73 protein-coding genes (2 of these 73 running past the window's edge) are annotated in these 51022 nt (G+C 65.1%); 21 read left to right on the top strand and 52 right to left on the bottom strand.

From position 1 onward, the window contains the following. Positions 1–702, bottom strand: partial view of a LysR family transcriptional regulator gene (locus QYL93_RS17760; RefSeq protein WP_305744879.1) — the 5' portion only. 228 nt of this gene lie to the left of the window's left edge; only the first 702 of its 930 coding nucleotides appear in the window; its start codon is at positions 700–702; the stop codon falls past the left edge of the window. A 102-nt stretch (positions 703–804) separates the two neighbouring features. Between QYL93_RS17760 and QYL93_RS17755 the strand changes: the two genes are divergently transcribed. Next, positions 805–1131 (top strand): nuclear transport factor 2 family protein, encoded by a 327-nt coding sequence (locus QYL93_RS17755; protein WP_305744878.1) that lies wholly within the window; start codon positions 805–807, stop codon positions 1129–1131. After that, entirely contained in the window at positions 1128–1910 is a 783-nt protein-coding gene (locus tag QYL93_RS17750; protein WP_305744877.1) for an SDR family oxidoreductase, read from the top strand. The genes QYL93_RS17755 and QYL93_RS17750 overlap by 4 nt, the downstream gene beginning before the upstream one ends. Before the next feature lie 203 nt (positions 1911–2113). Here the strand turns inward: QYL93_RS17750 and QYL93_RS17745 are convergent, their stop codons facing one another. The 3 genes from QYL93_RS17745 to QYL93_RS17735 all read right to left on the bottom strand — a co-directional run bounded on the left by QYL93_RS17745 (position 2114) and on the right by QYL93_RS17735 (position 3480). Beyond that, entirely contained in the window at positions 2114–2257 is a 144-nt protein-coding gene (locus QYL93_RS17745) for a hypothetical protein (RefSeq protein ID WP_305744876.1), read from the bottom strand. Positions 2258–2703: 446 nt separating this feature from the next. Continuing rightward, entirely contained in the window at positions 2704–2913 is a 210-nt protein-coding gene (locus tag QYL93_RS17740; protein WP_305744875.1) for a hypothetical protein, read from the bottom strand. A 225-nt stretch (positions 2914–3138) separates the two neighbouring features. After that, positions 3139–3480 (bottom strand): hypothetical protein, encoded by a 342-nt coding sequence (locus QYL93_RS17735; RefSeq protein WP_305744874.1) that lies wholly within the window; start codon positions 3478–3480, stop codon positions 3139–3141. A 228-nt stretch (positions 3481–3708) separates the two neighbouring features. Between QYL93_RS17735 and QYL93_RS17730 the strand changes: the two genes are divergently transcribed. After that, positions 3709–4374, top strand: coding sequence for an SOS response-associated peptidase (locus tag QYL93_RS17730; RefSeq protein ID WP_305744873.1), 666 nt, complete (start codon positions 3709–3711; stop codon positions 4372–4374). 10 nt (positions 4375–4384) lie between these two features. Next, positions 4385–4684 (top strand): hypothetical protein, encoded by a 300-nt coding sequence (locus QYL93_RS17725; RefSeq protein ID WP_305744872.1) that lies wholly within the window; start codon positions 4385–4387, stop codon positions 4682–4684. Between the two features lie 36 nt (positions 4685–4720). On the opposite strand, the gene QYL93_RS17720 is transcribed toward QYL93_RS17725, so the two are convergent. The 5 genes from QYL93_RS17720 to QYL93_RS17700 form a co-directional block, all read right to left on the bottom strand. Then, positions 4721–5797 carry an XRE family transcriptional regulator gene (locus tag QYL93_RS17720; RefSeq protein ID WP_305744871.1) on the bottom strand — a complete coding sequence of 359 codons (1077 nt, stop codon included), beginning with the start codon at positions 5795–5797 and terminating at the stop codon, positions 4721–4723. Next, the gene (locus QYL93_RS17715; protein WP_305744870.1) at positions 5784–6395 is read right to left on the bottom strand and encodes a hypothetical protein; all 612 of its coding nucleotides are present in this window, start codon (positions 6393–6395) and stop codon (positions 5784–5786) included. The genes QYL93_RS17720 and QYL93_RS17715 overlap by 14 nt, the downstream gene beginning before the upstream one ends. A 167-nt stretch (positions 6396–6562) precedes the next feature. Further along, a complete protein-coding gene (locus QYL93_RS17710; RefSeq protein WP_305744869.1) occupies positions 6563–7156 on the bottom strand; it encodes a hypothetical protein in 594 nt (197 codons plus the stop codon). Between the two features lie 35 nt (positions 7157–7191). Continuing rightward, positions 7192–7617: a hypothetical protein gene (locus QYL93_RS17705; RefSeq protein WP_305744868.1), complete on the bottom strand. Its 426-nt coding sequence runs from the start codon at positions 7615–7617 to the stop codon at positions 7192–7194. 71 nt (positions 7618–7688) lie between these two features. Continuing rightward, positions 7689–8129 carry a hypothetical protein gene (locus QYL93_RS17700; RefSeq protein WP_305744867.1) on the bottom strand — a complete coding sequence of 147 codons (441 nt, stop codon included), beginning with the start codon at positions 8127–8129 and terminating at the stop codon, positions 7689–7691. A 633-nt stretch (positions 8130–8762) separates the two neighbouring features. Between QYL93_RS17700 and QYL93_RS17695 the strand changes: the two genes are divergently transcribed. Both QYL93_RS17695 and QYL93_RS17690 read left to right on the top strand, forming a co-directional pair. Beyond that, positions 8763–9044 carry a hypothetical protein gene (locus QYL93_RS17695; RefSeq protein ID WP_305744866.1) on the top strand — a complete coding sequence of 94 codons (282 nt, stop codon included), beginning with the start codon at positions 8763–8765 and terminating at the stop codon, positions 9042–9044. Further along, the gene (locus tag QYL93_RS17690) at positions 9041–9328 is read left to right on the top strand and encodes a phage protein NinX family protein (protein WP_305744865.1); all 288 of its coding nucleotides are present in this window, start codon (positions 9041–9043) and stop codon (positions 9326–9328) included. The genes QYL93_RS17695 and QYL93_RS17690 overlap by 4 nt, the downstream gene beginning before the upstream one ends. 205 nt (positions 9329–9533) lie before the next feature. On the opposite strand, the gene QYL93_RS17685 is transcribed toward QYL93_RS17690, so the two are convergent. The 17 genes from QYL93_RS17685 to QYL93_RS17605 form a co-directional block, all read right to left on the bottom strand. Beyond that, positions 9534–9995, bottom strand: coding sequence for a hypothetical protein (locus tag QYL93_RS17685; protein ID WP_305744864.1), 462 nt, complete (start codon positions 9993–9995; stop codon positions 9534–9536). Further along, positions 9992–10324, bottom strand: coding sequence for a hypothetical protein (locus QYL93_RS17680; protein ID WP_305744863.1), 333 nt, complete (start codon positions 10322–10324; stop codon positions 9992–9994). Before QYL93_RS17680 ends, QYL93_RS17685 begins: the two co-directional genes overlap by 4 nt. Next, complete coding sequence (locus QYL93_RS17675; protein WP_305744862.1) at positions 10321–10788, bottom strand: lysozyme; 468 nt, start codon at positions 10786–10788, stop codon at positions 10321–10323. The genes QYL93_RS17680 and QYL93_RS17675 overlap by 4 nt, the downstream gene beginning before the upstream one ends. Beyond that, positions 10785–11096 carry a hypothetical protein gene (locus QYL93_RS17670; RefSeq protein ID WP_305744861.1) on the bottom strand — a complete coding sequence of 104 codons (312 nt, stop codon included), beginning with the start codon at positions 11094–11096 and terminating at the stop codon, positions 10785–10787. The genes QYL93_RS17675 and QYL93_RS17670 overlap by 4 nt, the downstream gene beginning before the upstream one ends. Then, the gene (locus QYL93_RS17665) at positions 11093–11401 is read right to left on the bottom strand and encodes a hypothetical protein (protein ID WP_305744860.1); all 309 of its coding nucleotides are present in this window, start codon (positions 11399–11401) and stop codon (positions 11093–11095) included. Before QYL93_RS17665 ends, QYL93_RS17670 begins: the two co-directional genes overlap by 4 nt. Then, positions 11398–11838, bottom strand: a complete 441-nt coding sequence (locus QYL93_RS17660; RefSeq protein ID WP_305744859.1) for a hypothetical protein — start codon at positions 11836–11838, stop codon at positions 11398–11400. Before QYL93_RS17660 ends, QYL93_RS17665 begins: the two co-directional genes overlap by 4 nt. Before the next feature lie 14 nt (positions 11839–11852). Further along, positions 11853–13436: a hypothetical protein gene (locus QYL93_RS17655; RefSeq protein ID WP_305744858.1), complete on the bottom strand. Its 1584-nt coding sequence runs from the start codon at positions 13434–13436 to the stop codon at positions 11853–11855. After that, positions 13437–13751 (bottom strand): hypothetical protein, encoded by a 315-nt coding sequence (locus QYL93_RS17650; RefSeq protein ID WP_305744857.1) that lies wholly within the window; start codon positions 13749–13751, stop codon positions 13437–13439. 1 nt (position 13752) lies between these two features. Next, complete coding sequence (locus QYL93_RS17645) at positions 13753–14214, bottom strand: hypothetical protein (RefSeq protein ID WP_305744856.1); 462 nt, start codon at positions 14212–14214, stop codon at positions 13753–13755. A 3-nt stretch (positions 14215–14217) separates the two neighbouring features. Further along, positions 14218–16260, bottom strand: a complete 2043-nt coding sequence (locus tag QYL93_RS17640; RefSeq protein WP_305744855.1) for a hypothetical protein — start codon at positions 16258–16260, stop codon at positions 14218–14220. Then, positions 16257–16949 (bottom strand): hypothetical protein, encoded by a 693-nt coding sequence (locus QYL93_RS17635; RefSeq protein WP_305744854.1) that lies wholly within the window; start codon positions 16947–16949, stop codon positions 16257–16259. The genes QYL93_RS17640 and QYL93_RS17635 overlap by 4 nt, the downstream gene beginning before the upstream one ends. Before the next feature lie 15 nt (positions 16950–16964). Next, entirely contained in the window at positions 16965–17312 is a 348-nt protein-coding gene (locus tag QYL93_RS17630) for a hypothetical protein (RefSeq protein ID WP_305744853.1), read from the bottom strand. Between the two features lie 68 nt (positions 17313–17380). Then, positions 17381–18373, bottom strand: coding sequence for a N4-gp56 family major capsid protein (locus QYL93_RS17625; RefSeq protein WP_305744852.1), 993 nt, complete (start codon positions 18371–18373; stop codon positions 17381–17383). A gap of 28 nt (positions 18374–18401) precedes the next feature. After that, positions 18402–19463: a hypothetical protein gene (locus QYL93_RS17620; RefSeq protein ID WP_305744851.1), complete on the bottom strand. Its 1062-nt coding sequence runs from the start codon at positions 19461–19463 to the stop codon at positions 18402–18404. Between the two features lie 174 nt (positions 19464–19637). Then, positions 19638–19964, bottom strand: a complete 327-nt coding sequence (locus QYL93_RS17615) for a hypothetical protein (RefSeq protein WP_305744850.1) — start codon at positions 19962–19964, stop codon at positions 19638–19640. Between the two features lie 234 nt (positions 19965–20198). Then, positions 20199–20876 carry an ORF6N domain-containing protein gene (locus QYL93_RS17610; protein WP_305744849.1) on the bottom strand — a complete coding sequence of 226 codons (678 nt, stop codon included), beginning with the start codon at positions 20874–20876 and terminating at the stop codon, positions 20199–20201. Next, on the bottom strand, positions 20873–21064 hold the full coding sequence (locus tag QYL93_RS17605) for an Arc family DNA-binding protein (protein ID WP_305744848.1): 192 nt from the start codon (positions 21062–21064) through the stop codon (positions 20873–20875). The genes QYL93_RS17610 and QYL93_RS17605 overlap by 4 nt, the downstream gene beginning before the upstream one ends. 125 nt (positions 21065–21189) lie before the next feature. Between QYL93_RS17605 and QYL93_RS17600 the strand changes: the two genes are divergently transcribed. Genes QYL93_RS17600 through QYL93_RS17585 form a run of 4 tightly spaced genes read left to right on the top strand, consistent with a single transcriptional unit; the run spans position 21190 to position 22512 of the window. Beyond that, complete coding sequence (locus QYL93_RS17600; RefSeq protein WP_305744847.1) at positions 21190–21600, top strand: Arc family DNA-binding protein; 411 nt, start codon at positions 21190–21192, stop codon at positions 21598–21600. Further along, the gene (locus tag QYL93_RS17595; RefSeq protein ID WP_305744846.1) at positions 21597–21845 is read left to right on the top strand and encodes a hypothetical protein; all 249 of its coding nucleotides are present in this window, start codon (positions 21597–21599) and stop codon (positions 21843–21845) included. The genes QYL93_RS17600 and QYL93_RS17595 overlap by 4 nt, the downstream gene beginning before the upstream one ends. After that, positions 21838–22233, top strand: a complete 396-nt coding sequence (locus QYL93_RS17590; RefSeq protein ID WP_305744845.1) for a hypothetical protein — start codon at positions 21838–21840, stop codon at positions 22231–22233. Before QYL93_RS17595 ends, QYL93_RS17590 begins: the two co-directional genes overlap by 8 nt. A 3-nt stretch (positions 22234–22236) precedes the next feature. Beyond that, on the top strand, positions 22237–22512 hold the full coding sequence (locus QYL93_RS17585) for a hypothetical protein (RefSeq protein ID WP_305744844.1): 276 nt from the start codon (positions 22237–22239) through the stop codon (positions 22510–22512). On the opposite strand, the gene QYL93_RS17580 is transcribed toward QYL93_RS17585, so the two are convergent. From QYL93_RS17580 to QYL93_RS17465, 24 genes are all read right to left on the bottom strand, one after another. Further along, on the bottom strand, positions 22513–29670 hold the full coding sequence (locus tag QYL93_RS17580; RefSeq protein WP_305744843.1) for an LPD38 domain-containing protein: 7158 nt from the start codon (positions 29668–29670) through the stop codon (positions 22513–22515). After that, the gene (locus QYL93_RS17575) at positions 29667–30713 is read right to left on the bottom strand and encodes a hypothetical protein (RefSeq protein ID WP_305744842.1); all 1047 of its coding nucleotides are present in this window, start codon (positions 30711–30713) and stop codon (positions 29667–29669) included. Before QYL93_RS17575 ends, QYL93_RS17580 begins: the two co-directional genes overlap by 4 nt. Next, a complete protein-coding gene (locus QYL93_RS17570; RefSeq protein WP_305744841.1) occupies positions 30710–31261 on the bottom strand; it encodes a hypothetical protein in 552 nt (183 codons plus the stop codon). Before QYL93_RS17570 ends, QYL93_RS17575 begins: the two co-directional genes overlap by 4 nt. Positions 31262–31270: 9 nt before the next feature. Next, positions 31271–32155: a hypothetical protein gene (locus QYL93_RS17565; protein ID WP_305744840.1), complete on the bottom strand. Its 885-nt coding sequence runs from the start codon at positions 32153–32155 to the stop codon at positions 31271–31273. A gap of 66 nt (positions 32156–32221) precedes the next feature. Further along, a complete protein-coding gene (locus tag QYL93_RS17560) occupies positions 32222–32668 on the bottom strand; it encodes a hypothetical protein (protein ID WP_305744839.1) in 447 nt (148 codons plus the stop codon). Then, entirely contained in the window at positions 32665–34002 is a 1338-nt protein-coding gene (locus tag QYL93_RS17555; RefSeq protein ID WP_305744838.1) for a hypothetical protein, read from the bottom strand. Before QYL93_RS17555 ends, QYL93_RS17560 begins: the two co-directional genes overlap by 4 nt. Positions 34003–34004: 2 nt before the next feature. After that, the gene (locus tag QYL93_RS17550) at positions 34005–34241 is read right to left on the bottom strand and encodes a hypothetical protein (protein ID WP_305744837.1); all 237 of its coding nucleotides are present in this window, start codon (positions 34239–34241) and stop codon (positions 34005–34007) included. Continuing rightward, positions 34238–36517 carry a hypothetical protein gene (locus QYL93_RS17545; protein ID WP_305744836.1) on the bottom strand — a complete coding sequence of 760 codons (2280 nt, stop codon included), beginning with the start codon at positions 36515–36517 and terminating at the stop codon, positions 34238–34240. Before QYL93_RS17545 ends, QYL93_RS17550 begins: the two co-directional genes overlap by 4 nt. A gap of 59 nt (positions 36518–36576) precedes the next feature. Continuing rightward, positions 36577–37323: a terminase large subunit domain-containing protein gene (locus tag QYL93_RS17540; protein ID WP_305744835.1), complete on the bottom strand. Its 747-nt coding sequence runs from the start codon at positions 37321–37323 to the stop codon at positions 36577–36579. Next, entirely contained in the window at positions 37320–38030 is a 711-nt protein-coding gene (locus tag QYL93_RS17535) for a terminase large subunit domain-containing protein (protein WP_305744834.1), read from the bottom strand. Before QYL93_RS17535 ends, QYL93_RS17540 begins: the two co-directional genes overlap by 4 nt. After that, positions 38020–38604 (bottom strand): terminase small subunit, encoded by a 585-nt coding sequence (locus QYL93_RS17530; RefSeq protein ID WP_305744833.1) that lies wholly within the window; start codon positions 38602–38604, stop codon positions 38020–38022. Before QYL93_RS17530 ends, QYL93_RS17535 begins: the two co-directional genes overlap by 11 nt. Then, positions 38601–38903 carry a hypothetical protein gene (locus QYL93_RS17525; protein WP_305744832.1) on the bottom strand — a complete coding sequence of 101 codons (303 nt, stop codon included), beginning with the start codon at positions 38901–38903 and terminating at the stop codon, positions 38601–38603. Before QYL93_RS17525 ends, QYL93_RS17530 begins: the two co-directional genes overlap by 4 nt. A gap of 8 nt (positions 38904–38911) precedes the next feature. Continuing rightward, positions 38912–39223, bottom strand: a complete 312-nt coding sequence (locus tag QYL93_RS17520; RefSeq protein WP_305744831.1) for a hypothetical protein — start codon at positions 39221–39223, stop codon at positions 38912–38914. Then, positions 39220–39570 (bottom strand): hypothetical protein, encoded by a 351-nt coding sequence (locus QYL93_RS17515; RefSeq protein WP_305744830.1) that lies wholly within the window; start codon positions 39568–39570, stop codon positions 39220–39222. Before QYL93_RS17515 ends, QYL93_RS17520 begins: the two co-directional genes overlap by 4 nt. Beyond that, positions 39567–39902, bottom strand: a complete 336-nt coding sequence (locus QYL93_RS17510; RefSeq protein WP_305744829.1) for a hypothetical protein — start codon at positions 39900–39902, stop codon at positions 39567–39569. Before QYL93_RS17510 ends, QYL93_RS17515 begins: the two co-directional genes overlap by 4 nt. Further along, positions 39899–40420 (bottom strand): DUF1367 family protein, encoded by a 522-nt coding sequence (locus tag QYL93_RS17505; RefSeq protein ID WP_305744828.1) that lies wholly within the window; start codon positions 40418–40420, stop codon positions 39899–39901. Before QYL93_RS17505 ends, QYL93_RS17510 begins: the two co-directional genes overlap by 4 nt. Then, on the bottom strand, positions 40413–41054 hold the full coding sequence (locus QYL93_RS17500; protein ID WP_305744827.1) for a hypothetical protein: 642 nt from the start codon (positions 41052–41054) through the stop codon (positions 40413–40415). The genes QYL93_RS17505 and QYL93_RS17500 overlap by 8 nt, the downstream gene beginning before the upstream one ends. 13 nt (positions 41055–41067) lie before the next feature. After that, the gene (locus QYL93_RS17495) at positions 41068–41499 is read right to left on the bottom strand and encodes a hypothetical protein (protein ID WP_305744826.1); all 432 of its coding nucleotides are present in this window, start codon (positions 41497–41499) and stop codon (positions 41068–41070) included. Further along, a complete protein-coding gene (locus QYL93_RS17490; protein WP_305744825.1) occupies positions 41496–41795 on the bottom strand; it encodes a hypothetical protein in 300 nt (99 codons plus the stop codon). Before QYL93_RS17490 ends, QYL93_RS17495 begins: the two co-directional genes overlap by 4 nt. Next, positions 41792–42247 (bottom strand): hypothetical protein, encoded by a 456-nt coding sequence (locus QYL93_RS17485; RefSeq protein ID WP_305744824.1) that lies wholly within the window; start codon positions 42245–42247, stop codon positions 41792–41794. The genes QYL93_RS17490 and QYL93_RS17485 overlap by 4 nt, the downstream gene beginning before the upstream one ends. After that, positions 42244–43122: a hypothetical protein gene (locus QYL93_RS17480; RefSeq protein WP_305744823.1), complete on the bottom strand. Its 879-nt coding sequence runs from the start codon at positions 43120–43122 to the stop codon at positions 42244–42246. Before QYL93_RS17480 ends, QYL93_RS17485 begins: the two co-directional genes overlap by 4 nt. A gap of 36 nt (positions 43123–43158) precedes the next feature. Continuing rightward, positions 43159–43350, bottom strand: coding sequence for a hypothetical protein (locus tag QYL93_RS17475; RefSeq protein WP_305744822.1), 192 nt, complete (start codon positions 43348–43350; stop codon positions 43159–43161). A gap of 2 nt (positions 43351–43352) precedes the next feature. Beyond that, positions 43353–43670 carry a hypothetical protein gene (locus QYL93_RS17470; protein WP_305744821.1) on the bottom strand — a complete coding sequence of 106 codons (318 nt, stop codon included), beginning with the start codon at positions 43668–43670 and terminating at the stop codon, positions 43353–43355. Positions 43671–43734: 64 nt separating this feature from the next. Beyond that, positions 43735–43992, bottom strand: a complete 258-nt coding sequence (locus QYL93_RS17465; RefSeq protein WP_305744820.1) for a hypothetical protein — start codon at positions 43990–43992, stop codon at positions 43735–43737. 86 nt (positions 43993–44078) lie between these two features. Here QYL93_RS17465 and QYL93_RS17460 point away from each other — a divergent pair, with 86 nt between their 5' ends. After that, positions 44079–44321 carry a hypothetical protein gene (locus tag QYL93_RS17460; protein ID WP_305744819.1) on the top strand — a complete coding sequence of 81 codons (243 nt, stop codon included), beginning with the start codon at positions 44079–44081 and terminating at the stop codon, positions 44319–44321. A gap of 263 nt (positions 44322–44584) precedes the next feature. Here QYL93_RS17460 and QYL93_RS17455 read toward each other — a convergent pair whose 3' ends face one another. Further along, a complete protein-coding gene (locus QYL93_RS17455; protein WP_305744818.1) occupies positions 44585–44839 on the bottom strand; it encodes a YdaS family helix-turn-helix protein in 255 nt (84 codons plus the stop codon). A gap of 79 nt (positions 44840–44918) precedes the next feature. Here QYL93_RS17455 and QYL93_RS17450 point away from each other — a divergent pair, with 79 nt between their 5' ends. Further along, positions 44919–45686, top strand: coding sequence for a S24 family peptidase (locus QYL93_RS17450; protein WP_305744817.1), 768 nt, complete (start codon positions 44919–44921; stop codon positions 45684–45686). Positions 45687–45899: 213 nt separating this feature from the next. Here the strand turns inward: QYL93_RS17450 and QYL93_RS17445 are convergent, their stop codons facing one another. After that, complete coding sequence (locus QYL93_RS17445; protein ID WP_305744816.1) at positions 45900–46190, bottom strand: hypothetical protein; 291 nt, start codon at positions 46188–46190, stop codon at positions 45900–45902. 151 nt (positions 46191–46341) lie between these two features. Between QYL93_RS17445 and QYL93_RS17440 the strand changes: the two genes are divergently transcribed. The 9 genes from QYL93_RS17440 to QYL93_RS17400 all read left to right on the top strand — a co-directional run. Next, positions 46342–46611, top strand: coding sequence for a hypothetical protein (locus QYL93_RS17440; protein WP_305744815.1), 270 nt, complete (start codon positions 46342–46344; stop codon positions 46609–46611). Positions 46612–47651: 1040 nt separating this feature from the next. Beyond that, on the top strand, positions 47652–48311 hold the full coding sequence (locus QYL93_RS17435) for a hypothetical protein (RefSeq protein WP_305744814.1): 660 nt from the start codon (positions 47652–47654) through the stop codon (positions 48309–48311). 7 nt (positions 48312–48318) lie between these two features. Further along, positions 48319–48585, top strand: a complete 267-nt coding sequence (locus tag QYL93_RS17430; protein WP_305744813.1) for a hypothetical protein — start codon at positions 48319–48321, stop codon at positions 48583–48585. 51 nt (positions 48586–48636) lie between these two features. Further along, entirely contained in the window at positions 48637–48837 is a 201-nt protein-coding gene (locus QYL93_RS17425) for a hypothetical protein (protein ID WP_305744812.1), read from the top strand. Next, positions 48834–49094, top strand: coding sequence for a hypothetical protein (locus QYL93_RS17420; protein WP_305744811.1), 261 nt, complete (start codon positions 48834–48836; stop codon positions 49092–49094). Before QYL93_RS17425 ends, QYL93_RS17420 begins: the two co-directional genes overlap by 4 nt. After that, on the top strand, positions 49091–49225 hold the full coding sequence (locus tag QYL93_RS17415) for a hypothetical protein (protein ID WP_305744810.1): 135 nt from the start codon (positions 49091–49093) through the stop codon (positions 49223–49225). Before QYL93_RS17420 ends, QYL93_RS17415 begins: the two co-directional genes overlap by 4 nt. After that, on the top strand, positions 49222–50019 hold the full coding sequence (locus QYL93_RS17410) for an ERF family protein (RefSeq protein ID WP_305744809.1): 798 nt from the start codon (positions 49222–49224) through the stop codon (positions 50017–50019). Before QYL93_RS17415 ends, QYL93_RS17410 begins: the two co-directional genes overlap by 4 nt. A 2-nt stretch (positions 50020–50021) precedes the next feature. After that, positions 50022–50750, top strand: a complete 729-nt coding sequence (locus QYL93_RS17405; protein ID WP_305744808.1) for a hypothetical protein — start codon at positions 50022–50024, stop codon at positions 50748–50750. Between the two features lie 9 nt (positions 50751–50759). Further along, a protein-coding gene (locus tag QYL93_RS17400; RefSeq protein WP_305744807.1) for a hypothetical protein crosses the window boundary here: on the top strand, positions 50760–51022 show its beginning. The gene runs 826 nt beyond the window's last position; only the first 263 of its 1089 coding nucleotides appear in the window; it begins with the start codon at positions 50760–50762; its stop codon lies beyond the right edge, outside the window.

Here is a 51022-nt window from a genome sequence, read left to right as displayed (position 1 = left end):
AGCAGCAACGCCAATGTCGGCATGGTTGGTGACGACGGGGCCGTCCACCGCCACTTCAAGCCGTTGCCCCTTTTTCTCGAACTCCCAGTGGTAGTGCCTGCCGTCCATCTGGAGCCGCCAGTTGATGCAGGCGTGGCTGTGCAGATCGGCGGGTGTTCTGGGTGTGCCCCGGGCCGCAAGGTAGACGGGGGACGCCACGGCAACCATGTCCAGGTCGGGTGTGAGGCGCACGGCAATCATGTCCTTCTCAACCCGCCCACCCACACGGATGCCCGCGTCGAAGCGGCCCACGACGATATCGGCCAGCGCGTCGTCGACCACGATGTCGAGCACTACGTCAGGGTACGCCTGATGAAAGCGTGACAGCCTGGGCGCAATGATGGTTCTAGCTGCGATCCCCAGCGTGTTGATGCGCAGCGTGCCCGTGGTCTGTCCTGCGGCTTCACTGGCTTCGGCCACTGCAGCATCCATTTCGCGAAACAGCGGGGCGATGCGCCCATAGAGCTGCTCGCCACTGGCCGACGGCGCAACGCTGCGTGTGGTGCGATTGAGAAGGCGCGTGCCAATCCGGCTTTCAAGCTGCCGTATGGTCTGGCTGAGCGCAGAAGGCGACAGGCCCAGATGCTCCGCCGCCCGGGCAAAACTCTTGCGTTCGACCACGGCAGCGAAGGCTTTCAGCTCAGCGAATTCGAACCCGCGCATTATGTATTCCTTTCTACACAGCCCATGCGGATTCTAGGATATTCCCTAAATTGACCCCGGCGCGCATCCTCAGGCCTTCATCAACCCCATGGAGCCATCGACATGAACGCCTTGACCCTTCCCGAACCCATCGCCGCGTACTTTGCGGCCGAACACAAGCCCGAGGCCCTGGCGCGCTGCTTCACTGCGCAAGCCGTCATGAAGGACGAGGGCCACACGTACACGGGCGTCGATGCCATCAAGGCCTTTATGGCCGAGGCATCTGCCAAGTACAGCGCTACAACCGTGCCGTTCGCGTTGGAGCGTGAGGACGGTTGTCAGGTCGTCCAGGCAAAGGTGACGGGCAACTTTCCAGGCAGCCCTATCGACCTGTCGTACCGCTTTCGCCTTGAACGCGGGCTGATCGCATCGCTGGAGATCAAGGCATGAGCTTCGACCTCCAACTTCAAGGCAAGCGTGCCGTGGTAACGGGCGGCACCAAGGGTTTGGGCGCGGCCCTCGTCCAGAGCCTGCAGGATGCGGGCGTGCAGGTGATGACCACTGCGCGCTCTGCGCCTGACAAGCCGCTGGAGGGTGTGGCGTATGTCCAGACCGACCTGACCACCGCAGAAGGCGTGGCACAGCTTGCGCGCGCCGTCACCGAACGCTGGGGCGGCGTGGACATCGTGATCAATTCCCTCGGCGGCTCCAACGCGCCAGCGGGTGGTTTTGCGGCCCTCGATGACGCAATGTGGTTCAGTGAGCTGAACCTGAACCTCATGTCTGCGGTTCGTCTTGACCGGGCACTGCTGCCCGCCATGTTGGCACAGGGCGCAGGCGTCATCCTGCACGTGACCTCGATCCAGCGCGTGCTTCCGCTGCCGGAGTCGACCACCGCCTACGCCGCAGCGAAGGGGGCCCTTTCGACCTACAGCAAATCCTTGTCGAAGGAGGTCACGCCCAAGGGAGTTCGGGTGCTGCGCGTCTCGCCAGGCTGGATCGAGACCGAGGCTTCGGTGGTGTTCGCAGAGCGAATGGCAGCCCAGGCGGGCACCGACTACGAGGGCGGCAAGAAGATGGTGATGGACTGGCTCGGCGGAATCCCCGTCGGCCGGCCCGCAAGGCCGCAGGAGGTCGCAGACCTGATCACCTTCCTTGTGTCGCCGCGCGCGGCATCGGTGGCGGGTTCAGAGCATGTGATCGATGGCGGGACGGTTCCCACTGTTTAAAACCGTCGACTTGGTCGGCCAGCAAGTCTTTCGAAAGGGGCCCCAGTCCAGACTGATTGGGGCTTTCCTGCTCTACGACTGTGGAGGTCGACGCAGATCGATTCGGAAATACGCTAGTCCGCTGAAACCGAAAAATCGGCTGTGCGTGAAGGCCTGGCAGGGCCGCTGCCTAGCCATGCAATGATAGCGGCGCGAGCGTCCAGTCAAGGCGCAGTGTCTGGCGCGCTCGGGTCCAACGGCTCGTTGGGGCGGGCTGGCTGCTCCGTGCTGGGCGGCAGGTCGCCCGGCGGCCGGGGCAGGTTGTCGGGCACTTGGTGCAGGGGGTGGTCTTTGGGGTCGGTGGCCATGGTGCGCTCCTGTTGAAAGAAACATTGGGCGCCCTGTCGAGGCGCTGGGCCGTAGGAGGTGGGCGTGAAAAAGTCCGGGAGCTGCCGCGCTGATGCTGATGGTGTCGAAGGTGCCCAGCTCCTCGCGCCCGTCCATGAGCGGCTGCGGTCATGTACGGGCTCGACCTTGATGATGTTGCGAGAAAAAGTATGCCGCTAAAGCCTTTCTGGGGCCAGGCGGTCGACCTCCCATGCGCGCACGGCGACCCAATAGGGAAAGCGGTTGCGTCCGCTGCGCTGCACGCGGCGGTGCTACACGATCTGGATGGGGCCCCGGTGAAGGCCGTTCACCTCGGCAATGGTGCTGCCGACAGTGGCGTGCACAGGGTCAGGCAGTTACTTGTTGCCAGCAGAGATGTCCTCGCCACGCACTCGGGCCAGGATTCCGTTGGGGATCTCCATATCCGTCAAAACGGAACATCGGAGGGGGAGATTTCCACCGGGCCGATGCCGTCGTATATCAGGGCACCGGAGACGATGATGCGTACGGTTGAGCGCCCGGCACGGTGCTCCACCCTGTAGTCTTCTGCAGGGAACAAAAGCGGCGATTCGTCGGGCGGGCCACCGTACCAGGTGGGCGTGCGCAGGACGGCAGGCGGTTGAAACAGATTGGACATGAGGCATCTCAAAACGGGGCGGTTGACTGGACGAGATGCACTGGGCCCGGCCCCAAATACACAGTGCATCTCGTGGAGATTTCTCGAACACGCCAGATGAATTCCCCGGCCTCGATTTCGTAGCTGTCCACCGGCAGCGGCAGCGCTTGCTCAAGCGGCCACCAGATCCGCCCGCGCGGCTTGGCGCGGGGCAAGGGCGGCATGCGCAGCAGAGCCGGCAAGGGCTCACAGATAGAGCGGGGCATAGGGGTCGTCGTCGAGGTGGTCTGCTTCGGGGCTGAAACCTGTAGCGCTAGAGAGGCTCACCTTGTCGAGGAAGGGCAGCGCATCCGCCGGATCTTGCGCAGCCAGCCATGACTGCTTCCAGAGGCTGGGCCTTGCCTTCGTATTGGTGCGGCCGCCCTCCTCTGTACCCACGATATGAAGCACTCCATCCACCCGCGCAAATCGCGCCCGGAACAATGGCAGCATCAGCGCTTTGCCGTTTGGCCTGTCGAGCAGATGCGCCTCCCAGCGCGGGCCGTAGTCATCGGCAGGCGTGCGCTTGTAAAGCAGCCAGCCGTGCACGGCTTGGCGTAGCACCGGGTCGGAGCCTGCAATGCGGTGACCGCCGGATCTCATCCTGAAAACATACAAAAGCACTGTACGAATTTACAGTGTTTTGCCAGCTTAGGAGTAGTATTCGCACCTTAGGTTCTCTCCTACTGGCGCGCCGCGAGCAGGGGCCTACGATGGGCGCTCCCCTTTCAGGAGTGCGGAATTCCCCGCAGTTCCTGTCAACCATCTGGAGCCGAGATGTGCAACAGGTATGTGTCTGCAGAGGAGCTCGATATCGAGCGCGAGTGGAATATTGGCGCCCGCAACCAGCCCAAGCTGTTCGACAAGGTGCTGTTCCCGCGCGGCCAGGGCGCATTCATCCGCCGAGCGCGCGACGATGCCGGGTATTCGCGCGAGCTGGTGGTTGGCCAGTGGGGCCTGATCCCCTGGTTCGCCAAGGAGCCCAAGCTGAAGTACCCGACCAACAACGCACGCAGCGAGGAACTGGCGGATAAGGCCAGCTACAAGCTGCCATGGGCACGCGCGCAGCGCTGCATCATCCCGGCGGCCAACTTCGATGAACCCAACTGGGAGAGCGGCAAGAACGTGTGGTGGCGCTTCGCTCGCTCAGACGGCCACCCCTGGGGCTTGGCAGGCCTGTGGAGCACCTGGACCGACAAGGGCACGGGCGAGGTGCACGAGAGCTACACCATGCTCACCCTGAACGCCGACGCGCACCCGCTGATGTCCCGCATGCACAAACCCGACCCGAAGGTGGGCCCAGCCGAGCAGGACAAGCGCAGCGTGATCCCCATTGAGGCCGGCGACGTGGACGCTTGGCTGGCCGGCACTATGGAAGGGGCACAGGCCCTCCTGCGCCTGGCGCCCGTGGAAGTGTTCGCTGCAGGGGCCGCCGAGGATTGAGGAGCACGCCATGGCCGAGCACACCCTCGCAATCGACGACCCCACAGGCAGGCTGCCAGAGGACGTGCGCCAGCGCGCCCTTGCCTCGGCCGACGCGGTGCTGGCGCACTATGGCGTGACGGTTGAGGAATGCGCCGCCGTGGGCACCAGGCCGTTCAAGCCAGTCGCTCCAGGTGGCGTCCACAACTTCTTCGCCGACGTGGGCAAGGCCGCCACCACATGGCTGGAGGCATGCGCTGTCGTGCAGGACCTGTGCGGCCCGGACCTGCGGCTGATCATCCTGGACAAGCAGGCGCCGCTGCCGCACTGACGAGCGAGAAAAAGCCCGCGCGAGGCGGGCTCTCCATCACTTCACTCGCCTCAGTCCAGCGGAGGGGCGAAGATCGTACATGGCTGACAATTCGGAATAGCGAAGGTGCAGCATGTGCTCAAGATCCTGCGGGCTGTATCCCATGTTGTCGCTGAGGTTCGAAAACAGTGCTGCGGTGAGACTTGGCCTTTCTGCGGAGAACTCCAGATTTGCGGGTTCTCTCGTCCTGTAACCCTTTATGGCCATTTGCCGCCAGAGCCACGAATAGGTCCCGGCATCAATCTTTCCAATAGTCTTAGCCCGCACTATCAGAGCGCCCATTGACACCTTCCAGTACGGCTTCAATTGAGCAGCTTTCGCCAGTGTGAATCCAGTAAGTTCCGATGCGATATCCTCTTTCGGCATGAGCAAGGCGGCGGCAAACTCGTCGGCCTGTTGCTCCATATCTGGAGACGGAATTCTGTGCATCACGATGTGCCCCAATTCGTGCGCCAGGCTGAATCGCATTCTGTCCGCAGGCATGTTCTTGTTCAAGAAGATGACCGGTGGCATACCAGCTACTTGGTAGCTCGCACCATCTATTCGGGCGGCTTCCATTTCTGTGAAGATCACCAGAATGCCAGCACGCTCAACATATTCCACAAGGGAGCGCACAGGGCCATGCGGCATGTACCATGCGCGCCGAACCATCCCAGCCACCTCCTCGATCTGCCCCGCAAACTCGTCAGAGTCATATTGAGGCAGCGGCAATTCCGGCTCCACATCTACCGACTGAAGAAGGACACGTGCATGCCCAAGGCGAACGCTCAGTTCAGCAATCACCTTGTCCAGCACTTTTTGGCCAACTGACGCCTTCTTCCTGTACATCGGATGTGCACTAATAGGCGGACCGTACTCTCGTTCAGCCTGATAGAAAAAGGATGGCAGGCAATCAAGTGCCGCAGCGAATTTCTCCAGTTGCTCTGCGCTGGGCTCCTTCAACCCTTGCTCTACCTTGGAGATGAGTCCCTGGGAAAATCCCGTGACTGCCTCCAAGTCAGCTTGACTCAAACCAACCATGCGGCGGCGCAGGCCGACCATCTCAGGCCGGAAGCCTTTATCACGCAGAGCCATCGCCGCTTCCAGTCTTCTTGATCTTTTGTGCAAATTTCTTCGGCTTGAGCACGCGCTCTGCGGGGGTTCCACCATCCACAGGAGCAACCGGCAGAGAAATCACCGTTTGACCATGATCCTCGGCGCCGCCCAGCAGATCGATAGCCCACAAAATCTTGGAGCGATGACGTTGGGCCAAGACCACCTTGTCAATGGCGGTGCCAAGATCGTCCAACGTGTAAATCAGCTCCAGCCTGGCTACACCGTCAAAAAGGTCGACAGAGGCGTCGTTGAAGTCCAGCGCCGCCTGGGTAGGGTAGTTGCGAGACAGCAGCTGGCTAGTGCCCTTTTTCATGCGAACGAAAAAACTGGTGCCGACCAGCAGACCCTGGCAGTTGGCCTTGTTCTCCACACGCACCAGGCCCGAACCCTCAAAGTGAGCTTTGGCGTAGTAGAGGAACTGGTTCCAGATGACATTTGCCCTGACCTTGGGATCTTGCATCGTGCGCGCAAAGGGACCTTGCATCCAGTCGCTGTGGGCTCGCTGCACGAGCGAGACGAGATCCCCATACAAAGGGCGCAGCACAGAGGAAACCTGAGATTCTTGAGCGAATGGCATGACGTTGATGGCGGCGCCGGTAGCTGAGGTGACGCCATTATGGGTCAGAACTACAAAATCAACGACAAATTATTCCAAAAATTATTCCTTACGCAGCTTTGTGGGAGTCCGGCGGCTGTTTTCGCTACTCCCAAGGCTTCAACGACCCAGCCAGAACAGGGCGGCCGTCAGCGCGGCCCTCGAAACTCAATCGGCGCGGGGTCCACGCCCAGATCAAGCCGTGCAGCGTTGATCCAGTTGAGTGAGAGTTGGCGAGTCTTGAATACGTCTGGTACACCTCGTGTTTCCAGGCCATCAAGAAGGTGATTCACCAGAGCATCGTAGGCGTCTAGCACAGGCTGCGGGGCAACCAAGGCCATCCGTCCATAGATCTCAAAGCGAAACGCTTCGAACTCTGCGAAGGCCTCGGCAAAGATCTGGCCTGCTGTTGGATTGGCGGCGATCCCATTCATAGCTTCAAACAACTTGGCCATCCGGTGAACGGCGGCGTCATAGCAAGCAAGCTTGTCTGCATGCGCCTTCTCGTGTTTGCCACGCTGGAGGTCCAACTGCGTTTTCACAAGCGCTAAGCTCGCATCCACCTGGTGGCGCAGGTTCGCCTCCAGTCCCTTGAGCCTCTCGGCATGCGCTGCCTGTTCTGATGCCATCAGACGGTCCGCCCATAATTTGCCGAGCCAGGCAGACAATGCCAGCACGATGACGGCGCCTCCACCAAAGGCGCCAAGAAGGGCGCTCACGAATCCCCCTTGCGAGATCTCCATCTCCCCCTCCTTGTTCAGTCACTCTGGGGTGTCGGTTAGCCTTGAACCGGGCAAGTGGGCTCAATCGAACCCCACTCGACTTCCTTGATGGGGATCAGGCGGCCAGCGTTGACGTGGAAGACAACCCCCTGCGTGCGCATACCGACGTACACGCCATAGCTGTTCTTGGCATTGAGCTCGTAGCAGACCAGCCACCCGCCATCTATGGCGTGCACCCAATTGCCTGTGCCGCGCCAGGTCGCCCACGTCGGGCTGGTCAGCAGTCGAAACTGCTTGATGCTGTCGGGGTCCTTCAAGGTCCGCTCAAGTTGCGCCTGAAGGGCTGCGAGAGCCTCCGCATCGGAGGGGGCGGGGGTAGTCGGCAAAGGCGACCGCATTGCGGCCACAGGCTGAATGCTCGGCGCCTGGACGCATCCGGACACAGCGAAAACGCAGGCCGCGACGATGACAAGTTTCCTCATCCCTCTCTCCTCGTTCTAGCCACTCTGGGTGGGTGCGTATAGATCCTGAGCCGCCCCCATGGCATGAACCCTCAGAATGCCTTCGGCAGCGTCAGCACAGGCGTCGAGGTCAGCGCCCCGCAGTTGATCCCGCTTTGCCGGCCGACGGCGGATTGAATGGCACCGGCAATGCGAACGATGGCTGCACCCGGTACGAAATCGATGTCATAGGTGATATCGCAGGCACCGTAGAGATTCGTGCCGAGAAGGATCGCATTGTTGCCCGCGATGCCCCCAGTGGCCACCTCCCACGTCGCGACTGAATTCACCCGAACAACGCCTAGCGCGGTTGTGAACTGAAGGTTGTTGGCCGGGACAGCAGACAGGCCCACTGCAATCATCGAGTTTCCGTTGGTATGGACGGAAAAATAGGAGCTGCTGCTAGGGTTGAAGTAAATGCCGTCGTATTGCCCCGCAGCTTGTGCTGCGCCTGCTACGAGCATGGCCGCGAGGGCCGCTATTTTCTTGAGCATTGAGTTCTCCTGCTGCGCAGTCAGGGCGCTGTGCGTCGCCTAATTTCGGTTCGGCCTCAATTGCAATGCCGCGTGCCCCACTTGCGACGGCGCGAATCATGGGTTTCCCTCGCCACCGATGGTACACGCTGGTGTATCAATTTGTTTGCACCTCTAAGGGTGATAGACAAACCAGGGGCGCCGCGCGCTGCTGCATCCAGGGATGAGCACCAGGCAGCAGCAGCTCGCTCGGCATGCCGGGCCGGTCAGGGACTCAAGAACGCAAAAATGCTGTTCCAAGCGTACGGCGGAGTGTGCTGGCGGGGCCCGCGATAACCACGAGCGCGCCAAGCGGGAAGCGACGCGCAAACAAAAAAGCCACCCGAAGGTGGCTGTTTGCTTTTTCCAAGACTGCTTGTTTGCAGTCCTCTTCAAGATTCCGTCAATCTCTGAAGCTGGTCTCTTCAGAAGGAACCTTGGTAGGCGCGATTGGACTCGAACCAAGTTGCGGGGCCTTGTAGATCAACGCTCTATTGGAGCGGAGTCACGAGGCCTGCCCCTCTTTTCCCCCTGATTCCCCGGTAATCTCCCCGGAAAATCTCCCCAAATCCAGGCGGGGCGCCCAGGGGCATGTGCCCTGCGACAATGCCCGGCATGGCCCACATCTACTCATCAATCCAGCAGGCGCTGTCCGCCCATTGGGCAGCCCACGACAAGAAATACCCGCAGAAAGTCATCCTCACGCCGGACCAGCACCAGGCGCTGAACGACATGCGCGCCACCGTCAGCACCGGCCAGCCAAGCAAGGGGCCGAAGCCTTTGGCGGGAGAGAAATTCATGGGCGTTCTGATTGAGCACGACATCAACACCCCCGGCGTGATGATCGGTGTGGACGGGGTGGAGACACCCTTGCAGCAGCCAGCCGCCACGGCATGAAGACCTCCGACCTGGCCGGCAAGGCCCTTGACCGTTGGGTGGCTAAGGCCATTGGCCTGCCGCCCGGGCCGGCCTACTCCAGCGACTGGGCGGTAGCAGGCCCTTTGCTTGAAAAGGAGCGCGTGATGCTCTCGCCCATGCCCGGCAAGGGCTGGATCTGGTGCGCTGCCGTCGTGTCGCTCACGGGCAACCCGCGCTACCAGGAAGGGATGACGCCGCTGCAGGCCGCCATGCGGGCGCTGGTGGTCTACAAGATCGGGACCGAGGTGCCCGACGAGGGTTAGGCTGACTTCTGCCATAAAATCGCACCGCTGGCTCAGTCGAGCCGGAAGTGTTCGATGGGTGGTGACGCGCTTCGGCATGAGTGAGTACCCAACCTCACCCCACCCATATGGACCAGTAGGCCCCTCCTCGAAAGATGCGGGGCTTATTTTTTGGCGATAAGCATCGTGCACGCCACAAGCGCCGCGCGCCATGGCGGGCAACAAATCAGGGGCCAGCGATCACTGGCCAGGCTTGCTGGAGGGTTCGGACATCAGCACTGTGGCGGTCAGCCTGGTGCGCCAGCTCTTGATAACTGCGGCTGCACTCTCCGAATAGCTCAGTGACGGTATTGGCGTACTCAGCGACGGCGGCGGGGGCAGCTGTGGCGATGCGACGGGCTGCGTCGGCGGCTTGGTCGCGCAGGCCGTCAGACTCAGCGCGAGCGCGGCCAACATCACGCTGCAGGGCTGCTTCACGGGTGCGTGCTTCATTCAGGGCTCCTTGGTAGTGGGTGGTGATGGCGCGCTCGGTCGCCAGGGCTTTGGCCTGGGCCTGGGCGAGAGCGGTGGCGTGGGCAAGGTTCAGGTCGGCGATCTGCTCGCCCATGCGCCAGTCCTGGACCTGCCAGGCGGTAGTGGCAGCGATGACTGCGCCCAGCAGCCATGCGGCGAGGTGGGTCCAGATCACCGCTGCCCCCAGGGGCCGCAGTACGGCGTGCCGAAGAACTGCGCGCAGTGCATGACCTGCACCCAGTGGTCGCCGTCCAGGCGCCACACGGTGAGCTGCACGTCGGCGGCATCCTGCAGGCTCAGCCCGCCGGCCAGCAGCACGTTGGGCTGGCCGGCCACCGTGCCGCAGCGTTCAAAGCACAGATGCGGGGCCACCCAGTTGTCACGGCCGCGCCACTGCAGCTGCTGGCCTGGCAGTGCGTAGGCCGTGGCCAGGTACTGCTCTGGGGCGGGCGTGGCCGGCGCTGTGATGTGCAGCAGGCCGGCGAGGATCAGGACGTCGATCATTCGGACCTTTCGCACAGGGCGCGCTCCGCGGCGCGGCGTTTCACCAGGCCTGGCAGCTCACGGCCGCCAGCCATCGTCCAGCGGTTCAGCTCCGCGCACGCGCCGCGCATGTCGCCCGCGTTGGCCTTGCGCACCAGCGTGGATCGGCAGAACTGGCCGTTGCCCACGTTGAAGGCGAAGGACAGCAGCGCGGCTTTTTGCGGCGTGGTCAGCGGTTGCGTCACGCAGTCCAGCGCATCGGCGTGCTTGAGCAGGTCGCCCACCAGCATCTCGTCGCACTGCTCGCGTGTGAACGTTTGGCCCATTTGCAGCTCGGGCCCGGTGTGGCCCACGCAGGCCGTCACGATCCCGATCGGGTCGCGATAGGTGCTGGGCACCCAGCCCTCGTGCAGGATCACCAGGGGCGTGGCCAGGGCCAGGGCGCCGGCGCCGATCTTGGCGGCGAGTTGTTGGCGGGGTGTCATTTCGGATGGATCCCCGTCTTGATGGCCGCCCACATGCCAACGATGGCCGTCCCCAGCCCGATGACATAGGCCATGGGCTTGGCCAGGCTGCCGATCCAGTTGAAGACCTTGAAGGCTCCCTTCATCGCCTGGAACATCTCCACGAGTTCGGCCGTGTTGGAGGCCACAGCCTGGGTGGCTTCGGTGTTGGTCTTGAGCTCTGCGCGCACCGACGAAAGATCGTCCTCGATGCGGGTCATGCGGTCGGCACCCTCGGTGAACTGGCGCGCGATGCTCTCCGCTGTGGCTTGGTCGATGCTGTCGTTCATGCGTCAGGGCTTTCCGTGGGGCGTGGGCGGTCGCGGTACTCGGCCGGGGAGTTGGCGCGGTCGTATTCCTTGAGGTACGCGCGGTAGCAGTGGCGGGGGCCCTGCCAGATAAACAACAGGTCAATGACGGGCATCGAGAGCCGACCGAAGAATTTGCCGTCGCGGTGCGCGCGGTAGCTGCGCGCGGACAGGGTTTCATCGGCATAGCCGATGGTCCCGTCCAGCGGCGGGATCAGGGTGTTGCAGAACTGGTCGAAGCCGATGAACACCTGCACGCCCCAGGCTTTGAGAAGGTCCCAGTTCATAGCGGCCGCTCCGTGGGCAGGATGGGTGTGTCCAGGATCTGCAGCGCGCGCCCGGCCGCGAGAAGTCCAGCCGTCTCCAGAAACTGCACGCCCGCCCGGGTGTCGGTGCGCGCCAGGTCCACGAAGGTGGCAGCTGCCGCATCCTCCAGGTAGGTACGCAGCGCAGCGGCTTGGGTGCGCTCGGGCATGGTGCCCGCCGGCTTGTCCAGAGCCGCCAGCTCAAGCCCGATCTTCTCGGCCTGGGTGAAGCGGTTCCGGAATGCCAGGCGGGTGATGTGCCGGCTTTCCAGCACAGGCTCCGGTGCCAGCACCATCTGACGGTCGGGGTCCGCGTAGCAGGTCTCGGGGGTTTCCCACCCGCCCCGCTCTGCGTTCCAGGCCACGGGCCCGGTGCCCGACACCAAGGTGTTGCCGTTGCGATCTTGAAGGTGCCACATGGTGGTGTCCCCGCTCATGCCACGATACCGAGCAGCACGGCAGTCGTGCCCCCGGTGATGGCGGCTTTGCAGCCCACAGGCGACGAGCTGCGCCGGTCGAAGTTGACAGCCGGCATGGTCTGGTTGGCGCGCCAGCGGCCGGCAGTGGCCACGCTCACAGCCTGGCCATCGGTGCCGGCCGTGATGGCCAGCCCCAGCACCGATGCGGCTTGCGGCGACAGGCGCCCATGGGCTGACACCCCGGTCACCTGGGCGCTGCAGAAGGTGAACGCGAGCAGGCCGCAGGGCATGATTTCTGCCCAGAGATTTACGCTCTGGCTGGTGGTCGCCTGAATGGCGAGGGTCGTGGCTTCGGCCACCATCACGCCATCCAGTGCTATGGCGTTCACGCTCCCGACGCTGGAGCCGTCGTACGTTGTGTAATAGAACAGCGGCCCCGTCGCCAGGCGATCAAGCGCCATGCCAACCGTGCCGCCGCCGCCCAGGCTAATGGTGGTCGCGGAAACGATCAGCAGGGTGCCGCCGTTGTCGTAGTAGGCGATTCGCCCTTGAACCGTGGCGATGTAGAACCCGCCGCCACTCTTGGCGCGAATCATCGTGTTGTTCGGCCCGGCCCCCGCCCCCAGCCCGGTGTTATTGGTGACGGTCGTCAACAGGGTGCCGGCGCTGTCATACAGCCGCACGGCCGACACCGTGCCCACGCTCGGATCCACCAGGGCCACGTTGCCGTTTGACAGCTCGATGGCGTAGTTTTCTGAAAAGCCGGCGCTGAGGTTGGCGGCTCCCGTGAAAACGGTGGTCAGGGCACCCTGCAGCACGCCGGCCGCGTTGTACCGGGCGAACTTATAGGCGGTCGAGGTGCTCCGGTAGTAATAGACCCAGAACCCGCCGGCCGCCAGCGGCAGCGCGCAGAAGTTGGCGCCGGCCGATGCTGCCTCAATGGTGGTTTCAGCGCCCTGCAACACTCCTGAAGCGTTGTAGCGGCTGAAAAAGACACCCCCGGAAGCGGTTTTGTCATAAGTCACCACCAGATCGCCGTTCACCAGCGCGGTGGCGTTCCACCCAACGGCCGAGCCGCCGCCGAGTGACGCGATTGTGATCGCGGCAAGCACAACCGCCCCCGCGTTACTGTAGACCGCCATCTTCAGCGTTGCGCTCTCAGACCAGCACACCGCGAAGTTGCTTGCCCCCAACTTGAGCACCCGGGCAGAGGAGATGTTTGCCACTGCAGACACCGCGACCGTCGCCACTGGGGCCTTGATCGGGCTGTACACCCGGCAGGTCAGCGCGGTGCTCGCGGTCGTGCCGTCCCCGGTGTAGAGGCACGCAACATTGCCGTTGCCTAGCACCGCCAGCGGACGCCCGGGAGGGCCGCTGTAGTTGGCTGCCGCAACGTGGGCTGTAACTCCCAGCCCTGTCAGGGCGGTAACCCCTGCGGCGGTGTTTTGGGTGGCCAGCGACAGGCCATCCACGCCCCGGCGGCCGAATCCCGAGGCCTCCACGCGCACGTAGTCGCCCACGGTGACAGCGTCGCCGGTGATGGTGACGGCCAGGGGTTCATGCAGCGCTGCCGCCGCGTTCGTCGTGTGACGTCCCATTTATTGCTCCTCGAATCCGAAAGCCACGGCCGACGTACTGCCGACCGACGAATAGCCCACCAGGTACTGCCCGGGTCCGACGACGATGGCGCTGCGCTCGAGCACGCCCGCGCTCGGCAGGTACTGGTCGTACTCCAGCCACTCGGCCGCCGTGGGGGCGGCAGTGCTGGCCAGGGCCAGGCGCACCAGAGTGCCGGCGGCTCCCCGGTTGACCATCGATACCGTTACGGTGCCGGTGGTCAGCGCCGGGGCCGTGTAGATCGTGGTGTTGACGGCAGCGGCGATGTCCACCGCGCCCAGTTTTCCGTTCGGCATATCAGGCTCCTGCTGCGTAGAAGAGCTTGCTGCGCGATGGCACAGCAGCCCATTGAATGACGCCGTTCACGACAAGCAGCGCGAGGGGGGCGGCCTGAACGGGCGCAACGGGCAGGCCCAGGGCGCCACCGGCATATGCCGACACGAACGCCTGCACCCAGTTCGTGCTGGCCAGCAGCTGGCTGTTGTCGCCGGGGGCCACGGGTGTGGTGGCAGTGACCGTGCCGGCCAGGGTGGCGCTGCCGGTCACCGTCAGGGCTCCGGTGATGGCTTGGTCACCCGTGAAGGCGTTGCCGCCAGCAAGGTTGGCCTTGCCCGCCAGGCCGGTGTCGATCTGACCGGTCTTGGCGGCCACGCCATCGAAGCCGGTCTGCACGCGCTGGAACTCGTCCTTGAGGACCTGCTCGTCCACGCGCTGGCCGGGCAGTGGGTTGAAGACTCGGGAGTAGAAAGGGTTGGGCATGGCTTACCTGTCCAGACGGCGGGGGGTGTAGACCACCGACACGCTCTGCAGCGTGTGGGGCAGTTCGATGCTGGATCGACTCACGAAGCTGAGGCACAGGCTGGTGCCGACGCCATCGAGGCGGATCTTGTTGAGCGTGTTGACGGGCACGCTGTAGTAGCTCTGGCTGTAGTTGCTGACGCTGTAATAGGCGCCGCCAGCGTTCTGCTGCACGTCCACAACGTCGGTCAGGCCGATGGTGGGATCGCCCAGGCTGTATTCGCCCTGGACCTGCAGGCCGCAGGCGCTGCGGTTTGAGCTTTCCAGGTCCACGCGCCGAAAGCGCTTCTTCTCAATCGGGCTCTTGATGTGGTTGAAGGCCAGCTTGAGGTAGCCCACGATCTCGCCGCCGTCGAAACTGCGGCCACGGTCGGCCTCGTACACCATGCCGTCGTCGCTGCCGAAGAAGTTGCGGTGCACGCCGTCGATCAAGGCCCCACACGTGCAACGCACGGGCCGGCCGTAGCTGATCGGCATGAAGGCCAGCGTACTGCCGTCATCGGTGGGGATAGGCGTGATGCTCAGCGCATCGCCGCTGGCGAAGAAAAGCCGCATGCGGTTGTCGGCCCGGTTGACCACCGATGCCACTACCTGCCGAGACTTCAGCAGGCGCTGAATGCGCGCCGACAGCGGCAACCGCACGAAGTTGCCAAAGGCCTGCGTGGCACTGACCATGGCCACTCCCAGCGGGTCAAAAACCAGTATGCGGCCCAGGTTCTGCACACTCCAGCGCTGGGCGCCGACGTCATCGGCGAAGTTCACAAACTTCCAATCCGCGCTGGAGCTGCCGTACAGAACCCAGCTGCGCGCCGCGGCAAACACCATCAGGGCGCCGCCATCGGCATCTGCAGGCAGAACCTGAAAGCCTGTGACCACATCGCCGGCACCAATCTCCCCAGCGCCCACCACCACCGACCAGCGATAGGGGTCAGTGATCGCGCTGTGCTGCACCGAGCCTTCGAAGCTGAAGAACAGGTGCCCCTTGTGCGCCACGCAGTGCGTGGGCTTGTCGGCAGCCATGCCGGTGGCGATCGGCACCAGCACATCACCGTCGAATTCGAAGCCACGGTTCACGCCATCCGCGCCATAGATCCGCTGCACGCCGGCCTTGCCGGTGAAGTTGTAGACCACGGCATCGATCCTGCCGCCTGGCAGCTGCGCGATCGCCGTCTCGGCGCCGGACAGCGTGGCCGTCGCGCCGGCGGTCAGCGCCCCGGCCGTGAATGCCCCACCGCTCGGCGCAGTGATGATGAAGCGGCCCTTGGCGGTGTTCGACTGCCAGGTGCCTGATTCCGTCACCACGCGCTTGACGATCGCGGAAACGGCCCCCTTGGTGATGTTCGCGCCCACGGCCGGCTCGGTGCCACTGCCAGCGGTGAATGCCAGCTCGTAGTAGTGGAACACCTGGGCCCAGCCAGCGGCCGTGCTCTTGAAGAGGTTGCACGCGGTGGCGGCCACGTTGTCGCGCCAGGCGTAGAGCACGCCACTCAATACGGCGATGCCCCGCACAGGCCCAGAGCCAGGCACGGCACCAATGTCCGCGCGGTAGCTCTCAGCCGCCAGCGCTGCGAAGGTGTTGTCGTCGGCCCCCATGATGTCGGATGCGTCGCCGTTGAAAACACCCACGGGGTTGCCGGCCACGGTCAGCGTCTCGCCCACGACGAAGGTGCCGGCGACACGGGTGACCACCAGCTGCGCGGCGCTGCGCACGGCGATGACGCGGGCAGTGGCGGCAGACGTGGCACCGGTGACGGTGTTGCCAACGACGACGCCCGCGAAGGCCACGGCGGCCTGCATGCACTTGTAGACCGCATCGCTGGGGCGTGCGCGCCCGTCGAAGCGCTCGTAGCCCCCCACCCGCTCGTACCCCGCCAGGGCCGAGCTCTCGTAGTTCACGGCGCCAATCACCGTCCCAGGCCGCAGCGTGAGCTGGGGCGACTCGGAATCCAGCCCCCCGGCCAGAGGGAAGTACTGGGTCTTCAAGGGAGGCATACGCATGTCGCTCATGCCAGGGGCCTCGCGCCAAAGCCGGGCCGTGGCAGCTGCGATTGCGCCAGCGCCGAGAAACCCATGCTGTAGTTCTGGTCCGCCCGCTGGTAAACCTCGCTGGCTGCGTCGAAGCCACCGTATTCGCGCAGCGCACGCCACGCGATCAGGTTGTGGAAGCGCGCCGGCAGTGGCGGCTCGTCGGCATCCAGGGTCATGTCCACCACGTCGCGGACATAGGAAGCGCGCACCTGGTGGGCGCTGTCCGGCATGGGTCCGACCAGCAGCTCCCCGCCAGGCGCAATGCTCCAGAAGCGCAACGGCCCGGGAGAGTGCGCACCGACCAGAAAGCGCGCACGGAACTGGTCGTACGGCAGGAACTGCAACCCGCGCTCCGAGGCCTGGCCATCGGCCACGCGCCAGGCGCTGGGGCGGTACTCTGGGTTCTGCTGTTTCCAGCTGGCCCAGTCGGCGAGCGCGAACCCCGGCAGCGCCGCTCCAGGCGGCAGCGTTATCCCTGTGGCCTGGCCAAGCGCCTCGCCCCGGCGGAACAGCCAGGACTCGTGCGCCAGGGCGATATCGCGCCACGCCCAGTTCACCCACTCGAACACGCGCGCATCGTCACCACTCGCGGTGGTGACGGATGCGGGTGGGCCGCCCGACAAGCCGCTCTCGCGCTTGACGGCCCGGGCCAGTTGCAGGAAGTTCACGCCGCGGCCCCTGGATCAGTCTTTGCGCTGCAGGGGGAAGCGTGGCTTGTCCACCCAGCGGGCCTTGAACGGGTCGTCGGGGAACTCGGGGTCCGCCTCGCGCACAGAGTAGGTCAGGCCTTCGATGTGGTCGGCCATCTCCACTGGCACGCGCACCCACTTCTCGCGCTGGACCTGGATTTGATAGTTGTTGATGCCGAAGAAGGGCTGTGTCGGCTCGTTCGCCTCGCCCTTGAAGAGCTTGATCTCGACCGTCTGGCCCGAGAAGCCATGCTGCTGCACGGCCACATCGATATCGGTGTTGCTGCCAGCAGCTTCTTCGGCAGCGGCCGCAGCTGCGGCCTTGGGTTGTGCTCTTGCCATTGTGATTTCCTTGAAGAAGGGGCCGGCAGAACACCGGCCCCTGGGTTGCTGATCGCCGATGCGCCCGATCAGGCGCTGACGCCGTGCTCGATGCGCGTCATCCAGGCGTCGTTCAAGATCGCCGCAGCGCTCCACAGCTTGAACGCCACGTGGCCACGCTGGCCCATCGGGTCGCTGTCACTGGGCTTGGGGTTCACCACGATGGGCGTGAGGCCCGAGCCGGAGGCGGAGAGCTGCACCGTGGCATAGGCTTCCTTACCCACCACCACCGACTGGTACACGTCCACCGCAGCACCGCCCAGCATGCCGTTCAGCGTTGCGCTGCCGGCGTTGGCCAGGGCGGCGTACAGCGTGCTCGACATGAAGCGGATGTTTTCGAACGAGCCCACCTCGGCGTCGCTGATCGCTTTGAACGAGCCGTAGTTCTGGATGCGCGTGTACCCGTTGGGGAACAGCGTCAGGTTCTGCAGGTCCAGCTCCACGTTGGGGTGGATGAAGCAGATGTAGCACTGCGGGATAGGCGTGGTGCCCACGCCGTCGCTGGCCGCCACCATCGTGGTCAGCGGGCGGGCATCCTGGGCCTTGAGCTGGCGGATGGCCCGGCGCGCCACGTTGGCGGTCATCGCGGTGTTGAGCGTGTTGCGCGCCACACCGTTGGCGTACATCACCTGGGAGCCGGCCTTGATGGTGTTGTACAGGATCATTTCCTGCGTCTGGCCTGCCGTCTCGCCCAGCGACTCGCTCAGCTCGGACAGCACGGGGTCTTCGTGCGTGTCCTGGATCACGTCGGTGATCTGCACGCGCTGGCCGTACTGGTCCAGAGTGGCCGACACGTCGGTGCTCGTGATGTTGCCGGCGGCAGGCGTCACGCCTTCGGTCAGCGGGGTAGTGGTCGGCGCCAGGCGGCCGTAACGGCGCCACTTCACGACCTTGGTTTTGCCCTTAGGCACGGCCGTGACCACGGCGAACTTCGCCATGTTCAACATGGGCTGGGCACGCTCCAGCATCTTGTCCACCGCATAGGCGGCGGTACGGGGGGTGATATCACCGTAAACGGTCATTTGGAATTGCTCCTAAATCGAATGGATTTCAGGCAGCGCGCTGGGCTTTGGCGAGTCGCTTGTCGCGGAAATAAGCCACGTTGGCTTCGAAGTCGTCCTCAGGCGGCAGGCCTCCCTGGTTGCCGCTGTTGCGGCTGGGAAGTCCGGCGGCGGCTTTGAGGCGCGCGTCGTTGGCTCGGGCTCGTTCGGCAGCAGGGGCGGGGGCCGGTGCGGCGGTCTGCTGTGTCGGGTACTGGGCGATGGGCGCTTTGCCTGCGCGGCGCAAGGCGGCGTCGTAGGCGTCCATTACCACCATGGCTTCCCCGGGGTCTTGCCCCTGGTAGAAGGCCTGCTGCGTTGGCTGTGGCTGCGTGCGGATCCAGGCGTTGAACTCTGGGCTGCGCACCACCTCCACGGCATTGGGGTACGTGGTCTGGAACGTCTGCATCGCGGCCTCGAAGGCGGCGGCGCGCTGTTCCTGCTGGCGCTGGTTGTGCTCTGCACGCAGGTCGTGCAGCGGCTCGACCATGCGGGCGGCGGTCTGCTCGGCCACCGTGGCGGCTTTGGCATCCACCGCCTGCAGGGCCTGCTGCACTGCGCCCACCAGACCTTCCAGTTCGGGGAAGCCCTTTGCCTTTTCTGCCAGAGCCGCCAGCTTGGTTGCGGCGTCTTCACCGAGCGGCTGCTCGGGTGATGGCGCGGCCTTCTTCAATGTGGCGTTTTCCTGCTGCAGACGCTCGAGCTTGGCGCGGGCCTCGGCCAGATTGCGGTTGAGCGCGCCGACGCGGCCCAGCTCACTGCGCGCATGCTGCAGTTGCTGCTGCGTCTGCTCCAGGAGCTTGGCGGGGTCGGTGGCTGGAGCCGCACCTGGTGCTGCTGATGCCTGGCCGGTGGCCTGGGATGGCGCGTTTCCGGCGTCCGTGGATTGACCATCAGCAGCTGCGGCAGCACCATCGCTGGGCGCGGGCGCATCCGCTGGTGCAGGTGCCGGCGCTGGTGCTGCAGTGGTGGACTCGGCCGCACGTTCCTGGCGCAACTCGTCGAGAGCTGCCGCCATCTGGTCTTCGGGGTCGAGGTTTTCCGTTCCTGCTGCTGGTGCTGCTGCGCTCATGTTGATCCTTCGGCGTGCCCCTGGCGGGGTAGAGGCGGTTGACACCGGGCACGTCGCCCGTGGTGGCAATGTGGATCAGGGGAGCAGGATCACGAACCGTTGGCATTAATGCCGTTTGGGCAATGAGAAAGGCCCGGGCATGGCGGGCCTGGTGACATCAGTCGATCCGCAGCTTCATGCTGCGCTCCGAATCTGCGTGTGCAAGATATTCCAGCCATCGCCACGAGCCATGGCCACGCCTCCAGTTCCACGGGCTTCAGCTCTGGCCTGCAGCCGCCGGTCCACGTAGGCCCGCAGGTTCATCAGCCACTCGTCGCTGTAGGGCATGTTGTCCAGGTGCTCTGTCAAATCGCGCTCGATGTCCACCACAGAGGCGCGGTGTGGCACGGGCTTGAGGTTGAAGTTTCCACTGCCAGCGTCAGTGACCAGCACGGCGCGTGCGCCAGGTGGGATGCCAAAGTCGGGGATTGCGACCGGCGCGGGGGTTGTGCTATCGTTCATATCGAATCTTTCCGTGAGAAGTTTGGTTCACCTTGAAGGCCTCTTCCGTTGGCGCGGTTGAGGTCTTCGCCTTTGTGGGTCTAGTTTCCCCGATTGCGATGGCCGAAGGGGGGTCGAAAAACATCCAAAACTGTCGCAGTTCAGTCATGCGGCTATTTTTTCAGTCCGGGCGGGCCAAAAGACCACCTAATCGGCCCGGATCGGGATACAAAGGGTTTCCCCTAATGGGTAGGCTCATGAAAGCAGCAGCTTCTGCACCATGTCCAGCTGCGCTGGCGTGCCATACAGCTTGGTCTGGTTGTCCGTGATGCGCTGCCAGTCGGTGCGGGTGTCCTGCCCCAGAGCAAACCTGTCGCAGAAGTCGTGCACCTCGGCGCTCTGCTCTTTGGACATTTCCTTGAAGCTGTGCGACCCGGCGAATAAGTTCAACAGTGCGTAGACCTTGCCGAACAACAGGCCATGCTTGATCACCGTGTCCACTGTGAAGTGGTAAAGCGGTAGCCGGTCGAACTTCGTGCTGCGCTCTTGGCCGTCTGTGATGGGCTGACGGGCTCTGGTTTTTGAGAAGTAGCTGTCCTCCATCTGCTCGAAAACTTCCCAAGCCACGTCCGTCTCTAGCATCTTGGCGTGACGCATAGCGCCCCGTTCGGTCCAGAGAATCAGGTGAGCCGACTTCTTGGCAACCAACCCGACGATATCGGGTTGGTTCTTGAAATCCCGAAGGTCACCACCCTGAAGCTTGACAAAGTGCTTGCCTTCTTCAAAGCGCTCGCGGTTGTTCTCGAAGTTATCTCCGATGTTCTTTTCTGAGCATCCGTACAACTGCGCCAATTGTTTCGAGGTGCAGACCCGCTGGTCTTTGAAGTTAATGACGGGCGTTGCCACCGCGCCAATAGTGACGACTTCGGTCATGCATGCGGTCCCTGTTGCTGCTCCTCCGCACGCAGGCCGAGCTTGATGAGGTACAGAATTTCTGCGTTGAGGGTGCGTTCGTTCTCGGCTGCACGAATCTTGAGTTGCTTGCGCAAGCCATCGGCGTGCAACCGCAGGAGGAATTTGTCCGACTCATCGCGCTGCTGAACCTTGGTCTCTGTAGTCATAAAGTCCTTTCATTTAGTTTATGGCCTAAGGCCATGTCTTTAATGTGGCCTAGGGCCATATCAAAGTCAAACACATGGCCTTAGGCCATATTTGCAGTAGGGCTTTAGGCCATTACCATTGGGGAATGGATAACAAGCAGCCTCAAGACACAGAGTCGCGTCATGCGGACAAATACATCGTCCGCTTTCCCGACGGCATGCGCGACCGGCTGAAGGCGGCGGCGAAGTACAACAACCGCACGTTGAACGCTGAAATCGTGGCCCGGCTAGAAGGCAGCTTCCGCTCGGTGGATGTAAACGATGCGGCGGCGATCATGCTGGACCTGCACCGGGCCGAGGACAAACTGGCGGCGCGCAATCCCGCGAAAGATTGGGCGGTGATAGCAGACCTGATCCACAACCTGCAGCAGCAGCAGGCAATGACGGCAGAGCAGGTGAAGAAGCTCGCTGATGCCTTCGAAAGCGGCGATGTCACGCTGGTTCACAAGGGCACGGTCAAGGTGCCGAAGCTTAAGACGAAAGCGAGCCAGCCATGAGCGAGAAGGGCAATAAGGACATCGGCGAAGTCAGCGCCGCAGTTGTCGCGCTCTCTGCCGTAATGGGCGAGTTGGTGGACGAGCTCTGCCAGTCGGGCGCGGTGAACTCAGAGAGACTAAATGCTCGATTTGAACAACTGCGCGGCCAGTTGACAGAGCTGTACCCGAACGCGAAAACGCCCCCGAAAATCCTGGAGATGCTGCTTCAGAACACCATCAGACAAGGTGAGGCCAGGGATGAATGACAACGTCCGACAACTGCGAGGCATCAGCGACACCTTGTCGCCTGGCGGAGAACCCCCAGATAATGGAGAAATGGACGCCCGCGTAAAAAGGCTTGAAGACGCTATCGCCGAGTTGCCCACCAAGGCCAACTTTGCAGAGCTGCGCGCGGACATTGCGAAGGGCCAAACCGACATGCACAAGGCAATTGCGGACAACCACCGGTGGACTCACACCGCTTTGGTTGGATTCGCAGGGCTCGCAGTCGTCGGGATCCTGGGTGTGATGGGCACGATCTGGAGCATCGGAAAACCGACTACTCCCGTGACTGCCCCGGCTGCTGTTTCGCCCGTGACCATCAACATGCCGGGTTCTCAGGCAGTTCCGGCCGCCCCTGCTTCCAAGCCCTGATCCATGCGCACCCTCGCCCTCCTCTTCTCCGCCCTGGCCAGCGCTGCAGCCTGGGCCCAGATGCCCGACCGTGGCAGCTGGATGGCCGGCGGGGATGACGGGGGCAGCGGGCTGCCTTCGGGCGGTTTCCCCTGGATCGTGGCCGGCATTTGGGTGGCCGGCATCGCTATCGCGTCATTTTTGCCCGCACGGGCCAAAACCATCGCCCTGCCGCTCGCGCAGGGGTGGCCTCTGCTGTTCATCGTGTTCGAGGCGATCGCTTGGTTCCTGCGGCGCTGACTACTTGCCAGCGGCCGCCCGGTCCTCGGCCACCGCCTCGATGAACTCCCGGTAGATTCCGGACTCCTCCGCCTCCAGCTTCTTTACCTGGGCCCGCTTGTAGGCCATGGACGTTCCTTCGTCCAGCATGATCTCTTCGACCTCGTCGCGGATTTCCTTGATGTGCTTGCTGCTGCGCTCCATCATCTTGACCAGGCCAAGCAGCTCGCCGCGCTGCTCCTCCACTCGCTCCCAACCCACCTCGTCACCCATCTTCTTGGCGCGGTCTCGGTCCTGGTCAGCCCGGCGCACATCCTTGGCCGCGCCCCAGTAGTTGCGGCGGTCATCGGAAATACCCTCGTCGCGCACGAAGCCGCGCAGGATCGGAATCTCTCGGGCCTCGGATAGCAGCGCCTCGCGATCAGGATCGTCGGGGCTGGACTGGTACTCGGCGCGCCGCATCACCGCGTCGAAGGTGTCGGTAAGAAACACCCCTGCCCCACCCGTCAGCGTGCGCGTCCAGTACTTCAACGTCTCCGGGCTCACGTCCACCAGGCCGGCCTGCGTCTGCGTGCCCCCTGATGCCGCGTTGAGCTGGTCGGCGATGGTCTGGTAGACCGAGGTCTTCGTGTTGCGGTAGGCCCGCAGGTGGTCCGGCCGGCTCTCGTCGAACTTGCTGTCCGGCACGATATCGCCGCCCAGGCCCGAGCGGTTCACGCCGGCGCGCAGCGCGGCGCGCATCAGCTCGCCGCCGGCGACGCCAGGCACCAGCTCCACCAGCCCGCGCGTGTCGCCCCCTTCCGAGTACGGCTTCACCGGGAGGAACTGGTCTGCAAACAGCAGCGCCAGGTCCAGCGCCACCTTGTCCACGTCCTTGCCCTGCTGCAAGTCGTGCGCGGCGTTGCCGACGCCGAAGAAAGCGCCCAAGCCGTAGGGCATGGGCAGCGTGATGTAGCTGTCCGCCCCCGTCCGGATGATCAGGTTCTTGGCCTTCACGTCGGGCGAGATCCGGTCCCATGCCTTCTTGTCTTCGTCGTCGCCGCCAAACTGCGCCTGGGCCAGCGCATAGAACAACCCGGCCATGCCGGCCACCATGGCCCAACCCTGCTCGCGGTGCTTGCCGTGCACCATGGCATCGGCCAGCGCGGCCGTGCCCTGGATGCTGGCGTTCAGGAAGAGATACCAGCCGCCCACGGTGCGGGTGGCTTCCCCGTTGCGGTTGAAGTTCAGCAGCTCTTTCGCGGCGCTGGCGCTGGCCCGCAGGTCGTTGCCGCTCTCCTGCATGGCCTCGAAGACCGACAGCCGCATGGCCGACTCGCCGGCGCCGTTCAGGATCTCGATCAGCTTCAGTCCGCTCTTGATCGACTTGCGCATGGCCGTGCGCACGCCGCGCACCGTGCCGTCACCCCGGGCCGTGGCGAAGGCGCCGCGCGCATCATCGAAGGTGGCCTGCACGTCCTCGCCGATGCGCGCCAGGTCGCCCAGGTATGCCGCGCCAGTGCTGCCGCCCGACAGGCGGTATTGCGCCACCGTCCCCGTTGCCTTACCCGTGAAGCCGTATCGGATCAGCTTGGCCATGGCCATCGGGTAGTTCTTCACCGCCCGAGCCGACACGCCGGCCCCGTACTTGGCCGTGGTGATGGCCAGGCCTGCCGTGAAGTCCCGCGCGATGTTCTTCAGCAGGAACTCGGGGTTGTACGCCGTGTAGGCCTTGGACAGCGCGGCATTGATCTCGCGGTTGACCTTCATCAGCGTGGTGAGGCTTTCCACGCCCATGTGCTTGTAGGCCCTGGCCAGGCCCTCGTCGTTGAGCTGCACGCGCACGGCGTGGCCCTTCACGTAGACCTGGGCCTCATTGGGCTGCAGCATGGGGGTGGCCATGCTCACCACCATCGGGTCCGCCTTCACAGGCTTCACCTGCAGCTTCATCCCGGGGTTCGCGCCCACAAACTGCAGCGCCTGGTTCGACGTCGTGAAGCTGTCCACCACGATGCCATCGGGCGTGCGCACCTCGTACATCGTCCCCTGCTTGAGCACCCGGCGGCGCTCGGGCTGGTTGATGGTGGCGATGTCGGGGTTGTTGAGCTCGTCGACCAGCACCAGCATGGCCTGGCCCACCTTGTTCTTCTCGGCCAGCATGATCGCGCGCTCGTGGTCGCGCAGGATGTTCTCGATCACCTTCTCATCGCGTGCACCGTGGCCCAAGGCCCGCTTCTGGCGGCCGTCCACCGACAGACCCTTGCCCACCCCGCCCTGCTTCGCCTCGTCGCCGCCCTTGAGCGGCACGTAGTTCTTGTAGGCCTCGCTCCAGGCGTCCGACATCTCCTGCGAGATGATGCCGGCGTCCAGCAGGATCTGCCTGGTGCTCTCGGTGATGGATTGCACCTCGGTGGCCAGGGCGGCGAGGCCTGGGGGCGCCTTGGCCAGAATAGCCTGCGCCTCAGCGTTCGTCATGCCGGAACCGTCCAGGGTCTTGGGGTCGATGCTGGCGATCTGGGCGTTGCGCTCCTCGGCGTGCGCCGCGTGCAGGTACTCGGCCACCTGCTCGGTCGTGAAGCCCGCCTTCTGGATCCGGTCGATAACGGGCTTGACCGTGCCCTCGCGGAAGTCCTCCACCCGCGTGGCCACGGTGCCGTGCATGCGGGCCTCGTAGCCCCACACGTCGGCCTCGCTCGACAGCTCGATATCGTTTTCCTTCGCCCAGTTGCCCAGCACGGTGAAGCGGTTCAGCTTGTCCTGCATGACGCGCTGCGCAGCGCGGGCGCGGGTCTCGGCCGGCAGCGGCGTGCGCTCGGGGGCTGCTGCTGGCTGGGCCACGGGTGCGGATGGCGCTGGCGGCGGTGCGGCGGCACGGCTGTACTGGAGGCCGCCCTCGGTATCCTCGTCCAGGTTCACTGCCCCATCCAGCTCGCCCGCATGGTCAGGGTTCTCGCGCTGCGCGATCCCGAACGCCAGGTTCACCAGGTCCTGCGACTTGAAGTCCTCGGGGTTGCCCGTCAGCTTGCCGAAAACCTGCTGGATGGAATTGCGCACGCGCGCCAGCCAGCCCTGTACCGTGGTGATGGGGCGCGCACCCGTGGGCTCCACCCCCATCTCCAGCGCCACCTGGACCGCGTAGGGGAACAGCTCCTGTGTGGAGTACTTGCCGGCGTCGGCGCCAGCGGGCCGCGACGATGCCACCCGCGCGGCAGCATCGTCGTACACCTGGCGTTCCATGCTGCCCTCTGCCGCAGTGGCCCAGCCGCCGATGGTGTCGTGCAGCAGGTCCCAACCCTTCTTGCCCAGCACCGCCTGGCCATGCTTGTGCATCAGCTCATGGGCGGCCACGGCCACTTCCTGGCCGGCCTTGATGTGGTCGGCGATCAGGAACACCGTGCGGCTGAGCGGGTCGTAGAACCCCGCAGCCCTGCCGCCCTGCTCGGCGCCCATGGCCACGGGGCCGATCAGCGGCTCCCAGTCGGCCTTGATCTGGCCCGAGGTGGCCACCACCACGCTGCCCAGCCCACCTGGCAGGCGGCCGTTGGCGCCCACCAGCTGCTCCACGGCCGCCTGCACCGACTCGACCGAGGCTGTGCCCGTGGCCCTCAGGATTGCGGCGGCCAGATCGGGGGACATCTCTTTCGAGAACTCTGCCTCCGGCCCTTTGACGCCATCTTCATCAGCGGCTACATTCTCCCCTTGCGAATCCCCCGAGGATCGGCGTTCCCCAGGCAATTGGAGCCTGGCTGATCCGGTCCCCGGGGGATTTTGCATTTGGCCGTTCACATCGAAGCGCAGCAGCCTGTTCAGCTCCGCGCCCACCTCCTCCCCTTTCGCCTTGAGGAATTCCTGCTCGGATTTCCCATTTTCTGGCGTTTGGGCTAAGATGGAATCTTCTCCTGAATTGGATGAGCCGGATCGCTCCACACCGCTTGCGGTGTCAGTCCCGGATACTCGACGGTTCAGGAGATTTTCTTTTACGGACACGCTGTGCAGGTACATGCGCTGTCCGTTCGGGTCAGTGCGCACCAGCACCGTGACAATGTTGTCCAGCCCGTCCATCTTCACCGGGGCGCTGATGTAGTAGCTGCGAGCATCGCGGCGGTGGTCAGCAGCCACCACAACTGCCCCCTGCTCGATGACGTTTTTCACAGCGGCGAAGGCCAAGTTCTTGTAGAAGCTGAACTTCCCGTGGCTGAGTGAAGACCGCACCGAGCGCTCTCCCAAGTCCACAGCACCGATTTCAGGGTTTCGGGCCACACCTCCGAACCGCGCGAACAGCCCGGCGGCCCAGGCGCGTATTCCTGCCATCCCGGTAGCTGGCACATCTTCGCCCTTCAATTCGGCGACCGGAGCGCCTTGCAGGATGCGTGCCTTTTCTGCGTCCGTACGGGCGGGTGATGAGCCACGGCTGTACTGGACTGCCATGGCTTCGTCGGCCGCGCTTCCTTGCTGCACAATTTCGCTCGACCCCGCTGCAGGCTGATCGCCCAACGCTTGGCGCACGCCCGGCGCGGCCTCAGAGATACCGGCGGGGTCACCTTTCACCACATCGGCTTGAACGCTGGCGGCGGCTCCTCCGGCTGCGGGAACAACGGCGGCCGGTACTGGCGCATCAGCTCGCGCGACGTTGGGCGCCTGGGCGGTGTCGGTGGTGCTGGCCGTTTGCGCTGCGGGTGCTTGGCGGGCATTTGCTGCCTCCGGTGCGGTGACTGCTGGGGCTGGTGCCGGGGCGGCCGGCAGCTTGAACGCTTGGCGCGCCTGCGCAGCGACGGTCTTGCTGACGATCACCCCCTTGGGCGAACCCCGGACGGCCGCTGCCGGCACGCCGGATGCCACCAGGTGCGCGCGCACGGCCTTTGCATCACCGCGCAGCTCGACCTGGCCGCTCGGGAGGTCGACCATCTCCACCTGCGGGGCGGGCTGCGGCTCGGCCCGTTCCTTGATCTGCGCCTCGAGGCTGCTGTTGTCGGAGCCGCGATCGGGCACCGTGGCCACGGTCGTCGCCTCGCTGCCGGGGTTGGCGGCCGCGAACGCCTGTGCACGCCCCAGAGACTCGGCGGTGCGCTCACGCTCGGACTGCGTCAACGGCGGCTCGCCCAGCGTCTGCAGCTGCTGCTCAATCGCTGGCAGCGTGCGGCCAGCCTCGTAGCCGTTGGCCTCGCCGTAGCTGGTGGTCAGGTCATCCAGCACCCGCTGGCGGGCTTTCACGGCCAGGGTGTCGGCCTGGCCCTGCTGCGTCTCGGCGGCGCTGGCCTGCGCGGTGGCAGCGGCCCGGCCCTGGGCGGCTTGCTCATCGGCAGCCACCATGGCCTCGATCTGGCGGGTCTCGTCGGCATCGCGCGCGGCTCGCGCCTCGGTGGCCAGGCGCTGCACGTCGGCCTGCGTGGTGGCCGGGGCCGACTGCACCTGGGGCGTGGCGCCTGGCTCGGCGTCCAGCAGGGCCTGCGTGCGGGCGCGGGCGATCTCCTGCTTTTGCTGGGGGGACAGCGGGCCTGACTCGGGCTGCGTGTCCACTGCCGACGCTGCGGGCTGGGTGCTGACGGCAGTGGGCGCAGCAGGTGCCGGTGCTGCTGCGGGCACGGTGCCGCCCAGCTCCGCCCGGGCCTGGCCCACGGCATCGGCGATGCTGATCTCTCCCTCACCTGCTGGCGCGTTGCGCGGCGGCGCCTGCGGCGTGGTGGACTGATCCTCGACGCGCGGCACTGGGGCTGGTGCTGGCTCAGCTGCAGCCTTCGCCCCGATGTGCCCGGCCACGTCCACGCCACCGCCCACCACCGCGCCCAGCGTGCCGGCCACGGCCAGGCGCTTGCCGGCGTTCGTGGCGTTCGGCGCCTCGCCGGTACCGACAGCCTCGCCCGTCACCTGGCCAAGCTCTTCGCCCACCTCCTGCAGCCCCTCGCGCCCCGCGCCCTTGACAACGCCAACAGCGCCGCCCTTCACCGCCTGGCCAGCCGCCTGCCGCGCCAGCGCCACCTCCGCGCCCCCACCAGTCAGCTTGCCGGCGATCACCGAGAACGGCACGGTGATGCCCGCCGCCTTGTAGGCATCCTCCATAGGCACGCCTTTGTCCACCAGCCCGGCGAAAACGTCGGCAGCGTTCTGCGCTGCTGTGGCGCCGATGCCAGCAGCCTTCTGGGCGGTCGCCACGCGCGAGGCGAGCGCGGCCGTGTCCAGCGCTGCAGCTGCCTTGCCCGCCGTGGCCGCCTTCCCGGCCAGCCCAGCCGCGCCCACCGGCAGCAGCATGCTCCCCAGCGTGGGCAGCACCTGGTCAGCCAGGGCACCCTTGTTGTTGGCCAGCGTCTGGCCGATGCTGACGTTCGGGTCGGCCATGTCGCGCTGGAAGTTCTCCCGCTGCGCGGCCGCACGATCACTGCCCACCACGCCCTGGATGGCCTTGATACCGCCCTCCATCGAGTCGGACAAGTCCTTGCCCAGGTAATCCCCGGTGGCCAGGCGCGCCAGGTCGGCAACGCCCTTCACGGCGGTGGGGCCGATCTGCAGGGCTCCGGATACGACGTCCTGCGCCACAGAGCCCACTGACATGCCGGGCACCTCGCGGCGCGCGGGAAGCACGGGGCCCGCTGCCGGGTTGACCACGCCCCGGCCGCCGCCCGCCTGGCTCGGCTGTACGCCGTCCGGCAGCGGCACCTGCTTGCCGGCAGCTGCCGGCTTCGGCGCCACGCCGTCAGCAAACTCCAGCACCGTGCCCACGTAGTTGCGAGTCTCGGCCGGCAGGCTTTTGTACCAGTCGTCTCGCGCGAAGGCATCGCGGTTACGGCCCCAGTTGTAGCTGGCGATAGCGCGCTCGGTGTCGCCGCCGAACTTGTCCAAGCTCTGGCGCAGGTACGCTGCAGCACCGAACACGGCTTCTGCCGGGTCCAGCGGGTTGATGCCCAACTCTTTGGCCGTCGCAGGCATGAACTGCATCAAGCCCAGCGCGCCCGCCGGGCTGGTCACCTTGCCGCTGATGATGTCGGGGCGAAAACGGCTTTCAGCATAGGCGATGCCCTTGAGGATGGTCGAGTCCACGCCGTACTCAGCTGCGGCCGCATCAAAGAGATCGTCCATACCGGCCGGCACGGCGCCGCGCGCGACGGGGCTGGCGGCCGGGCCAAAGTCGAATAGAGCGCGGGGCGCTTCTTCATCGGGCAGCGCGCCCAGGTCCACCCCACGGGTGGCCATCTGGTACAGGTTCATCGGGCGGCTCCAATCTTGGCGCGCCAGGCATCAGCAAGCGATTTGGGCGAAGCCGCAGGTGCACGCACTACAGCGGTGGGGTTGGGCGCCTTGGTGGTGGCCCCCGGCTGGTAGTCGTTCAGTGCAGGCGCCAGGGCGGCGCCATCCATGGCATCGCGTCGCGCTTCCATTTCCTGGATCCGCGTCTGCAGGGCTGGCTTGTCCTTCGGGCGCGCCTCGCCCAGCTGTTTGTAAGCGCCAGCGATCTGACGATCTAGCGCCCGCGCGTCCTGTGCCTGGCGGTTGGCGCCGGCATTTGTTGTCGTCGCATCGGTTCGGCGATTGGTAGCGTCGATCCGCTGCTGTGCCAGGTCTTCCTTCCCGCTCTCGTCCTTCGTACCGCTGTACTTTTGGAACGCGCCCGCAGCCTCGGGCAGAGAGCCGCCGCGCTGCATGACCTGGGCTGCGTTGGCCGTGCCCATATCGTTCAGGCCAAACTGCCGCTCGCCCTTCGCATGGTCATCCAGCTTGCCGGGGTCAAGGAAGGCGGTGTACAGCCGCTGCAACCCCAGCTGGCCCTGGTCCCGGTCGTAGGCCGCGCGCTCCATCGCTCCCTTGGGTGGTGCAGCCTCCATGTCGCCGGCCCTGTCGTAGCGCGCGAAGTCGCCGGCCGTGGCTGCGGTGCCCGTCATCTCGGGCCGGTTAAACATCTCGTCGGCCAGCAACCGGCCGGTGTCGCGCCCGCCGAACGTCTTGGCCAGGCGGATCACCTTGTCCTGGTCCTCAGGTGTCTTGGCCTGCATGGCCAGGGCCGCCAGGTTGATGCCCTTGCCCCCACCGCCGCCACCCGCCCCGCCGCCAAGCTCGGACTTCATCTGCAGCATCTGCTCCTGCTGGTACAGGCGATCGGCCGCACGCTCCCGCTGCAGGTCCAGCGCACCCTGCTGGCGATCCTGCAAAAGTGCCCGCTGCTGCGCCAGCCGCTCCTCGTCGGCGCCCATGGCCGACATGCCAGCACCGATGCCCTGCATGGTGCCGCCCAACAGGTTCGCGAAGAAGCTCATTGCATACCCCCTTGCTGCGCCATCTGCGCCAAGTTGATCCCGCCTTGAGGGCCTGGCGCTGGTGGCGGCTGCTGGCCGGCCTGCGGGCCCTGCTGCTGCAGTTGATCGGGCGATGGCATCAGCCCCTCGTCCGCATCCATGCGCATGTACTCCGCGATGGACTCCTGCATCACCTGTTGCAGGAAGGGCTCCAGCTGATCGTCGGGCACCAGGCCTGCGTCGTTGGCAACGCCCGCGATGTCCTTCACCAACTGCACGCCGGCATGCAGCAGCACGGCAGGGTCCACAGGCTGGCCGGCCTTCTCGGACTCCATGGTCAGGAAGCGCAGGGTCTGGGTGCCCATCCGCACTGCGGCTTCGGCAGGATTGACCTCCATGGCCTGGCGCCACTCCTGCGCCTGCTCGCCCATGATCTGGCGAGCGCGGCCGAGCAGCATGTCGAACTGGGTCTGCTGCTGGGCGGTTGGCTGCGTCTTGCCACCGGCAGGAGCTGCTCCAGCCTGCGGGTCTTCGGGTGCGCCCTGCTGGGCCATTTCGTTGAGGTTCATGGGAATTCCTTAGGAGACGCGAACGCCAGAAACGCTGTGGTACTTACGCTTGGCGAAGTCCAGCGCTTCCTTCTGAGACTTGCCCTGCGCAGCCGACGAAAGGGCGCCGCCGACACCCTGAACCACAGCGCCCATGCCCTTTTCGCTGTTGAGCAGCTTGTCGAAGAAGCTGCCCGGCTTGGTGGCGGCCGTTGTGGGTGGCTTGGTGGTGGTCAGCGGCTTTGTTTCTACGTTGCCAGAGGCTTTGGCCGAGCCAGCATCAGATGCGGCTGCAGCCGGTTTTGTCGCCATGCTCTGGTCAGCAGGGGCTGCGGTGATATCGCGCGCCGCCCCCGTGCTCTGGCCAGTCTTGGCGGCGTCTACCAAGGCCTTTGTGTCGGTCCCCGTGGTCTGGGTGCCCTTCATCAGGTCCATGCCTTGGGATGCGTCGGGGGTCGACGCGGCAATGCCGACACCATCCGGCGTTGTTTTCGCCATCTCGGTCAAGTTGAAACTGTCGCCCGGGCTGTAGGTGCTATTCCCCAAGCTGTCCGTGGTGCCCGAGAAGTCGCCCGTGGTCAGTGCCCCAACGCCATCCGCCAGGTCGAAGGCACCCGCCGCCGAGTTCGCGCCGAAGGCGTTGGTCCCGTCCAGCATGGCCTTGGTACTCAGCGCGCCGCCTGCCTCGGTCAGGCCCGCAGCCCCCTCTGCCCCGCTGCCAAAATCAAATCCGCCGTTCACAGCGCCATACACCGCCCCGGCAATGTTGATCACCTTGACCATGTCCTCGCCGAAGACCTTGGAAGCCGCCTTGTTGACCTTGTCATTGATGCCGGTCACCTGAAAGGCAACGGACGCAACCGCTGACACCACGGTAGCGGCAGCCGCTGATCCGACTGCGGCAGTGAGGCCCACGGCGGTGGCAATGGTGGCTGTGGCGCCCGTGTAGGCCATGATGATGGGGATAACGACGGCCATGGATCAGTTCTCCAGTGCGGACACGTAGGCCGTGCCCATGACGCCAAAGCCCCGGCGGGCCATGACCTTGTTGAAACGTGCCGGATCGGCGATGCCGGCGTAGTCGTGCACCACGAACTGCACAGCCCGCATGCGCGCGGCCCAGTCCTGCAGCGCTGCCAGCAGGCGCAGGCCCGAGCCGTCCTCGGCGTACCAGAGCAGTTCGTAGGCGGTCTGCCGGCGGTTGAAAAGACCGGGCTGCACGATGCCCGCGATCAGGCCGCGCAGCGCGCCGCCTTCTTCGCTGACGAACACCGCGCCGGACATACCCTGGATCACCCCCAAGAACGATGCCTGCACCTGGGCCAGCTCGATAGGCTGGTCAGCCATTTGGCTGGCGGCGTGCTCACGCAGGGCCAGTGCCACCAGGCCGGGCAGGTCCTCGCGGGTGGCGCGGCGGATGATGGTCATGCGGCACCTGCCCCGGTCGTGTCGCTAGATGCTGGGCCCGCAGGCCCTGGCGATGGCCCGCCGGTCGCTGCAGCCGTTTTCGTGAGCAGCCAGGTATCCGGCGTGATGCCCAGGTACGTGGCCTGGTTCCCGAGGCTCTTGTTGGTCATGTCGACCACGCTGTCGATGGCCTCCCGCTTCTGCTCCGGAGACATGTCGCTGGTCTGGATGCGGAAGACCTTGTCCGTTCCATCGTTGCGCAAGTTGGTCATCGTGTTGCGCCCGTCCAGCGCCAGCTGCCGGTCGGTCTTCTTGTCGTCAGAAGCCAGTTGCAGCTGCAGGCGTGCCATGCTCGTGTCGGGCTGGAAGTTGGCCGCCTGCGATGCCGCGTTCAGCTGCGCAATGGACATCTGGCTTTCGGCCGCGAACTTGTCCCGCGCGGTCTGGTAGCCGTTCTGGATGGCGTCCCGCTCCAGTTGCAGCTGCTGCTGGCGGTCCAGCGTCTTGTAGTCGCGGTCCCACTGCTGCTGCGCGGCCCACTCGTTCGCCTGCACGTTGAAGTCGGCCATGTAGGCGTCGCGCACAAAGGCGTTGTTGTCGCGCGAGAACGTGTTCGCCTGGCCCGCGTTGAACTCGCCGGCCCGCGCATAGGTGCTGGCGTCCTGGGTGGCAATGGGCATCGCGGCGTCGTACAGCGCCGACTCGCCGGCCGTGGCCGCCATGCTGCTGTTGAGCAGGCCCCTGGTGTTCGACTGCTGCATGGCGCGCGCGCGGGCCTGCTGCATCAGCGGGCTGTCGTCGGCAATGATCTGCTGCAGCTGGCTGCGCACCGTCTCGTTGGGCGACACCTCCCACTTCGTCATGCCCTGCAGCTGGGACAGGTTGATGCCAGTCTTCGGCGGGGCTTTATCGTCATAGTCCCACCCGGAGCCAGAGAACGACCATTTCGATGCCTCATCCTTCCAGCCGTCCCAGCCATCGGTTCCGTACTTGGACGCATCCATGACCTGCTGGGCAGAACCGCCGTGGCTCCCGAAGGCTTTGCCAAGTTCCTCGGCCGTCACGCCGTACTGCTTGGCCGCAGCGCCGATCTCGTCGAAGCTCTTGCCGGTGGCCCAGGTGCGGAAGTTTTGGTAGTCGCCTTCCTCGAAGCGGGCCGGCGCTGCGGCGGGGGCGCTTGCCACCGGTGCCGCCGCAGTGGTGGGCGTGGTGCCCCAGGCCTGGCTGGCCAGGTTGAACTGCGCGTCGGTGACGCCCAGCGACTTGCCGATACGTGCCAGGTCCTCGTCCGACGCGCCGTTGGCCCGCTCGGTCGCATAGGCCGCGTTGACGTGATCCTGCGTGTACTCTGCCATGGTCAGTATCCTTTGCTGCGGTCGGTGGTGCCGCGCTGCTGCGCCTGCAGGGCAATGCGGCCGGGAAGCGCCAGCAGGGCTTGCAGCTCCTGGATGGCGGCCTGCGCGGCGCGGATCTCGGCGTCGGTGGAGCGCACCGTGGTGCACACGGTGGTCAGCTCGGCGATGCGCTCGGCGGCATAGGCCTCCACGCCGCGCCACACGGCGGTGGCCGGGTTGATCTGCGTCTCCCAGCTCATACGCCCCTCCCGGTCTGGGCAGCGAACTGCATCTCGGCGTTGAGCATCTGGGCCTTGTTGTCGCGATCTGCCTGTTTGTCAGCCAGGAGAGCCTGAGTCTTCTCCCGCTCGTACCCGAAGCGCCGCATGGCTTCGTCTTGGGTGATGCCCAGACGGGCTGCTGTATCGGCCATCTCCAGCTGCATGCGGCGATCCATAACGCGTTCGTTGGAAGCCATCTCCTCGCGGCGCAGGGCCTGGTCTTCCTGGTGGATCTGCTGGGTTTGCTGCAGGCGTGCCTTGTCGAGCTCAACTTTGGCCATGAGCGGATCCTGCTTCGGCCCCTGCTGCTGCTCGGCCTGCTGCATCTTGGCGATCTCCTGCTCGGTGGGCAGCACCTGGTCGGGGTCCAGCTTGAAGGCCCGGGCGAATTGCCGCATCAGCCGCATCTGGTTGCTCGGTGGCAGACCCATGGCCTGGGCGGTCTGCATGAAGGCCTGTAGCCGCTGCGCCTGGCCTTCCAGCTCCACCAGGGCCGCGATGCCCATGGCGCGCACCCGGCTGTCGCCCTTGATCTCTTTCTTCTCGCTGTACTGCATGTTCCAGTCGAAGAAGCGAGTGATCAGCGGCGTGACGATGTCATCGTCCCAGTTGCGCACGGCGCGGCGCACCCAGAGGTTGGCAGCCGTGTAGGCGATGCTGGCCCCGGTGGCGCTCTGCATGTAGTTGGGCGCCTCGGTGCCTTGGAGGAATGCGGGCAGCGTGCCCACCTCCTCGATCAGCTGCTTGGACATCCCGAAGATCTCCTGCAGCTCCTTGAGGCGCGCATCGATTGCGATGAACTGGATGCCTTGGCGCGCATCCGCCCCCGGGCGCTTGTTGCGCCAGAACTTGCCCGGCGCCATGCGCCACGAACCATCCACCGGCTCGATGGCCTGGTCATCCACCACCACCTGGGGCAGCACGCACAGGCCCATGTTGTCGTGCATGGCGCGGAAGGAACTGTTGGCGCTCTCCTGGTTGTCGCGCACCTCGTACGGCATGCCAAAGCCGAAGATGCTGGCCTCGTCCATCTGCCAGGTGAACACGCTGTACGGGTGTTCGTTGCTGTCCAGCGGGTTGAGCGCAGCCTTCAGCACCTCGCCCTGGCTGCCGAACCAGACCACGCCGGTGTAGGTCTTGAGCGGGTCGTCTTCCACCGCGCAGCCGCAGTCGATCAGCTCCTGGGCCGTGATGGGACCGTGGTACTCCCAGACCTCGTAGCGACGATCCTTGGCGCCGCTGCTGCCGCTGATGGCGCGCAGGCGCTCGCGGTAGTTGTTGGTGGGGGTAGTGGGATCTGTCCCCAGCATGCGGCGCAGCGCGTCGGCATCTACGTCGGGCATGTCCTGCAGGTCGGCGGCCTCCTGTTTGGTCAGGTAGTGGCGCTCGAACACGAACTCCGCCTCGCGGATGTGCGTGCTGCTCATGTCGGGGAAGAAGTTCCAAAGGTCCACCCGGCTGGCCTGGGGCAGCGGCTTGCGGGTCAGGCTCATGACGTAGGCGCCATCGCCCTGCTGCGTCCAGCGCTTCGTGGTGCGGAATAGGGGCACGGGGCCCTTGAGCACGCCCGTGCCGTACAGCACCGCATCGTGGATCACATCGCGCGCATGGCGCGGGTAGCTGCACTCCGCGAGCTGGTCATCGATCTCGCGCTGCATTGCGTCGCAGGCCTTGCTCGCCTCGTCCATCATGGCTCCGATGGAGTCCTTCATCGCCCCGGCGGTGACCATGGGCCCCTCCGGGGACTGCATCTGGGTGTCGGGTGGCAACTGCTCGGCCAGGCCCATTGCTTCGTCCAGGTCCGGCACGGGGGTGGGCTCGATCACATAGCTGCGCTCGTCGCTGGGGAACAGCATGTCGAACAGCCGTGCCTCCACCAGCCCGCACAGCCGGCGCGTCAGCGGCACGAAGATGCGGCTGCCGTACTCGCCCTCGTCGCCGAACATGCCCGGGTCGTACTGCCCGTTGAACTGGCGCACGTCCTTGTACCAGCGCTCCTCGATCACCTGGCGCTGCTGCACCTGCTCCTGCGCCAGGGTCAGCAGGCGGCGGCCCAGCGCACTGACGCGCACAGCACGGGCTTCGGCGTCGCGGCGGTCCTGGTCTTCCTGCTGGCGCTGTGCCTCGGGGTCGAGCTGCTGCTCGAGCAGCGCCACCACCTCGTCGGCCGTGATCTCGCCAGCCGCAACCAGGGCGGCAAGCTCTTCTTCAGACAAGCCGGCAAGGGTCGGAGGTTGGGCGGTGGCAGCGTTCATGCCGCGCATGGTCACGCGCGCGGCCCGAATCCCCCACCGCTGGCATTAATGCCGTTTGCTCAGTAGCCGCCGCGCCGGTTGGCCATGTTGGAGCCGCCGCCCAGGGTGGACGCCTTGGGCTGGGTGATCGCAAAGCGCAGCATCATGACGCCGTAGCGGGTCGCGCTCTGCAAGTCGTCCCGCAGCTTGACGATCAACCCGTTCTTGCGGTGGTACAGGCGCCACTCCTCCAGCCAGTCGCCGCAGGTGGAGAACACCTTGAAGCGCCCGGTCTGCATGCGCGTGAGCAGGTCACTGATGCCCGCCTCCAGCCCGTTGCTGCCGTCCTCGAAGGTGGCGCGCTCGGGCAACAGGTTCACGCCCAGGGTGCGGTACTGGCCCGCCAGCTGCTCGCCGCTGCCCTTGTCGTGCTGTAGGCCGTCGTGCGGCCATGCCACGGGCATCCACTTCCCACGAGCAGCGATCAGCGGCGCCTGCATGGCCACGCTGGTCTCGCGCACGCGGAAGGTGTCGTACACGTAGACGGTATCCGTGTCCCGGTCCCACGCCAGCCAGGCGGCTGCGGCCGGGTGGTCCCAGCCGAAGTCCAGGCCCACGATGCGCGGCCAGTGCGCGGGCAGCGCGAAGGGTGGGCACACGATCGACTCCTCGGCCACGGGGAACACCTTGCCGCTGCCCAACACGGGCACGCCGTTCATGCGGGCCTCGCGCTCGTGCTCCGGATAGCTCTCGGCAAGCTCCTGCTTGGTCTTCTCGTCGAGGTGGGGCACGTCGTTCCAGCCGGCCTGGATGATGGCTTTGCTCATGTCGTTACCTGTTGGCCTTTGGTGAGGAAGTCCAGCACCACCTCGGTGGCGCCTTCCAGTGGGGTGAACGTGATGGCGATCAGGCCCTGCGTCGTGGCCGTGCGGGTCAGGCATTCGTTGTAGACCGTGGGTGGCGGCTCCTCGTCCAGCCACACCCAGTGCTTGGCCGTGCCCTCGAAGGCCTTGCGCCCCTGGTCGTAGGACTTGAAGCCCAGCACGCTCTCGCCGCCAGTCAGGTGCTTCACGCGGATGAAATCGAGCGCTCCATTGCCGTTGGGCCTGGGCCGCGCCTTCACGATGTCGTCGGCCGGGATCATCCCTGTGCCTGGCTGGCCGGGCTGGCCATACAGCTCCAGCTGCACGATGTCGCGGGTGGTCTCGGTCGTCTTGCCAGCCGCCCAGGCGTGTATGGGCTTGTCGAAGCGCCGGCCCTGCCACCAGTCCGGATAGCGCCCAGTCAGGTGCAGCGTGGTCTCGTAGGCCCCGCCGATGGTCTTGCCCACCCGGTTGCCGGCCATAAAGCAGCGCTCGCGGTGCGTGGCCCCGGCCCGGAAGAAGGCCATGTGGCGCCCGTACAGCTCGCGGCGCAGGGGGCCATCGTCCTTAAAGAAGTTGCGCATGCGCCAGCCGGCCAGCCGCCGCAGCAGCAGGACCTCCATGGCCTCGATCTGTTCCAGCGTGGCATTTTCCAGGGCATCAGGAAGCACTGCGGCTCTTCTCCTTGATCGCGCGCACCTGGGCCAGCGCCGCGATCATCTCCTCGGCCTGCGCGGGCGGCATGTTGCCCAGCGCCTTGGTCATAGGGTCCGTCACGTCCTCGAACTTCTTCACGAACATGCCCAGGTGCGTGCCCAGCAGCTCCAGCGCGGCCTTCTTGCTCTCGGTCTTGAACTTCTTGGACATGACCAGTTGCCCGTCTGTGCCAATGTCGAGCATCTCGATGGAGCCGATCGCCGCTGCGGTGTCATCGTCGAGGTCGAGCACGTTCTTCAGGCTTCCATCGCGGTTGAAGATCTTGCGGATGTCGAAGAAGGCAATGCGCGACAGCTCCCTGATGATCTGGTCCTGCGTCACGCCCGTGCGCTCGACCGCCGCCGCCCGCAATTCGGCCACCCTTGCCGCAACCCTCACATCCGCCGCCAGGGTGGATGCCTTGGAGTGCACGCTGTCGGGCTTCCAATTCACGCTGCGAGGGTACGCCTCGCGATAGGCTGCGGACTGGCTCGCGCCCTCGGCGTGCCGGCGGGCGAACAGCTCCATGGGGGCGGACAGGGGTTTCACGTGCGCGCCCCCCGCACCATCCGCTCCATGTTGTCGATCACCCGCAGCCGGTCACCGTCGTGCAGGCACTCCCCACGCAGCCAGTCGGCCGGAAAGAGCACGTTTACCGCGCTGATGGCGGCATAGGGGATGTGCTCCCGCGCTGCCTTGATCAGGGCTGTGGCGGCGCCCAGGGGGTGCAGGTCCCCCCGCAGGTAGACCATGCCTGATCCGGTCACGCCGGCATAAAGGGTGGGTGCGCCAGGTGCCTGCAGCTCAATGAAATGCAGGTCTTCAGTCTCGTCGGTGTCGTAGTCCATGGTCTCTCCTATCGAATCAATGCCAGCTCGCGCCGCATGTCCACCTCGCGCACCACGATGGGCGCTGGCTTGGGCACGATGCGGTAGCGCTTGGTGTAGCGGCGGCCCAGGCTGCCCACAGCGGGGCCCATCACGCTGCGCACGGGCAACTTGCACAGGGCCGAGCAGATTTGCGAGTTTTCGGTCTTGGGCACGCCCAGGGCGGCGCCGATCTCGTGCACGCTGTAGTCCCGCGTCTGGTTGTCGGTCAGCAGCTTCTCGATGCGGGCCTTGAGGCCATTGCGCCTGGCGCTGGTGATGGTCTTCGTCGCGTCGCTCATGCAGATGCGGCCCTTTCCATCCCCAGTAGGTCCAGCACCACGGCGCCGGTGTCCACGTCGTACCAGTCCGAATCGGTCAGGTTGTTGATCAGGAAGCGCTCGAAGTCCGCCCGGGGCGTGCTGTCCATGATCCGCTGCAGCTTCTTGGGAGCACTGCGCCACGTCGGCTCCACGCCCACCAGCCGGGCGGCCGCCAGGTTGTGGTGACCATCCACCAGCACGCGGTATGGCATGCCGCGCAGGGTCAGTTCGATGACGTTGACCACGAACACCTGGAACGTCGCTGCCTTGCGCGCCACGATGGCGGGGTCCAGGTGGCGCTGGGACGAAATGAGGCGGGCCGTCATGCGCGGCCTCTCAGCGTCGCCAGCTCGGCCTCCAGTGCCTTGATCCGTTCATCCTGCTTCTTCCAGGACTTGTACGCATGCCAGCTCTGGCCCATGGCCATGCTCTTGCGCACCTCTGCCAACTCCTCGGGCGTGAGCACGGTCAGCGGGGTCGCGGGGATCAACTCGAACGTGCCGTTCTCCCAGTCGATGCCGTACCCAGCGGAGTGCAGGCCGACTGTGTGGCGCGGCCCCATGGTCGCCGCCCGCGCCTGCGCCACGATGCGCACCTCGTCATCCAGCTTGCGGGTGCTGGCGCGCAGAATGATCTCGGCGAGTTGCGTGGCATTCATTCTCCGAACCCTCCCAGTACCGTCTCAATCATCTGGATCCGCATGGTCGGGCTCAGGTGCTTCCACAGCGTGGCGCCGGCATGCTCGGTGCGCAGGAAGTTCACGGCCGCGGCGTGGTACACCTCCATCTCGCCTTGCTCCAGCTTGCCGTAGCTGATTGAGCGCGGCACCGGGATCACGCCTCCCTTGGGGCCGGGGAACCAGTTCACATGCCCTGCCCCCACCTTCAACCAGGTGCGAAAGTCCTCGAACTCGGCGAAGCGCTCCTGCAGCTCGAAGACCGCCTGCTCCAGCGCCATGTGCTTGCGGTGATACCAGCCCAGGCGCGGCTGCACCGTGGTGATCTCCATCATCTCCCCGGGCTCCAGGCCCAGGATGCGGCGCCAGAGCCGGCGCCACTGCTTGCGGCCGCCCTCGCCCAGGCCGTCGACCATGCCGAAGATGACGCGGCGCGCGGTGTCCTTGTCGGCCTCGCTGATCGCGGCGGGGTCCTGGCGCACCAGGGTGATTTCAGGCATGGGCGGCCTCCTGCTGCGCCTTGCGCGCGTTCCAGGCCTCGACATCGCATTGCGACACGCTCACACAATCGTCGCCTAGGATCCAGTGCACGCCGTACTGCAGCCCGGGGACTCGAAACACTGCCTTCCAGTGCGTCGCATCCGAAAGGCGGCGCCCGCTTTTAGGATCGGTGCCGTAGTCCTCGTGAGCCGTGATGTTCGTGGCGTCGGGATAGGCGGCTGCGGCGGCCTCGATGACAGCGCACTCCAGCACCTTGCGCGCGCGGCGCTCGGCCCATTCCTGCTGCTGGCAGGTCTCGCTGCAGTAAACGCCGCTCCGTTCGTCACCGACAGGGCCGAAGTCGTCTTCGCGCTCGTCGTCCTCGTCGTAGCCACGGCCGTCGATATCAAAGGTGCAATCGCAGTGCTGACAGCCCCACCTCCAACCCGCCGCGAGAGTGGCCTCAACGGGCACGGGTCCCGGGGCATAAGCATCCGCCCAAGGCGCGCGGCGGCAGTGCTCGACGTATTCGAACTCGGTGCCCAGCTCGTTTGCCCCCTGGCGCCGCGCTGCGGCGTTGCTGGTGGCGAACTCGATGCAGCAATGGCCCTCGTCAGGCTCGCGCACCTCGTAGGCCTTCAGTTTCTTTTCCATGATGGTGTTCCTTTCAACGTGCTGCGCGCCGGTATGGCCACGCCACCATGGCGGCGTCGCGCTCGTGCTGGTTGCACCGGCCCTTCCAGCCGGTGGTGATGGCGAAGCTCTCGGCGTCGCGCTTGGCGCCCTTCGCGGTGGGGCTGATGCCGTGGGCGGGGATGCCCAGCTCGGCACACAGGTCGGTGATCAGCCGGCACCAGGCGTCCACCTGGCCAAGGCTGCGGGCGGTGGCCAGCGCGGCGCCGTAGGCAGCCTTCTGCCGGGCGTTCCATGCGCGCGTCTCGAGGCGCGAGTCCTCGAACACCACGCGGCTGGGCAGCACGGCGCGCAGCGTGCGCTCCAGCTGGTGGGGAGCGATCGTCTCCAGCGACGCGAGCTCGCCGTCTACGTAGGTGGCCACGCCAGTGCTGGCGCCTGGGTCGATTCCAAGGATCAGGCTCATGCGGCACCGTCCTTTACTGGGCGCGGGAAACGCAGCTTTCCGCAGACATTGCGCTGCAGCAGGCCCTTGGCGATCAGCGCGTCGACATGCCCCAAAGCGGACTGGGGCGACCGCCAGCCGAAGTGCCGGGCGATGAACGCCACGGGCGGCAGTTGGTCCTGTTCGCGGTGGAAGTCGCGCATGAACTGCAGCACCTTCAACTGCTTGTCCGTAGGCCCGAGCATGCTGCGGGGGCTGAGCCGGATCTCTCCGCGCAGGGTGGCGGCGATAGCGTTGGCTTCGCTCATGTAGCTCATGGTCGACCGCCCTTCGGAATGCCCAAGGCTTCGCGCGCCACGCGCAGCGAGTTCGGCGTCACGCGCTCGCCGGACATGGCCCTGTTCACGATGGCGTGCGCCCAGTCCTTGCCGCCCCTGGTGCTGGTGCCTTGCAGGATCGGACCCAGGCGCTGCAGCGCTTCTGCCACGCGCTGCGGATCCGCGCGGGGCGCCTCAAGGCGCGGCAGTGGTGGCGGCGGGGCCAGCCGGGCGATCGCGCGGAACTCCAGCACGGTCGGCGGCTTGATCGGCAGATGGGCCAGGGCGTAGGCGATCGCGTCCGGATGCGATTCGAAGCCGGCCAGCTCGTGCGACCAGTCGGCCTTCACGGCGGATTCCTCCAGCCCCTCCCAGCGGCCGAGAAAGTCACGGCCATAGGCCAGGGTCAGCTTGGTGAAGATCTTGTCGATCCAGTCGGCAGGAAGGCTCATGGGGTCACCTCGATGGCGTTGGAGTCGGGCACCACGCGGGCGGGCACCTCGACGGTTCGGAAGAAGTCGGCGGCGTCTTGGGCGGGCGCCGGCGCACGGCGGGCAATGCTGGGCACGGCCTGTTGCATTCGCTCGCGCATGGAGCGCTGGTAGACGGTTTCGGCAGGGGCCGTGCTGGCGGCAGTCGTTCCACGATGGCTCTTGCGTTCGGCGTACCAGCCGGCGTTGAAGCCCTGCCAGCCGAACTCGCAGCAAGCCTGCACCGCTTCCGCCGCGGTGATGCCCGCCTTGTCTGCCTCCCGCAACAAGCCCTTCACGGCCGTGTCGGTGAGTGGGCCCGCGCGCTTTTCCTTCCGCACGGCCATGTAGTCCGCAAGCATCCGCTCGGGCACGTCTTCGAGACCAGGTGGCGAAGTTGCGGGGGTGGCAGCGCGCTTGCGCGCCTTACCACCGTCAGGTGGTATATCTACTCTTCTCTTCTCTTCTCTGGGCGTTTCAGTGCGTTCGGTTGCGTTCGGTGTGTGGTCGGTCGCGTTCGGCTGCTGTTGCTCGCGTTCTTTTTTGACCTTTTGCTCCTCGCGCCACTGCTTGGACCGCTCTGCAGACCCATCTTCCCGGGCTGGCTGGCGTTTTTCCCACGCAGACACAGCCGGGCCATCCATCACGCGGCTCTGCATGGCGGCGAGGATCGCGTCTACCTGCTGCGTCTCAAGGTCGAGCGCGCTCGCGATGTCTTCGGGATTCAGGTTTTCTGTTCGCCCGCGTTCGGTCGCGTTCGATGCGTTGTCGAGCACGTGCAGAAACACCGAGATCACGTCGCCAATGCGCTGCTGGGACAGCCGCGCGATGGTTCGCCACTTCGGGTCGTTCTGCATGCCGCTCCAGAGGCGGTACCAGGGTGTCGTGGCCATCTATGCAACCGCCTTGCGCTGGCGCCGCGCGTGGAGCCGCGTCTCGTGCTCGCTATAGGCGCGGTTGAACTGCACCCACAGCTCGCTGCCGGGTTCGTGGTGGTTGGCCTCGCGCAGCGGCACCTGCTGCGCTGCAGCCTGCTGGGCCTGCGCGCGCAAGGCCTCGGGCGTGAGAGGGCGAATGCCGTACATGGTCAGCCCTCCCTCAGTTCCGGAGGCAAATCCGGAAGGTCCGGATTGCCGCGCAGGACACGAGTCGTCACAGTAGCTGCATGGACTTCAAGCCGTGCCCAATCACCCAGTACTTTTACCGCCACGCTCGAGCGGTTGCCGCCCCGGACCTGCCAGTGCGCGTCGATGACACCCGCGAGCCACTTGGGCACGGTGAGGCGCAGCTCGGTGTAGTCGTTCTCGTCGTTGCGGGCCTTGGCGAACTGCAGGCCGCTCTCGGATTCGTTGTTGTGCATGCCACCCCCGTGGAAATTGATCAGGAACCCGCCGGCGAACAGCACGGCGGTGGCGCCCGCTCCATTGCGGAGACAGGGCGAAGAGAAAGCGAAAGGCCGTTCACGTCGTTCAGCGGTGCTGTGCGTGGCTCCATTGCCAGACAGTGGCAGGCGCTGCGCAGGTCACGGGCTGTGGAAGGTGCGGCCACGGTACGGCGGGAGGGTCCAGCATCCGGCCCGCAGCCATCACAGGCGGAGGCGGGTCCCGGTAGCTGTGGTGCGCCTGGGCATTCATCGCGTTCTGCAGAGCATTGAGCTCGGCCTGGAGCGCCGCAATGCTGGCCGCCAGCGCCTCGGTAGCCCGCCGCATCGGTTCGAGGTCAACCATCGATGGCCTCCCTGTGCAATCGGGTGCCTGCCCTCTCCCGGGGCAGAATGGAAGCTCCTACACAACCATTCCCGAGAGGGGCAGACATGCCAGAAGAATCACCGGAACACCGCACATACGAAGACGGCGCGCGCGAGGCATTGGCCTTGGCCATTGCAACGCTGGTAGGGCTTCTGCCGCCGGACAAGAAGGCAATCTTCATGAACGGCTACCCCCAGAACGTATTGACCTGGGAGAGCCAAGCACTGCCATCCAGCGAAGTAGCCGACGAATGGCTGAACGGACTCCAGTCGATGGCGCAGAGCATCCAGCGGCTTGTTCAGCCCTGAGGCGCGCGTCGCGGTTGCGCCAGAATTTTTCCTTCGGGATCAGCCATGGCATGGGGCAATGGGGACAGGGGTTCGGCTCGTTCCACGGTCCTGGCTCATACAGATGGCCGCAGGCCTTGCAGTGCTCACTGTGCTGGCGTGGCGCAGGCGGCACGTCAAAGCCTTCAGCAACGCGGGCGAACTCGCGCGCAAGGGGTGGGGCCCAGTGCATGCGCCCCTTTCGTGACAGCGGCCCGCTCTTCACGCTGCGGAGGCGGTCCTGCTCAGCCATGGGCGGCTTCCGTCTTGGTTGGCTCACTGGAACGTACCAGCGCCCAATTCACTTGATCATTGAGGTCTTCACAGCGGATGCCAGTTGCGGCGGCCACCTCTGGGCAGCGCTCCGCAGAAACACGGCCCGTCTTGAGCCAATGCTCAACGTGCTGACGAAGAACGCCACCTCCAACGGCCTTCGCCAACTTGGATGGGCTGCCATCGAAGGATTCGACGGCGCGCTGAATACCGGTGCTGTTTGCCATATGGGTGACTCGAATGCAAATTAGTTTGCAATGTATCACGCAAACTAGATTGCAAGCAATAGCTGCAAAATCGTTTGCAATGAAAAAGTCACTTGCCGATCAAGTCAGGGCGTTCATCGAAGCCAAGGGCGAGGGCTACAGCCCCGCGAAACTTGCCGAAGCCGTCGCAAAGTTCCAGCGCGACCTCCCAGAAGGGGAGAGATGCAAACGACAGAACATCGAGCAACTGCTTGAGAAGGAATTTCGGACAGTCCGCTACCTGACCGCGCTGGCGGCGGCGATGGGTTCGACTGCGGAAGCATTGGCAGCGGGATCGTTCAAGCCGGACAAAGGCAGCGTCATCGACAGCCCAGCGCCAGCGCCCCATGAAGCGCCGGTCTCCAGCATCGATTCCCCTCCTGACATGGTCATCACCCAATACGACGCAGGTGGCGGTATGGACACCACTGGTCGGCTTCTGTTGGACGATCAACCGGGCATCATTCGAAGCTGGCGAGTCAGCCAGGAATGGCTGAACCGCAACGTTCCAACGCACACAGGGTTCAGAAATCTGTGCATCGTCACCGGCTTTGGCCACTCAATGCGTCCGATGTACAACCCTGGCGACCCCTTGCTAGTCGATACCGGGGTGAAGGTGGTGGATCAAGAAGGGGTGTTCTTTTTCCGGGTCGGGGATGAGGGTTTCATAAAGCTTGTCCAGCGCGTACCAGAGTTCAATGGCCCCGGGTTCATTCTGCGCATCATCTCGAAGAATCCAGATTTCCCCCCCTACGACATATCGCCGCACAACCCTCACTTCGAGGTTCTGGGGAAGGTACTCACCGTGTGGCGGAGCGAGCAGTATTGAGTGTGCTGCGGGCGTTGCTGGCTGTAGCGGTACTGACTCCGCTGGCAGCCGAGGCCCGTATCCCCCGCGACCAGGCGCAGGTCCGGGCCTTCAAGGCTGAGCAGCCCTGCCCCGCCACCGGCCGTGCCCGTGGCGCGTGTCCTGGCTGGCAGGTAGATCACATCGTGCCGTTGTGCGCGGGTGGCGCGGACCACCCCAGCAACATGCAGTGGATCACAGCGGCCGACCACCGCCTAAAGACGTTTGTGGACGTCCGAGGTTGTCGGAAATCCATCCTTCGTCGCCAATCGACCCCATGATCGGCACCAGGCGCGACGACCGCCGATCAATCACCACACCTAGCTCCACCATAGACGCCAGCTCATCGGGCGACAGCTTGTGCGCGATCGCTGCCACTTGGCGCGCATAGGCCAAAGCTACATCGCGCACCAAGGGAACCCCCACCTCTTCGTTTCGCATCTGGGCGACCAGTTCACCCACCGCACCGCTCTCGTCGTTCTGCATGTTCGCACCTTTTAATACTGTATGAAATAACAGTATTACTCATCGTCGGGCAGTTGCCAAGGCCTCGCGAAGGCCTGCCATTCAGCACACGAGAAAAAAGCCCTTCCGGGCTACGATGGATGTTCCTCAACAACCATCCCTGGGAGGGACCATGGCAGTTTTGCTGATCACATACGACCTCAACAACGAGACGAAGCGTCCACCACTGCTTCAGACGCTAAAAGACCTGTTCCCTGCATGGGCGCGGCTGTCAGAGTCGTCTTATGCAGTCTCCACCGACCTACCGCCCGAGCAGGTCTACAACGCCCTAGCACCCCTTCTGGATGCTGATGACAACTGCTTTGTGATTACGTTGAACCGGCCGTGGTGGGGCCGAGCTCAACAGGATGATGTGATGGAGTGGTTGAAGGGCGCCCTGTAGCCACCGAAGTGGACGGCGATACCAAAACGCCAGCCCCGCTTTCCGCCAACCGCGTCAACGCGCGTTCACCAGTTGACGTGCACGCCTCCAAATAGAACTTACGGCCGTCTTGCACAAGCCGCGCACTCGCTGACCCGTCGTTTGTCATTTGATTCTCCTGGCCACCTTCGGGTGGCTTTTTCATGCCCGCCCGGGATGGGCGTGACGGGCAGTCTAGATCAAATGCAAACTAAATTGCAAATAATGCTTGCACAACGGCAAACCTGTTTGCATAATTCAACCCATCGCAGCACACAGCAGCGATGGGCACCAAGGCATCGACCCCGGCCGCCCGGCTCCTTAAAAAGCTGCGTGATTACGCCTGGCAACAGGTGCCCATCACAAACAACCTCTCGCGAATGCTGAGGCCCGGACTGTCGGGGATAGAGACAGGTGAGGCGGCACTGCCAAGAACAGCAAGGTGCCATCCAAGGGTGAATTAGTGGCGGTCACTCCCTCCCCTTGGGCTCTGCGCAAAAACGCAGGCCGCATGCCCCACCCAGCGTGGGGAGGAAATGCGGCATGGATGCCCTGGCAACAGGGCCATCACTGAAGCGGCGGCGTGGATAGAGCACACGCTTGGTGTTCGATGTCCGGCACCAAAACCCTCCGAAACATGCAGGACAAGCCGCGTTGCGAGGCCCTGCAAAGGCATGCAAGCCCGAGTGTCACCGGGCCCGCTTCAGTGATGGCATGAGCACCCGACGCACCCATACCGCCGCCGAAGGCCAAGGCGGGCGCTGGGCACTCTGGTGCAAGAGAGCGATCACGACCACCCCGGGAAAGCAGCGGGGACCATTTCGGGGCGGCGACTGCGGTCGCTGCGCGTTGGTCGGGGTCAGCACCTCGTAAGGCACAGCACACACCAACGGCAGCGTTTCCAGGGCCTCATAGCGGCCCGCCGCCCCACCCCTTTCCAACCGCGCGCCCCTCTCCGTCCCTCCCTCCATTTCTTGGGCGCACCAGCGGTTTTTTCTTCCCCACCTCCACAGGAGCACGCCATGCAACCAGGCACGCAGGAAGCGGAATTTCTCCGCGACATCGCCAAGCACCAGATCAATGTGATCCGGGACGACGGCCTCTACCGCCACATCCGGTTCAGCCGGCCAAATTCGATGTGCATGCACTTCGACCTGATCACGTGGCCCGGATACTTGTGCTACTGCGGCGACATGGGCACCTACGTGTTCACGCGGCTGGCGGACATGTTCGAGTTCTTCCGGACGGACCGGCGCGACGATGACAAGTTGCGCATCAACCTCTCCTACTGGTCAGAGAAGCTGCTGGCCGTTGACGGCTCGCGCCGCTCTGGCTCTGCCATGGAGTTCAGCTACGACCGTTTCGAGCGGGTCGTGAAAGAGCAGTTGGTGGAATGGTGGCGCGATCACTGCACCGATGCAGCACAGCGCCGCGAGCTGCGCGAGCAGGTCGAGGAAGCACTGCTGGGCACCGGCTACTTCAGCGAGCGCCCCGAGACGACCGGCGACGCGATCCGCATGGCAAACGATTTCGAGGCGGAAGTGGCCGGCAAGAAGTTCCAGTTTCAGGACTTCTGGGACCACAGCCTCGAAGGCTACACCCACCGCTTCACCTGGTGCTGCTACGCGCTGGCCTGGGGCATTCAGCAATACGACCTGGCCAAAGAGCCGGTGGCGGCCTGACCAGCACATGGGGCGCGGATCAAAGCACGGCCTGCACCGCGACGAGTGGGAGCAGCGTCGCACCGAGTTCGTCAAGCGCGGCATGGAGCTGCCGCAGTCCAAGCTGATGCCGCTGGACGTGGCCGAGATCCGCAGCGCCGCGCGCCAGCGCGACAAGCTGCGCGACCACATCAGAGACAACCTGAGCAACGCAGCGCTGGCCAGAAAGTTCGGCGTGCACGAACGCAGCATCGAGAAGGTTCTGAGCCAGGAGGCTTGGAGCCACATCCCCTGACCACAACCAGCCCGCACCACGCGGGCTTTTTTACGCCCTACGGAGAACACCATGCAGAACGTGCACAGCACCATGCAGCGTGCCATCGCGCCGCACGCCCCGCCCCCGATCACGCCCACCGAGTTGCTGGAACTGCGCGCCAAGGCCTGGGCCGAGGTGGAGCGGATCGAGGCAAACGACGCCAGCTGCCGCCGCGCGCTGCGCGCCCAGCAGTGCCAGCAGCACCACGAGTGGACAGGGGCATCGCAATGAACAGCGCCGCCCCCAACCTCACCACGGCCGTGGCCATCATCGCACTGCTGAGCGCCTTCCTGTGGGCCCAGGCCGACGACACCCAGGCACGCCAGGCCCAGTACCAGCGCGAACTGGCCGAAGCCCAGCACTCCCGAGACTGGGCGCTGCAGCAGTTCCAGAAGCACGCCTGCCGCCCCGGCGAAACCGCCGTGTGGGTTGAGGACCAGGTGGCCGAGTGCCTGCGCGACATCACCACCACGGCGGCCCGGCCATGACCGAGCAGGACCAGCCCGAACCCACCGCCCTGGAAGAGCTGCAGCAGATCCTGCTGATCGCCGGCCTGGGCTTCTTCATCTGCCTGACCACCGGCCTGCTGGCCGGGATCTTCTATACGCCCACACCATGACCACCACCGAACTGGCCGACACGCCAACGCTGGCACAAACCGCCGTCCCCGAGGCCCTGCCCGCCCTCACCACGATGGGAGCAATCGCCATCAGCTCTCCCGCCGGCCTGATGCTGCATCTGCTGCGTGAGAACGGCAACCTGGACCAGTTCGAACGCATGATGGACATGCAGGAGCGCTGGGAGCGCCGCGAGGCCGAGAAGGCGTTCAACGATGCCCTGACCGCCTTCAAGGCCATGAACATCAAGATCCCGAAGCGCAAGCAGGTGGACTTTGAGAACCGCACGGGCGGGCGCACCCAGTACAAGCATGCTGAACTGGTAGACGTGACCGACTTGCTGGGCCCCGCACTGTCGGCGCACGGCTTGTCATGGTCCTGGCGCCCCCGCCAGGAAGGCGGAATGATCACCATCACCTGCGTGCTGCGCCACCGCCTGGGCCACTGCGAGGAGGTGTCGCTGTCGAGCCCGCCAGACGCCAGCGGTGGCAAGAACGCGATCCAGGCGGTGATCTCCACCACCACCTACCTGGAGCGCCACACCCTGAAGGCCATCACCGGCACCGCAGAGAGCGACGAGGACGACGACGGCCAGGGCGCGCCGGACGGCACCGGGGCCGAGAGCCTGGCCACGAAGTGGGTCAACATAGTGAACGCCACCAGGACCCGGTCCGCGCTGACGGCCGTGATGAGAGAAGGCCGAGTGGTGTTCAAGGACGCCAAGGACCGCGACGGCTACGCGATCTTCGCCAAGGCCGTTGAGACGCACGGCGTCACCTTGCCGCTGGACAGCTGACCATGCGCGACGTGTTGTTCCGCTGCTCCAGCCTGGGGCACCTGATGACCGAGCCCAAGACCCGGGCCGAGGGCGACCTGTCGATCGGCGCGCGCACCTACCTGCGCAACCTGGTCAAGCAGGAGATCTTCTCCGTCGATTTCGAGGCCGGCGGCCGTGAGATCGAGAAGGGCCTGCGCATGGAGGCCGAGGGCATTGCGCTCCTGAACAAGGTGCGCGGCTGGAACCTGGCCAAGAACACCGAGCGCCGCACGCTGGGGCTGCTGACCGGCGAGTGCGACCTGTTCAACCCACCGCGCCGCCGGGGGCACGACATCAAGGCCTCGTGGTCGATCCGCACCTTTCCTGGCTGGGTGGCCGACTGCATCAACCCGCTGTACGAGTGGCAGATGCGCGGCTACATGCGACTGTGGGACGCCGACGCCTGGGAGGTGAACTACGTCCTCGTGGACACCCCCGACGACCTGATCCGCGACGAGCCGCTGGAGCTGCACGTCGTGGACCACATCCAACCGCACCTGCGGGTCACCACCTGGGAGCTGGAGCGCGACTACCAAAAGGAATCGCTGATCCAGCTGCGCCTGGAAGCGGCCCGCGCGCACTACGACGAGCTGGTGCACGAGTTCGCCGAACTGCACCGCAAGGACGTGATCGACGTCCAGGCGCGCACCGCCGCGCCGCCCCCAGCACCACGGCGCAATGCCGTGCAACTGCCCACCCTCTTTTCTTGAAAGCCATCCATGACCGACCAAACCAACGCAGTCGCGGCAGCGCCAACCGCTGGCGCCATCTTGTCCAAGCCCCTGTCCATCAAGGACACCGTGCTGGCGCAGTTCAAGGAAGCCGAGGCCGGCCTGCTGGCCATGGCCGAGCGCTACAGGGATGTCGTGTACGACGTCACCACCACCAAGGGCATGGCCGAGGCCAAGGCGGCGCGCGCCGACCTGCGCGACAACGGCCGCCGCCTGCTCACACGCACCGAAGCCAGTGTGAAGGCCGACGT

It is taken from the genome of Acidovorax sp. A1169 (assembly GCF_030704685.1).
GTDB lineage: Bacteria > Pseudomonadota > Gammaproteobacteria > Burkholderiales > Burkholderiaceae_C > Acidovorax.
This window is presented reverse-complemented; position numbering and strand designations above follow the sequence as displayed.

Excerpts from the sequence above, each read along its gene's own strand:
- QYL93_RS17755 (WP_305744878.1), top strand. The coding sequence starts at position 805 with ATGAACGCCTTGACCCTTCCCGAACCCATCGCCGCGTACTTTGCGGCC.
- QYL93_RS17750 (WP_305744877.1), top strand. The coding sequence starts at position 1,128 with ATGAGCTTCGACCTCCAACTTCAAGGCAAGCGTGCCGTGGTAACGGGC.
- QYL93_RS17745 (WP_305744876.1), bottom strand. The coding sequence starts at position 2,257 with ATGGCCACCGACCCCAAAGACCACCCCCTGCACCAAGTGCCCGACAAC.
- QYL93_RS17740 (WP_305744875.1), bottom strand. The coding sequence starts at position 2,913 with ATGTCCAATCTGTTTCAACCGCCTGCCGTCCTGCGCACGCCCACCTGG.
- QYL93_RS17730 (WP_305744873.1), top strand. The coding sequence starts at position 3,709 with ATGTGCAACAGGTATGTGTCTGCAGAGGAGCTCGATATCGAGCGCGAG.
- QYL93_RS17725 (WP_305744872.1), top strand. The coding sequence starts at position 4,385 with ATGGCCGAGCACACCCTCGCAATCGACGACCCCACAGGCAGGCTGCCA.
- QYL93_RS17720 (WP_305744871.1), bottom strand. The coding sequence starts at position 5,797 with ATGGCTCTGCGTGATAAAGGCTTCCGGCCTGAGATGGTCGGCCTGCGC.
- QYL93_RS17715 (WP_305744870.1), bottom strand. The coding sequence starts at position 6,395 with ATGCCATTCGCTCAAGAATCTCAGGTTTCCTCTGTGCTGCGCCCTTTG.
- QYL93_RS17710 (WP_305744869.1), bottom strand. The coding sequence starts at position 7,156 with ATGGAGATCTCGCAAGGGGGATTCGTGAGCGCCCTTCTTGGCGCCTTT.
- QYL93_RS17705 (WP_305744868.1), bottom strand. The coding sequence starts at position 7,617 with ATGAGGAAACTTGTCATCGTCGCGGCCTGCGTTTTCGCTGTGTCCGGA.
- QYL93_RS17700 (WP_305744867.1), bottom strand. The coding sequence starts at position 8,129 with ATGCTCAAGAAAATAGCGGCCCTCGCGGCCATGCTCGTAGCAGGCGCA.
- QYL93_RS17695 (WP_305744866.1), top strand. The coding sequence starts at position 8,763 with ATGGCCCACATCTACTCATCAATCCAGCAGGCGCTGTCCGCCCATTGG.
- QYL93_RS17690 (WP_305744865.1), top strand. The coding sequence starts at position 9,041 with ATGAAGACCTCCGACCTGGCCGGCAAGGCCCTTGACCGTTGGGTGGCT.
- QYL93_RS17680 (WP_305744863.1), bottom strand. The coding sequence starts at position 10,324 with ATGATCGACGTCCTGATCCTCGCCGGCCTGCTGCACATCACAGCGCCG.
- QYL93_RS17675 (WP_305744862.1), bottom strand. The coding sequence starts at position 10,788 with ATGACACCCCGCCAACAACTCGCCGCCAAGATCGGCGCCGGCGCCCTG.
- QYL93_RS17670 (WP_305744861.1), bottom strand. The coding sequence starts at position 11,096 with ATGAACGACAGCATCGACCAAGCCACAGCGGAGAGCATCGCGCGCCAG.
- QYL93_RS17665 (WP_305744860.1), bottom strand. The coding sequence starts at position 11,401 with ATGAACTGGGACCTTCTCAAAGCCTGGGGCGTGCAGGTGTTCATCGGC.
- QYL93_RS17660 (WP_305744859.1), bottom strand. The coding sequence starts at position 11,838 with ATGTGGCACCTTCAAGATCGCAACGGCAACACCTTGGTGTCGGGCACC.
- QYL93_RS17655 (WP_305744858.1), bottom strand. The coding sequence starts at position 13,436 with ATGGGACGTCACACGACGAACGCGGCGGCAGCGCTGCATGAACCCCTG.
- QYL93_RS17650 (WP_305744857.1), bottom strand. The coding sequence starts at position 13,751 with ATGCCGAACGGAAAACTGGGCGCGGTGGACATCGCCGCTGCCGTCAAC.
- QYL93_RS17645 (WP_305744856.1), bottom strand. The coding sequence starts at position 14,214 with ATGCCCAACCCTTTCTACTCCCGAGTCTTCAACCCACTGCCCGGCCAG.
- QYL93_RS17640 (WP_305744855.1), bottom strand. The coding sequence starts at position 16,260 with ATGAGCGACATGCGTATGCCTCCCTTGAAGACCCAGTACTTCCCTCTG.
- QYL93_RS17630 (WP_305744853.1), bottom strand. The coding sequence starts at position 17,312 with ATGGCAAGAGCACAACCCAAGGCCGCAGCTGCGGCCGCTGCCGAAGAA.
- QYL93_RS17625 (WP_305744852.1), bottom strand. The coding sequence starts at position 18,373 with ATGACCGTTTACGGTGATATCACCCCCCGTACCGCCGCCTATGCGGTG.
- QYL93_RS17620 (WP_305744851.1), bottom strand. The coding sequence starts at position 19,463 with ATGAGCGCAGCAGCACCAGCAGCAGGAACGGAAAACCTCGACCCCGAA.
- QYL93_RS17615 (WP_305744850.1), bottom strand. The coding sequence starts at position 19,964 with ATGAACGATAGCACAACCCCCGCGCCGGTCGCAATCCCCGACTTTGGC.
- QYL93_RS17610 (WP_305744849.1), bottom strand. The coding sequence starts at position 20,876 with ATGACCGAAGTCGTCACTATTGGCGCGGTGGCAACGCCCGTCATTAAC.
- QYL93_RS17605 (WP_305744848.1), bottom strand. The coding sequence starts at position 21,064 with ATGACTACAGAGACCAAGGTTCAGCAGCGCGATGAGTCGGACAAATTC.
- QYL93_RS17600 (WP_305744847.1), top strand. The coding sequence starts at position 21,190 with ATGGATAACAAGCAGCCTCAAGACACAGAGTCGCGTCATGCGGACAAA.
- QYL93_RS17595 (WP_305744846.1), top strand. The coding sequence starts at position 21,597 with ATGAGCGAGAAGGGCAATAAGGACATCGGCGAAGTCAGCGCCGCAGTT.
- QYL93_RS17590 (WP_305744845.1), top strand. The coding sequence starts at position 21,838 with ATGAATGACAACGTCCGACAACTGCGAGGCATCAGCGACACCTTGTCG.
- QYL93_RS17585 (WP_305744844.1), top strand. The coding sequence starts at position 22,237 with ATGCGCACCCTCGCCCTCCTCTTCTCCGCCCTGGCCAGCGCTGCAGCC.
- QYL93_RS17580 (WP_305744843.1), bottom strand. The coding sequence starts at position 29,670 with ATGAACCTGTACCAGATGGCCACCCGTGGGGTGGACCTGGGCGCGCTG.
- QYL93_RS17575 (WP_305744842.1), bottom strand. The coding sequence starts at position 30,713 with ATGAGCTTCTTCGCGAACCTGTTGGGCGGCACCATGCAGGGCATCGGT.
- QYL93_RS17570 (WP_305744841.1), bottom strand. The coding sequence starts at position 31,261 with ATGAACCTCAACGAAATGGCCCAGCAGGGCGCACCCGAAGACCCGCAG.
- QYL93_RS17560 (WP_305744839.1), bottom strand. The coding sequence starts at position 32,668 with ATGACCATCATCCGCCGCGCCACCCGCGAGGACCTGCCCGGCCTGGTG.
- QYL93_RS17555 (WP_305744838.1), bottom strand. The coding sequence starts at position 34,002 with ATGGCAGAGTACACGCAGGATCACGTCAACGCGGCCTATGCGACCGAG.
- QYL93_RS17550 (WP_305744837.1), bottom strand. The coding sequence starts at position 34,241 with ATGAGCTGGGAGACGCAGATCAACCCGGCCACCGCCGTGTGGCGCGGC.
- QYL93_RS17545 (WP_305744836.1), bottom strand. The coding sequence starts at position 36,517 with ATGAACGCTGCCACCGCCCAACCTCCGACCCTTGCCGGCTTGTCTGAA.
- QYL93_RS17540 (WP_305744835.1), bottom strand. The coding sequence starts at position 37,323 with ATGAGCAAAGCCATCATCCAGGCCGGCTGGAACGACGTGCCCCACCTC.
- QYL93_RS17525 (WP_305744832.1), bottom strand. The coding sequence starts at position 38,903 with ATGGACTACGACACCGACGAGACTGAAGACCTGCATTTCATTGAGCTG.
- QYL93_RS17520 (WP_305744831.1), bottom strand. The coding sequence starts at position 39,223 with ATGAGCGACGCGACGAAGACCATCACCAGCGCCAGGCGCAATGGCCTC.
- QYL93_RS17515 (WP_305744830.1), bottom strand. The coding sequence starts at position 39,570 with ATGACGGCCCGCCTCATTTCGTCCCAGCGCCACCTGGACCCCGCCATC.
- QYL93_RS17510 (WP_305744829.1), bottom strand. The coding sequence starts at position 39,902 with ATGAATGCCACGCAACTCGCCGAGATCATTCTGCGCGCCAGCACCCGC.
- QYL93_RS17505 (WP_305744828.1), bottom strand. The coding sequence starts at position 40,420 with ATGCCTGAAATCACCCTGGTGCGCCAGGACCCCGCCGCGATCAGCGAG.
- QYL93_RS17500 (WP_305744827.1), bottom strand. The coding sequence starts at position 41,054 with ATGGAAAAGAAACTGAAGGCCTACGAGGTGCGCGAGCCTGACGAGGGC.
- QYL93_RS17495 (WP_305744826.1), bottom strand. The coding sequence starts at position 41,499 with ATGAGCCTGATCCTTGGAATCGACCCAGGCGCCAGCACTGGCGTGGCC.
- QYL93_RS17490 (WP_305744825.1), bottom strand. The coding sequence starts at position 41,795 with ATGAGCTACATGAGCGAAGCCAACGCTATCGCCGCCACCCTGCGCGGA.
- QYL93_RS17485 (WP_305744824.1), bottom strand. The coding sequence starts at position 42,247 with ATGAGCCTTCCTGCCGACTGGATCGACAAGATCTTCACCAAGCTGACC.
- QYL93_RS17480 (WP_305744823.1), bottom strand. The coding sequence starts at position 43,122 with ATGCAGAACGACCCGAAGTGGCGAACCATCGCGCGGCTGTCCCAGCAG.
- QYL93_RS17475 (WP_305744822.1), bottom strand. The coding sequence starts at position 43,350 with ATGTACGGCATTCGCCCTCTCACGCCCGAGGCCTTGCGCGCGCAGGCC.
- QYL93_RS17465 (WP_305744820.1), bottom strand. The coding sequence starts at position 43,992 with ATGGTTGACCTCGAACCGATGCGGCGGGCTACCGAGGCGCTGGCGGCC.
- QYL93_RS17460 (WP_305744819.1), top strand. The coding sequence starts at position 44,079 with ATGCCAGAAGAATCACCGGAACACCGCACATACGAAGACGGCGCGCGC.
- QYL93_RS17455 (WP_305744818.1), bottom strand. The coding sequence starts at position 44,839 with ATGGCAAACAGCACCGGTATTCAGCGCGCCGTCGAATCCTTCGATGGC.
- QYL93_RS17450 (WP_305744817.1), top strand. The coding sequence starts at position 44,919 with ATGAAAAAGTCACTTGCCGATCAAGTCAGGGCGTTCATCGAAGCCAAG.
- QYL93_RS17445 (WP_305744816.1), bottom strand. The coding sequence starts at position 46,190 with ATGCAGAACGACGAGAGCGGTGCGGTGGGTGAACTGGTCGCCCAGATG.
- QYL93_RS17440 (WP_305744815.1), top strand. The coding sequence starts at position 46,342 with ATGGCAGTTTTGCTGATCACATACGACCTCAACAACGAGACGAAGCGT.
- QYL93_RS17435 (WP_305744814.1), top strand. The coding sequence starts at position 47,652 with ATGCAACCAGGCACGCAGGAAGCGGAATTTCTCCGCGACATCGCCAAG.
- QYL93_RS17430 (WP_305744813.1), top strand. The coding sequence starts at position 48,319 with ATGGGGCGCGGATCAAAGCACGGCCTGCACCGCGACGAGTGGGAGCAG.
- QYL93_RS17425 (WP_305744812.1), top strand. The coding sequence starts at position 48,637 with ATGCAGAACGTGCACAGCACCATGCAGCGTGCCATCGCGCCGCACGCC.
- QYL93_RS17420 (WP_305744811.1), top strand. The coding sequence starts at position 48,834 with ATGAACAGCGCCGCCCCCAACCTCACCACGGCCGTGGCCATCATCGCA.
- QYL93_RS17415 (WP_305744810.1), top strand. The coding sequence starts at position 49,091 with ATGACCGAGCAGGACCAGCCCGAACCCACCGCCCTGGAAGAGCTGCAG.
- QYL93_RS17410 (WP_305744809.1), top strand. The coding sequence starts at position 49,222 with ATGACCACCACCGAACTGGCCGACACGCCAACGCTGGCACAAACCGCC.
- QYL93_RS17405 (WP_305744808.1), top strand. The coding sequence starts at position 50,022 with ATGCGCGACGTGTTGTTCCGCTGCTCCAGCCTGGGGCACCTGATGACC.